Genomic DNA, 56,122 nt, shown 5'->3' on the forward strand with positions numbered 1-56,122 from the left:
CGAACTGGCAGATGTCGAGCCTGCCGCTCAGCACGCCGTGCGTAAACAGCAGCGGCAGACGTGTCTCCAGCCCCGGAATCCCGTTCGGGATCTTGTCGAAGCTCGCATCCGGGCCGGCGGCCAGCTTGCCCTCCGGGCCCTCGAACTTGAACGGCGCGTGGTCGGACGAGAACACCTGGAACACGCCCGATTCGAGCCCGTCCCACACCACCTGCTGGTTGGCCTTGTCGCGAGGCGGCGGGCTGCAGATGCACTTGGCGCCGTGATGCTCGTGCCCGTCGCCCTCCAGCCCGAGGTCGTCGGCGGTCAGGAACAGGTATTGCGGGCAGGTCTCGCCGTAGATGCGCAGGCCGTTGTTCTGCGCCCACTGGATCTGTTCGATGGCTTCGCGCCCCGAGACGTGCACGATAAGGATGGGTACGTCGACCAGCTCGGCAAACGAGATGGCGCGATGCGTGGCCTCGCGCTCGACCAGCATCGGGCGGGCCTGGGCGTGGTAGCGCGGCGCGGTCTTGCCGGCTTTGAGCAGGCGCTCGGTGAGCCACGCGATGCAGTCGATGTTCTCGGCGTGCACCATGACCATCGCGCCGTGGTCGCGCGCGACCGCCAGAACGTCGATGATCTGGCGGTCATCAAGCTTCATGTCGTCGTAGGTCATGTAGATCTTGAACGAGGTGTAGCCCTCGCGGATCAGTTCCGGCAGCTCGCGGTCGAGCACGTCCGGGGTCGGATCCGACACGATCAGGTGAAAAGCGTAGTCGATGGTGGCTTTTCCATCGGCGCGGCGGTGGTAATCATCCACCGCGTCGCGCAGGCTCTGGCCCTTGAACTGGCAGGCGAAGGGCAGCACCGTGGTGGTGCCGCCGCAGGCCGCCGAGCGCGTGCCCGAGAGGAAGTCGTCAGCCATCTTCGAGCCGTCGCTCATCGGCTGGTCGAGGTGGCAGTGGCCGTCGATGCCGCCCGGCAAGACCCAGCGCCCCGCAGCATCAATTTCCTCGCGGCCGGTCGGAAGTCCCTTGGCCAGCGCAGCGATGCGGCCATCCTTGATGCCGATGTCGGCGTCGAACACGTCGGCTGCCGTCGCGCAGCGCGCGTTGCGAATCACCAGGTCGAAATCGTTCATGTCCATGTTCTCCTGAAACGAGCGGCATCGCACTCGTCGGGTGCAAACTTGCGAAGCATGTTGCTACGTTATTTTGGCTTAACTGTATACAATCGAGAGAACAAAATAAAGACCAATAGTTGAATGCATACTCGTCTGATCCGACCAAGGCAATGCACACCGCGCAGCAGATTTCGTGCCATGCGCAGCGGACCTCCGCTTGAAAAAGCGGCACGTGAGTTGTCCTGCAAGTGGCTGGCCGAATGATGTTGCTGGCGCTGAAACTCACACTGGTGCCGGCCATCGTGCTGCTTGTCAGTCTCGCCGGCCGGCGCTGGGGGGCTCGGGTGGCCGGACGGCTGTCGTCGTTTCCTGTGGTGGCCGGGCCGATCCTGATCTTCCTCACCGCAGAGCAAGGCGCGGGATTCGCAGCCGAGGCGGCAGCGGCCACGGTTGCTGCCATGGGGGCGCTGTCAGCCTATGCCTTGTCCTACGCCTGGCTGGCCACGCGTCATGACTGGCCGTTCAGTCTGGCCGGGGCCTACGTGGTGTATGGCTTGAGCGCCTGGCTGGCGGCGCAGCTCACTGGCCCGGTATGGCTGCATGCCTTGATGAGTGCGGGGATCTTGCTTGCGGTGGTGGGTTTGATGCCGCGCAAGCTGCCGTCGGGGGCGGTGCTGCGTTCCATGCATTTCGAACTGCCGATCCGCATGGCGTGTGGTGCTGCGCTGGTGGTGTTCATCACCTGGCTGGCAGAAGTGCTCGGGCCGCGAGGCTCGGGGGTGTTGGCGGCCTTTCCGGTGCTGGCCTCGGTGCTGACAGTGTTTTCACACCGCAATGCCGGCGCCGCCTTCGTGGTGATGTTGTTGCGCGGCATCGTGTGGGGATGCTTTGCGATGATGGCCTTCTGCCTGACCGTCGCGCTGCTGTTGCCGCTGGTTTCGCCGTGGCTGGCGTTTCCGTTGTCGCTCGGTGCGGCCTTGGTGGCGAATGTGCTGGTGAGTCTGGCGCTGCGGGGCCACTGACCGGCTGACGGCTCAGCCGAACATGCGGTCCCAGTCGATGTCCTGCTTCTCGGTGTCGCCCAGACGCAGTTCGTTGCGCACGTGGTCGAGGTGGTGGAGCATCAGCCGGATGGCTTCCTTCTCGTCTTTGCGTTCAAGGGCGTCGACGATCGAAACATGCTCGTTCTCGGGGCAGGCCGGAGTTTGCGGCGCGTCGTAGAGCGCGATGATGAGGCAGGTCAGCGGGCACAGCTCAGCCATCAATTTCTCGATGTAGCTGTTGCCCGAAACCTCGGCGAGCAGCATGTGAAACGAACCCGAAAGCTTGATGATGGCGCGGCGGTCGCCCTGTTCGCGCGCTTCATGTTCGGCCGTCAGGTGCGCTCGCAGACGCTTGATGTCGGCCTTGGAGGCGCGCGCGATGACGTTGCGCAGAATCTCCGGTTCGATCAGGCGGCGCGTGGCGAACAGGTCAATGGCTTCCTGTACGGTCGGACTGGCCACGAATGCGCCGCGGTTGGGGTGCAGCTTTACCAGCCCTTCGCGCGAAAGCATGGTCAGAGCCTGACGGATCTTTGTACGACTGACGCCAAAAGCCGACGCGAGGCGCTCCTCGGCAAGCTTGATGCCGGGCGGCAGGCGGTGCTCCATCACGGCATTGGTGATGCGTTCGGCGATGTCCTCGACGTCCGGCTTGGGCTGGGATGCGGCTTGCATTCTTGGCGCTCTGGGCATGGTCGTAATCCCGCGAGTCTACGCAGTTTGTACGCAGGAAGATATCGCTTTTTGTGTATGCACAATCTGCGCTGTCCAGCGTCTCTGAAAAGGGTCTGCTGCCTTCAGATACCCGATACCGGGTATGTCCAGGCAGATCGCTGTGTTGTGCAGGCCGCTGCTTTATGGCCAGGCAAAGCGGTCCAGGTCCGCACCAACGTGGACGTTTACAGCGACTTTTTGCACGTCTATAGTGCGTCAACTGTCCAAGAAATTGGATACAAAGCGTTGGAAAATGAGTTTGAAGATAGCAGCTGGAGTCGATGCAATCCAGCGGATAGCCCTCATTCCAAGGCCTTGATCTGATTTGGGCAGTTGTGGAGGAGGTTCTGGCATTGCCCTTGCTAATAAAACCGTACGGCAAGCCGATGCGGACGCAGGTGCTTCGTGCTTGATGTGTTCAATGTTGTGTACATCCTGGCTGCTGGAGAGGCAGCCGGTTTGAAGAGGAGAGTCCCCATGTTCGCAAAAACCAAACTCGTTGCACTCGCGGCTGCTCTGGCTGCTGGTGTGATGGTGAGTACTTCAGCTGCTTCGGCTGAGCGCCTCCGCGTGGCTGGCAACTTCCCGCTGGATCACAGCGTCTCGCGTGCGATGGAAGTGTTCAAGGAGAAGGTCGAGAAGGACTCCAAGGGCGATATCCGCGTCGATCTGTTCCCGGCCATGCAGCTGGGTGGTGCTACCGAGAACGTCGACCAAGTACGTTCGGGCACGATCTTCGCGGTGTTCACGTCGATCGCCTACTTCACCCGCACCGTGCCGGAATACGAGGCGGTGAGCCTGCCCTTCCTGTTCGACAGCCGCGAGCAGGCCTTCAAGGTCATGGACGGCCCGGTCGGCGATATCTTCGACGAGAAGATGGCCAAGCTGGGTTTTGTGAACCTTGGCTATGGTGAACTGGGTTTCCGTCATGTCACCAACAACCTGCGCCCGATCAAGTCGGCCGAAGACTTCAAGGGCATGCGAATCCGCCTGCAGCCCAATGAGGTGCACCTCGCGACCTTCCGCGCGCTGGGTGCCAACCCGCAGTCGATGGACGTGTCCGAGCTGTACTCGGCGCTCCAGCAGGGTGTGCTGGACGCGCAGGAGAACCCGTACAACATCATCGCCAGCCGCCGTTTCAACGAAGTGCAGAAGCACCTCTCGGATACCGGCCACTTCTATGACTTCATCAACGTTGCTGCCAACAAGCGCAAGTACGAGCGTCTGTCCGCCGAGCATCGTAAGGTCATCGACGACGCCATGGCTGAAGCCATGCTGTGGCAGCGCAAGCAGGCTGCTGCCGAGGAAGCCGAGTGGAAGAAGAAGCTGATCGACGCGGGCATGACCTTCACGCCGGTTAGCCCGGAGACGCGTGATGAACTGCGCAAGGCTACTGCCAGCATCGTCGAGGATCTGAAGAAGCGCGTTGATCCGGCCGTGATCGATCTCGTGCTGAAAGAAGCGCAGGCCGCCAAGTGAGCGTCCAACGCGACTCCGCCTCCGTGGCCCCGCCCCCGGGCGGGGTTGCGCCCGTCCCGCCGCCGCCGCGCGGCGGGGCTTTTGCATCCTTCAAGCGTCTGGTCAGCGGCATTGATGCGCTGACCTACTGGGGCATCGTCGCCGCCATGGCGGGCATGAGCATCCTGGTATCGCTGCAGGTCGTGATGCGCTATTTCTTCAGCTCGTCGATCGACTCGGCCGACGAGCTTTCCCGTCTGTTCTTCGTGTGGGCCATCTTTCTGGCGATTCCGCATGGCGTGAAGCACGGCGTGCATGTGGGCATCGACCTCTTCGTGCGCATGATGTCGCCCGGTACGCAGGAAAAGCTCTTCCGCATCATGGCCGGCATGGGCGCACTGCTGATGATCATGGTGATGGTCGGCGGCTGGGTGGCGACGGTGGATCGCTGGCCTGAACTGATGCCCACGCTGCCGGTGTCCTCTGGCGTCTATTACATCGCCGTGCTCGTGACCGGCGTGCATTCGCTGCTGCATCTGGCGCTGCTGGCCTGGGGCGGTTCGCGCACCTGGGAAGGAGAAGTCTCATGACGTGGGTTGCCATCGGATTGTTCCTCGCGCTGGCGGTGTTCGGCATGCCGCTGGCCTTTGCGCTGGGCTTCGGCTCACTGGCGGCCCTGTACCTGCTGGACTTCGAGCTGGTGGTGATGCCGCAGCGCATGATGCATGCGGTCAACAGCTTCCCGCTGATGGCCATTCCCTTGTTCATGCTGGCCGGCGAGCTGATGGTGCGTGCCGGCATCATGGATCGCCTGATTGCCTTTGCGAACAGCCTTATCGGCCGCGTGCACGGCGGTCTGGCGCACGTCACTATCGTGTCCGGCACCATTCTCGCGTCGGTGTCCGGTGCGGCCGTGGCAAGCGCTTCGGCGATGGGCAGCACGCTCGTGCCCTCGCTGCGCAAGTACTACCCGGACGCCTACGCCGGCGCGGTGATCGCTTCGGCAGCCAACCTTGGCCCGGTGATTCCGCCGTCCAACGCCATGATCGTGTATGCGCTGATGGCCGGTTCCACGGTGTCGGTGGGCGGGCTGTTCATGGCCGGCATCGTGCCGGGCATCCTGCTGGCCGTGGGCTTCATGCTGATCGCCAGTTACATCTCGTGGAAGCGTGGCTATGCGCTGACCGGCGACGCCTTCTGCATCCGCAACGTGCTCACGCAGGCGCGCCGCGCCATCGTCATCATCCTGATGCCGGTGATCGTGGTGGGCGGCATCGTCGGAGGCATCTTCACCGCCACCGAAGGCGCGGCCATTGCGGTGCTGTACTCGGCCGTCATCGGCTTTGTCATCACGCGTCGGCTGAAGCTCTCCGACCTGCCCGGCTGTCTGTACCGCGCGGCGGTGACCTCGGCCATGGTCGGCGCGCTGATTGCCTTTGCCGCCTCGGTGACTTTCGTGTTCACCATCGAGATGGTGCCGGCGCAGCTGTCCGACTGGATCCAGGCCATGACCTCGGACCCGATGGTCTACGTGCTGCTGACCATGCTGCTGCTGATCTTTGTCGGCATGCTGATCGAGTCCAACGCCGCCTACATCATGCTGGTGCCGCTGTTCGCGCCGGTGGCCGTGGCCTACGGCATCGATCCGCTGTGGTTCGGCTTCCTGTTCATGTTCAACCTGGTGATCGGCATGATGACGCCGCCGGTGGGGGTGCTGTACTTCGTCATGAGCGGCATCACCAAGGTGCCGATGATGACGCTGGTGCGCGAGTCGATTCCCTTCGTGGTGTTCCAGTTCGTCGTGCTCGGCCTGTGCATCGTGTATCCGCCGCTGGTGACCTGGCTGCCGAAGGCGCTGGGCTTCTGAGGAGTACGCCATGACCGCAGCACCTGCCGATCTGGTGATCCATGGGGCGCGCGTGGTCACGGTCGACCCCGCGTTGGGCGAGATCGCCGACGCGCTGATCGTGGTGCGCGACGGTCGCTTCGCCGAGGTCGCCGCGCGCGACCCGGCCAAGCCTCTGCCGCCGGCTCGCCGCACGCTGGATCTGTCCGGGCATGTCATCACGCCGGGTTTCGTCAACGTGCACACCCACACCATCCTCACGATGGTGCGCGGGGTGGCCGAAGACATGGGCTTCGCGCCGGCCTACACGCCCGGCGTGCCGCACGGCCACGAAGTCACCGAGGAAGAGGCCGTCGCGCTGGCGCGGCTCGGCGCCGCCGAATGCCTGCTGTTCGGCTCCACGCTGATCAACGACAGCTATGTGCATGCCGACCTCACGCTGCCGGCGATGGGCGAGCTGGGTATGCGCGTGATCACCTGCGGACGCATTCACGACGTGGATTTCTCGCGCGTGCATGAAGGCGTGTGGGAGCACCGCGACGAGATCGGCGACAAGACCTTGGGTGAGGCCGTGGCGCTGTGCGAGCGCTGGCGCGGCAAGTTCAACGGCCGGCTCGGCTTCGAGTTCGCCGCGCACGCGCCGGACACCTGCTCGCGCACGCTGCTGAAGAACGTTGCGGCCGAGCGCGATCGCCTCGGCGTGCATGTGAACGGTCACCTGTCGCAGAGCCGCAAGGAAAACGCCCGCGTGTTCGAGCGCGACGGCATGACGCCGACCGAGCTGATCGAGGACGTCGGCCTGCTTGACCACCGCTACACCGCCGCGCACTGCATGTACGTGTCCGACAGCGACCTCGAGCGCATCGGTCGTGCGCGCATCAACGTCGCCCACGTGCCCCGCGGCAACGCGCAGGGCGGGCGCATCGCGCCCACCAGCCGGCTGCGCCGCGCCGGCGCCAACATCGCGCTGGCCACCGACAACATGCACGGCGACATGGTCGAGGTGATGCGCTGGGCGCTGATGGTCGGGCGCATTCAGGAAGAGTGCATCGACGAGTTCTGGCAGCCGCATCACGTGCTGGAAATGGCCACCATCAACGGTGCCCGCGCACTCGGCCTGCAGGACGAAATCGGCTCGATCACGGTCGGCAAGAAGGCCGATCTGGTGGCTTTCGATTTCCGTCGCCCGCACCTCGTGCCGCACATCGAAACGCTTGGCAACCTGGTGCATTGCGCGCAGGGTCGCGACGTGGCGCTGGTGGTGTGCGATGGTGACGTGGTGGTCGAAGGCGGGCGCCTCGTGCACGCCGATCAGGACGCCATCCTTGCCGACGCACAGGCCGCCTCGGAAGCCCTGTGGGAACGTGCCCGCGCGCAAGTCTGAAAGGAAATCACGCTCCATGAAACTGCTGATCATCAACCCCAACATCTCGCAAAGCGTCACCGACCTCATTGAGGCCGAAGCGCGCCGCACCATCGCCGCCGACACCGAGCTGACGATGCGCACCGCCCCCTTCGGCGTGGCCTACATCGAGACGCGTGCCGAAGCCGCGGTGGGCGGCTTTGCCGTGCTCAACGAACTGGCCGAGCACTACCAAGGGCACGACGCCGCCATCGTCGCCGCCTTCGGTGACCCCGGTCTGGCCGCCGCGCGCGAGATGCTGCCGATTCCGGTGGTGGGCATGACCGAAGCCGCGCTGATGAGCGCCGCGATGCTCGGTGGCCGTTTCTCCATCGTTGCCATCTCGCGCCGCATCCGTGCCTGGTATCAGGAAACGGTGGACATGCACGGCCTGACCAGCCGGCTCGCCAGCATCCGCTGCCTGGACGAAGCGCTGCCCAACATCGGCACCGTGCAGGAAGACAAGGGCGCACAGTTGCTGGCGCTGTGCGAAACGGCCATCCGCGAGGACGGCGCTGACGTCATCATCATCGCCGGCGCGCCGCTGGCGGGTCTGGCGCGCACCATTGCCGACCGCATTCCGGTGCCGGTGGTCGATGGCGTTTCCAGCGCCGTGCGGCATGCCGAATCGCTGGCCGCACTGGCGCCGCGTGGCGGCTCGGCGGGCAGCTACGCGCCGCCGCCGGTGAAAGACTGGAAAGGTCTGTCGCCCGCGCTGGGCAAGCTCATCGGGCGCAAGTGACCATGACACGTATCCGCATCACCGCAGGCGAGCAGGTTTTCGTGGCCGAGACCGTGGCCGCCGCGCCGAAAACCGTCGAGGCCTTTCTCGGTCTGTTGCCGTGGCGTACGCAACTGATTCATGTGCGCTGGAGCGGCGAAGGCTGCTGGGTGCCGCTGGGTGATTTCCAGCCAGGCTTCGGCTTCGAGAACGCCACGGCTCATCCGGCGCCGGGCGAAGTGCTGTTCTACCCCGGCGGCTACAGTGAGACCGAGGTCATCCTCGCCTATGGCGCCTGCAGCTTCGCCAGCAAGCTCGGCCAGCTGGCCGGCAACCACTTCCTGACCATCGTCGAAGGGCGTGAGCACCTGCGTGCGCTGGGCGAGAAGGTCTTGTGGCAGGGCGCGCAGGACGTGGTGTTCGAGCGCATCGACGACTGAAGCGCAAGGCTTCTTCCCGGCTCCGGGGTCGTATTCACGAATGCAACAATATATCATCGCAGTCGTGTCGATCCTTTCCGGAGCTTTCCATGGCCTCTCCTTCCCCCGATTCCGCATCTCGTCGCCTCCCCGTTACCGTGCTGTCCGGCTTTCTCGGCGCGGGCAAGACAACGCTGCTCAATCACGCGCTGAACAACCGTGAAGGCCGCAAGGTGGCGGTCATCGTCAATGACATGTCGGACGTGAACATCGACGCCCGGCTGGTGCGCGAGGGCGGCGCGGCGCTGTCGCGTTCGGAAGAAAAACTCGTCGAAATGTCCAACGGCTGTATCTGCTGCACGCTGCGTGAAGACCTGCTGGTGGAGATCCGCAGGCTCGCCGACGAGGGTCGCTTCGATTACCTGCTGATCGAATCCACCGGCATCTCCGAACCGCTGCCGGTGGCCGAGACCTTCACCTTCCGCGATGAAGACGGCCGCAGCCTGTCCGACATTGCGCGTCTCGACACCATGGTGACCGTGGTCGATGCCTGCAACTTCCTGCGCGACTACGGCTCGCAGGACTTCCTCGCCGACCGTGGTGAAAGCATGGGCGAGGAAGACGACCGTGCGGTGGTTGACCTGCTGGTCGAGCAGATCGAGTTCTGTGATGTGCTGGTGGTAAACAAGGTCGACCAGGTGAACGACGAGCAGCGTGAGCGCCTGGCGGCCATGCTGCGCGGGCTCAATCCGCGTGCCGACATCGTCTACTCGGAGTTCGGCCGCGTACCGCTCGACCGCGTGCTCGACACCGGCCGCTTCGATTTCGAGCAGGCCGCCAACGCGCCGGGCTGGTTGCGTGAGCTGCGTGGCGAGCACACGCCGGAAACCGAGGAATACGGCATTGCGAGCTTCGTCTATCGCGCACGCCGGCCGTTCCATCCGCAGCGCTTCCATCGCTGGATCAACGAAGACTGGCCCGGCGTGGTGCGCTCAAAGGGCTACTTCTGGCTCGCCAGCCGGCTGGATCTGGTCGGCAGCTGGTCGCAGGCCGGAGCCCTCACGCGCCACGAGCTGGGTGGCCTGTGGTGGGCCGGCGTGCCGCGAGCCCACTGGCCGCAGGACGACGAGAGCCTCGCCAACATCCGCGCACGCTGGCAGGAGCCATTTGGTGATCGTCAGCAGGAACTGGTGCTGATCGGCATGGGCATGAATGAAGCCGAGCTGCGGGCCGGCTTCGACGCGTGCCTGTTGAGTGATGCCGAGCTGACCGCAGGCCCGGCTGCGTGGGAGCGCTATGACGACCCCTTCCCGCGCTGGATCCTGCGTGAGGAAGAGGCTGAAGAGGCACACTGAGCCAGACCGGGCTCAATGCATTCTGCGCCTAAGTACGTCGAAAACGAGCCATCTTGCTGTCATCTGACGTGAGTCCGGGTCGCCATGAGAAGGCTCTTGCTGTATGGTATTGGGCTCTCATGCTTCACCAACTGCACTGCGCAACCGGTGGAGACCCGGCACACGCACACATCCAGGAGGTGCACATGGCACAGATCAAGCAGGGCGATACCGTCCGCGTTCATTACACCGGCAAGCTGGCCGACGGTTCGGTGTTCGATTCGTCGGTTGGCGGTGAGCCGCTGGAGTTCAAGGTCGGTTCCGGCCAGCTCATTCCCGGTTTTGAGAAGGCTGTCACCGGTCTCGCGGCAGGCGACAAGACCACCGCGTTGATTCCTTCCGACGAGGCCTATGGCCCGCACAGCGCCGAAGGCGTGATCGAAGTTCCGCGCGGTAACATTCCGGCCGAGATCGAACTGTCGATCGGCCAGCAGCTGCAGATGCAGACGCACGATGGTCGTCCGGTGCCCGTCGTGGTGGTGGGCATCGAGGATGCCACCGTCAAGGTCGACGCCAACCATCCGCTCGCCGGCAAAGACCTCACCTTCGATATCGAAGTCGTTTCGATCGCCTGATCGGAGAGGCTTGCCACATGCAAAAGGCCGGGACTTGAGCCCGGCCTTTTGCGTTGACCAGTGCATTTCAGGGCCGGCGGCCGAGGCTTTCGGTAAAATCCACACTTTTCCGCTGCAGCTTGCGGCCAACGATCAACCCGTTCAGGAACATGCCATGACCACCGACAATCGCCGCAAGTACTCCGCCGAAGTCGTCGACGGCATCAGCAAGGCGCCGGGCCGCGCCATGCTGCGCGCCGTAGGCTTCACCGACGAGGACTTCAAGAAGCCGCAGATCGGCATCGCCTCGACCTGGAGCAATGTCACGCCGTGCAACATGCACATCAACGGTCTCGCCGAGGAAGCTGCGCGCGGCGCCGACGCGGCCGGCGGCAAGGGCGTGATCTTCAACACCATCACCATCTCCGACGGCATCGCCAACGGCACCGAGGGCATGAAGTACTCGTTGGTGTCGCGCGAGATCATCGCCGACTCCATCGAAGCCGTTGCCGGCTGTGAAGGCTTCGATGGCCTCGTCACCATCGGCGGCTGTGACAAGAACATGCCGGCCTGCATCATCGGCATGGCGCGTCTGAACCGCCCGTCGGTGTTCGTGTATGGCGGCACCATCCTGCCGGGCAAGAATCACACTGACATCATCTCGGTGTTCGAGGCCGTCGGCGCCCACGCGCGCGGCACCATGACGCTGAAGGAAGTGAAGGAAGTCGAGGACACCGCGATCCCCGGCCCCGGCTCCTGTGGCGGCATGTACACCGCCAACACCATGGCGTCCGCCATCGAGGCGCTGGGCATGAGCCTGCCGGGTTCGTCGGCGCAGAACGCCGTGTCGAGCAACAAGATGGACGACTGCCGCCGTGCCTCGGCCGCCGTCATGAAGCTGCTCGATCTCGATCTGAAGCCGCGCGACATCATGACGCGCAAGGCTTTCGAGAACGCCATCACCGTCATCATCACGCTCGGCGGCTCCACCAACGCCGTGCTGCACCTGCTCGCCATGGCGCATTCCTGCGATGTCGAGCTGACGCTGGAAGACTTCACCGAAATCGGCAAGCGCGTGCCGCTGCTGGCCGACCTGCGTCCGTCGGGCCGCTTCATGATGAGTGAGCTGGTCGAGATCGGCGGCATCCAGCCGCTGATGAAGATGCTGCTCGACGCCGGCCTGCTGCACGGCGACTGCATGACCGTTACCGGCAAGACGCTGGCCGAGAACCTCTCCACCGTCGCGCCTTACCCGGCCGGGCAGGAGATCATTCGTCCGCTGTCCAACCCGATCAAGAAGGACAGCCACCTGCGCATCCTCTACGGCAACCTCGCCCCGACCGGCTCGGTTGCCAAGATCACCGGCAAGGAAGGCACGCAGTTCACCGGCAACGCCCGCGTGTTCCATTCCGAAGAAGAAGCGCTGGACCGCATCCTCGACGGCACCGTGGTCGCCCACGACGTGCTGGTCATCCGCTACGAAGGCCCGAAAGGCGGTCCCGGCATGCGCGAGATGCTGAGCCCCACTTCCGCGATCATGGGCAAGGGCCTGGGCAAGGATGTGGCGTTGATTACCGACGGCCGTTTCTCCGGCGGCAGCCATGGCTTCGTGGTCGGCCACATTACGCCCGAAGCGGCCGAAGGTGGCCCGATTGCGCTGGTCGAGACCGGCGACAAGATCACCATCGACGCGGACAACAACGTCATCACGCTGCACATCGACGACGCCGAGATGGAGCGCCGCCGCGCCGCTTGGACGCCCATGCCCCCGCGCTACACGCGCGGTGCGCTGGCCAAGTTCGCCAAAACCGTCAGCTCGGCTTCCGAAGGCGCGGTGACCGACAAGTTCTGAGCCTTGTCGCATCGGAAATGAAAAGCGCCACGGCTTGCCGTGGCGTTTTGTTTTGAACACCGGAGACACGCATGAACCTCACACCCTGGCTGTACCTCGGCACCGCCATCCTCGCCGAAGTCATCGGTACCTCGGCCCTCAAGGCCAGCGATGGCTTCACGCGGCTGTGGCCGTCGGTCCTCGTGGTCGTGGGCTATGCCTGCGCGTTCTGGCTGCTGGCGCTGACATTGCGCTCCATTCCGGTCGGGGTAGCCTACGCCATTTGGGCGGGGGTGGGCATTGTGCTGATCGCGCTGGTGGGGGTGGTACTGTTCGGACAGAAGCTCGACGCGCCGGCCGTCATCGGCATGGGCCTGATCGTGGCTGGCGTGGTGGTGATGAACGTGTTCTCAAAAACCACCGGCCACTGAGGCCGGTCACCCTCGGTGCGCGCGGTAGCGCGCGGCCAGGCTGCGCGCCGACTCCATCGCCAGCCCGGCGGCCAGCGCCCAGGCCGGGTTCATTGCGAAGGCCACTGCAGCGGTGATGCCGATCACCGCCCAGCAATCCGGTCGGGTGTTGAAAAGCCGCTTTGAGAAGGCCAGATCGGCACCGGCTATGGCCAGCAACGCGCCGGCCACGGGCAGCGGGAAGGCTGCCAGCAACGCCGCGGCGGACTCGCCGGCGAACAGTGCACTCGCCAGCAAGGCCGAGCCCAACAGCACGGGCGCCGTGCACGAGCGTGCGCCGAAGCGGTGTTGCGCCACTACGCCGCCAGCGCCGTGGCACATCGGCATGGCGCCGAAGGGCGCCAGCAGCAGGTTGCCCAGCCCGGTGCTCAGTGCCAGATTGCGCTCGCTCGCGCGTGCAGCCTGCTCGTGGAACAGCGAGGCGCTGACCGCAGCGGTGACGATGATGGCGTTCGACAGCGTCAGTGGAATCTGCGGCAGCACCGCCAGTTCGAGCGCGCGCGGCAGGTCGGACCACGATGGGAGTACGAACTGCGGAACGGCCAGGCCAAATCCGGCCAAGGTAGGCACGGTGTCGCTCAGACCCAGCCACGGAGCTGCGAGTACTGCAACGATGCCCATTGCCAACAACGGCAAGCGCGTAACGAACATCGCTGCCACGGCAAAGGCCAGCGCGCCGGCGCCGAGTAAGGGGGCATCCATCATCAGCGTCACGCCCAGCCACGCCATCGACAGGCCCAGTCCCAGCGTCAGCCCCAGCGTGACCGAGTGCGGGATGCGTCGCGCGATCCACGACACCCCGCCGGTCAGCCCCAGCACCAGCACGGTGGCACCGATGAGCAGACCGGCCATGGCCACTTCGCCGGGCGTCAGGCCCGAGGTCAGCAGCACGGCGGACACGGCTTTCATCGGCTGTACCGCCATCGGTATGCCGTAGAACAGCCCGGCCGCGATCAGCGCAATACCGAAACCGAAGAAGACACCCAGCGCACTCAACCCGCCGACCGTGACGGCGCCAACGGCATAGGGCAGGAAGGTGCCGAGGTCGCCGCAGGCGCCGTTGGCCTCGCGCCCGAAATGCTTCACAGCGGCATGCGCCAGGGCAGTTCGCCCTGGATGAACAAGCGTGCTTCTTCTGAAGCGGGGCGTGCGAAGAAGCGCTGCACCGGCGTGTGCTCACGCACGCGCCCGGCGCTGATGAAGATCACCTCGTCGCCCAGCCGCGTGGCCTGGCCGAGGTTGTGCGTGGTCATGACGATGCGCGTGCCGTCGGTGCGGATCTCGCGGATGATGCGCTCGACCTCAGCCGTGGCCGAGGGATCCAGGCTGGCGGTGGGTTCGTCGAGTAGCAGCAGGCGTGGTTTGGTCAGCCACGCGCGCGCCAGCGCCAATCGTTGTTGCTCGCCGCCCGAGAGATGGCGGGCGCTGTCCTGCGCACGGTCGGCCAGCGCCACGCGTTCGAGCACTTCGGCGGCGCGGCGGTAGCGCTCCGAACGTGCCACCCCGAGCGGCTTCAGACCCAGCGAGACGTTCTCCAGCACCGAGGCGCGAATCATCATCGGGTGCTGGAACACCATCATCACACCGTGGTGGGGGCGTGGTCCGCCGGCCCATTCAATGCTGCCGGCAGAAGGTTCGATGAGGCCGCACAGCGTGCGCAGCAGCACGCTCTTGCCTGCCCCGTTGGGGCCCAGCACCAGCGTGATGCCTTCGTCGCCGAGTTCAAGCTCCACGCCGTCGAGCACGGTACGGCCGTTGGGCGTGAAGCGCACGTCGCGCATGCGCACCGGAAACATCGCGCCCTCAGCCATAACGCCGCATCGCCCAGCCGCGCATCAGATGCGCGAAGGTGTTGAGGATCAGGATCACCGAGATCAGCACCAGCCCGAGGGCAATCGCCAGCGGCAGGTCGCCCTTGCTGGTTTCCAGTGCAATCGCAGTGGTCATCACGCGGGTGACGCCGTCAATGTTGCCGCCCACGATCATCACCGCACCAACCTCGCTCATTGCGCGGCCCAGGCCGGCCAGCACCGCCACCAGCAGGGAATGGCGACAGTCGTAGAGCAGCGTGGTGAGGCTGTGCCACCAGTTGAAACGCATCACGCGCAGCTCCTCGGCGTAGCGCTGCCAGGCGTCTTCGACCACCTGCCGTGCGATGGCGGCCATCAGCGGAATCACCAGCAGGGTTTGCGCGATGACCATGGCTGTGGGGCTGAACAGCAGGCCGAAATGCCCGAACGGGCCGGAGCGCGACAGCAGCAGATAGACGATCACCCCGATCACCACTGCCGGCGCGCCCATCAGCGCATTGACCAGTACCGTACCGACTTGCTGGCCGGGCCAGCGTCCGATGGCCAACACGGCGCCCAGCGGCAGACCGATGAAGGTGCCCAACACCACTGCCGTGCCGCTGACCTGGATCGACAGCAGCACGATTTCCGCGACGCGCGCATCCAGGCTGGCGATCAGTGAAAAGGCTTCGGAAAAGGTTGCGGCGAAGGACATCAAGCACCTGAAATACGCGTCGCGCGCGCGAGGCCGGACACTGTAAGGGCGGGCGAAAGCGCCAACAATATGAACTGCCGTGCATAGGCCCTGCGCGAAGGCGGATCAGTCTGCTGGTATCGCCTCGTCGAGCGTCATCAGGCGACCGGATTCATGTCCGTCGTAGCCGGGCAGTGCCGCGACGGCAGCGCGGAAATCCTCGCTTTGCATGATGTCGTGCATGCCGCGTACGGCGGCAGACCGCATGGCGGATGCGTTGCAGGCGATGAAATAGCGCTCACGCGCGATCTCGATGAAGTCCAGCTTGAAGCGGTGTGCCGCGGTGCGCACACCGAAGCCGACATCGGCCATGCCGCTGGCAATGTAGGCGGCGACTGCGGCGTGCGTCAGCTCTGAATTCTGGAAGCCGCGAATGCGGTCGCTGTCCAGCCCGTGGGCGTCAAGCAGCAGGTCGAGCAGGATGCGCGTGCCCGAACCGGGCTGACGGTTCACGAAGGACACGTCCTCGCGCACCAGATCCGTCAGGCTGGTGATGTTCTTGGGATTGCCCGGCAGCACGAACAGCCCCTGCTGACGCTCGGCCAGGTGGATCAGTCGGTGCTTGCGGGGTTTGAGCCACTTGCCGTACTGCGTCCAGGCCGCGCTTTCGAACTCGCCCAACGGCACGTGAAAGCCCGCTACGTCGCAGTCTCCTCGCGCCAGCGAGGCCACCGAATCCAGGCTGCCGCGGTATTTCAGGTCCACCGGAATGTCGTGGTCGACCAGAAAGCCGCGCAGGGTCTCCACCGCAAAACCGTGGCTGGCGTTGATCCGCAGGATCTGTTCCTTGTGCTCGATGACCTTGAGCAGTTCGGCTTCGAGCTCCGAAGCCAGACTGTCGAGCGTAGGCGCCAGACGCGCGGCGATGCGCTTGTCGGCCCACAACAGCTTCTTGCCGAGCGCGGTCAGCGTAGTGCCGCGTCCGCGCGCCTTGCTCACCAGCGGGCTGCCGAACACTTCCTCGCCGGTACGGAGCAGCCCCCAGCCGTGACGATAGGACACACCCAGCTGCGCACAGGCCTGTTCGATCTGGCCCAGCTCGTCCACCACCGCCAGCAAGGACAGCAGGCCGGGCAGGGACAGTTGCGCGTCGCCATCGCGCGAGACATGCCAGGCCGGTTTGATCGTGACACTGAACTTCATGTGCAATTTATCTCATATTGAGAGGTTATTTTTCCTCTGCTAACTTGGCGGTGTAGCGATTCGGAATGGGTTCTACATCATATGTTTATTTGTGCATATGAGATCCGCACGACGAATCCAGCTTACCCCGAATCGACCGGTTATCAAGTTTTCGAGAGGTGCACATGAGTTCCGCCCAACCCGCCTGGGACCGCGACAAGGTCCTTGGCATCATCAATACGCTGAAGGACATGCCCGGCGCGCTCATGCCGATCCTGCACGGCATCCAGGACAGCATCGGCTACGTGCCCGATGACGCTGTGCCGCTGATGGCCGAGGCGCTGAACCTGTCGCGCGCCGAGGTGCACGGCACGATCACCTTCTATCACCACTTCCGCACCACCCCGCCGGGTCGGCACAAGCTTGAGATCTGCCGTGGCGAGGCCTGTCAGGCCGTGGGCGCCAACGCCCTCGTCGCGCATGCCAAGAAGACCCTGGGTGTGGACTTCCACGAAACCACCACCGATGGCGCTGTCTCGCTCGAGCAGGTGTTCTGCCTCGGCAACTGCGCCTGTTCGCCGTCGATCATGGTCGATGGGGAAGTGGTCGGTGAAGTGAGCGCGGACAACCTCGACGCCATCGTCGACAGCCTGAGGACCCGCCAATGACCGTCAAAGTCTACGTTTCCCGCGACTCCACCGCGATCTCCAAGGGCGCCGACAAGGTTGCCCGCGCTATCGCCTTCGAGGCCGCCAAGCGCGGCGCGACCATCGAACTCGTGCGCAACGGCTCGCGCGGCATGTTCTGGCTCGAGCCCATGGTCGAGGTCACCACCTCGGAAGGTCGCGTGGCCTTTGGCCCGGTCAAGCCCGAGGATGTGCCCGAGTTGTTCGAGGCCAATTTCCTGTACGGCGGCCAGCATCATCTGAACCTCGGCCTGACCGAAGAGATTCCGTACTTCGCCAAGCAGCAGCGCCTGACCTTCGCGCGTGTCGGCATCACCGATCCGGTGTCGCTGGACGACTACATCGCGCATGACGGTTACCGTGGTCTGGCCAACGCGCTGAAGATGAGCGGCGCCGACATCGTCGAGGAAGTTGCCACCTCCGGCCTGCGTGGCCGTGGCGGTGCAGCCTTCCCGACCGGCATCAAGTGGCGCACCGTGCTGGGCGCGCAAGCCGACCAGAAGTACATCGTCTGCAACGCCGACGAGGGCGACTCCGGCACCTTCTCCGACCGCATGATCATGGAAGGCGACCCCTTCGTGCTGATCGAGGGCATGACCATCGCCGGTCTGGCCGTCGGCGCCACCATGGGCTACATCTACCTGCGCTCGGAATACCCCTACGCCGAAACCGCGCTGAACGAAGCCATCGACGTCGCCAACGCGCGCGGCTATCTGGGTGCGGACATCCTCGGTTCGGGCAGGACCTTCCACCTCGAAGTGCGCCGCGGTGCCGGCGCCTACGTGTGCGGCGAGGAGACCTCGCTGTTGGAGAGCCTCGAAGGCAAGCGCGGCATGGTGCGCTTCAAGCCGCCCCTGCCGGCGCTCGAAGGCCTGTTCGGCAAGCCCACCGTGGTGAACAACGTCATCTCGCTGGCCAGCGTGCCGATCATTCTCGACCAGGGCGGCGCCAACTATCAGGAATACGGCGTCGGTCGCTCACGCGGCACGCTGCCCTTCCAGCTCGGCGGCAACGTGAAGCACGGCGGCCTCGTCGAGGCGGCCTTCGGCATGACCATCCGCGAGCTGTTGTACGACTTCGGCGGCGGCACGCGCAGCGGCCGTCCGATTCGCGCCGTGCAGATCGGCGGCCCGCTCGGCGCCTACGTGCCGGAGTCGCACTTCGACCTGCCGCTCGACTACGAAGAGCTGGCAAAGAACGACGCAATGCTCGGCCACGGCGGTCTGGTGATCTTCGACGACACCGTGGACATGGCGGGCATGGCGCGCTTCGCGATGGAGTTCTGCGCCATCGAATCCTGCGGCAAATGCACGCCTTGCCGCATCGGCTCCACGCGCGGTGCCGAGGTCATCGACAAGATCGTCGAGGGCAAGGAACGACCCAAGCAGGTCATTTTGCTGCGCGAACTGTGCGACACCATGCTCAGCGGCTCGCTGTGCGCACTGGGCGGCATGGCACCTTTCCCGGTGCTCAGCGCGCTCAACCACTTCCCTGAAGACTTCGGCGTGAGCAAGCCCGCCGGCAAGGCAGCCTGAGGAGAACCACCATGCTCTACAACCTGAACGAAATCGATTTCGGCACGCCCGCCAGCGTCTCCGAAAAGCTCGTGACGCTAACCATCGACGACGTCGAGATCTCCGTGCCGGCCGGCACCTCGGTGATGCGCGCCGCTGCTGAAGCCGGCATCAACATCCCCAAGCTGTGCGCCACCGACAGCCTTGAGCCCTTCGGCTCGTGCCGCCTGTGCCTGGTCGAGATCGAGGGCCGTCGCGGCACCCCCGCCTCGTGTACCACTCCGGTGGACGAAGGCATGGTGGTGCACACCGAGAACAAGAAGCTCGCCGACCTGCGCCGTGGCGTGATGGAGCTCTACATCTCCGACCACCCGCTGGACTGCCTGACCTGCTCGGCCAACGGCAACTGCGAGCTGCAGGACATGGCCGGCACGGTCGGCCTGCGTGAAGTGCGCTACGGCTACGAAGGTGAGAACCACCTCAAGGACACCACGGACTATTCCAACCCGTACTTCAACTACGACCCGTCCAAGTGCATCGTGTGCAACCGCTGCGTGCGTGCTTGCGAAGAAACGCAGGGCACCTTCGCGCTGACGGTGGACGGCCGAGGCTTTGAGTCGCGCATCGCGGCCAGCCAGAACGAAGACTTCATGGATTCCGAGTGCGTGTCTTGCGGCGCCTGCGTGCAGGCCTGCCCGACCGCCACGCTGATGGAAAAGAGCGTTGTCGAACTCGGCCAGGCCGAGCACAGCGTAGTCACCACCTGCGCCTATTGCGGCGTGGGCTGCTCGTTCAAGGCCGAGATGAAGGGCGAGACCGTCGTGCGCATGGTCCCCAACAAGAACGGTCAGGCCAACATGGGCCACTCCTGCGTCAAGGGCCGCTTCGCGTGGGGCTACGCCACCCACACCGACCGCATCACCAAGCCGATGATCCGCAAGAAGATCACCGATCCGTGGCAGGAAGTGTCGTGGGAAGAGGCCATCAGTTACGCCGCTTCCGAGATCAAGCGCATCCAGGGCCAGTACGGCCGTGGCGCGGTCGGCGGCATCACGTCCTCGCGCTGCACCAACGAGGAAACCTACCTCGTGCAGAAGCTGGTGCGTGCTGCCTTCGGCAACAACAATGTTGATACCTGCGCCCGCGTTTGCCACTCGCCCACCGGCTACGGCCTGAAAGTCACCATGGGTGAATCGGCCGGTACGCAGACCTTTGAATCGGTGCTGCACTCCGACGTGATCTTCGTGATCGGCGCCAACCCGACCGACGGCCACCCGGTGTTCGGCTCGATGATGAAGCGTCGCCTGCGCGCCGGTGCCAAGCTCATCGTCGCCGACCCGCGCCGCATCGACCTGGTGAAGTCCGCCCACATCAAGGCCGACTACCACCTGCAGCTGCGTCCCGGCACCAACGTGGCGCTGGTCACGTCCATGGCCCACGTCATCGTCACCGAAGGCCTGATGGACGAAGACTTCATCGCCGAGCGTTGCGACCTCGAATCGTTTGACCTGTGGAAGAAGTTTGCTGCCCGTCCCGAGAACAGCCCCGAGGCCATGGAGATGGTGACCGGCGTGCCGGCCGACGTGCTGCGCGGCGCTGCCCGCATGCTCGCCACCGGCGGCAACGCGGCCATCTACTACGGTCTGGGGGTTACCGAGCACGCACAGGGTTCGACCACCGTCATCGGCATCGCCAACCTCGCCATGGCCACCGGCAACATCGGCCGTCCGGGCGTGGGTGTGAACCCGCTGCGCGGTCAGAACAACGTGCAAGGCGCCTGCGACATGGGCTCCTTCCCGCACGAACTGCCGGGCTACCGCCACGTGTCGGACTCCTCTGCACGCGCGCTGTTCGAATCCGAATGGGGCGTCACGCTTGAAGGCGAGCCGGGCTTGCGCATCCCGAACATGTTCGACGCCGCGCTGGATGGCTCGTACAAGGCCATGTACGTGGAAGGTGAGGACATCGTTCAGTCCGACCCGGACACCCAGCACACCACGGCCGCGCTGGAACAGCTCGAGTGCCTGATCGTGCAGGACCTGTTCCTGAACGAAACCGCCAAGTACGCGCACATCTTCCTGCCGGGCGCTTCCTTCCTCGAGAAAGACGGCACCTTCACCAACGCCGAGCGCCGCATCTCGCGCGTCACCAAGGTCATGAAGCCGCTGGCCGGCTACGGCGACTGGGAAGTCACGCAGCTGCTGTCGAACGCGCTGGGTTACCCGATGAACTACCAGCACCCGTCCGAGATCATGGACGAGATCGCGCGCCTCACGCCAACCTTCCACGGCGTGTCGTTCGACCTCATCGAAAAGCTCGGTTCGGTGCAGTGGCCGTGCAACGCAGAAGCGCCGGAAGGCACGCCGACCATGCACATCGACGAGTTCGTGCGCGGCAAGGGCAAGTTTGCCCCGACCCGCTACGTGGCCACCGATGAGCGCGTGACGCAGAAATTCCCGCTGATCCTGACCACCGGCCGCATCCTGTCGCAGTACAACGTGGGCGCACAGACCCGCCGTACCGCCAACAACGCGTGGCACAGCGAAGACCGGCTGGAACTGCACCCGCACGACGCAGAAGACCGCGGCATCAAGGACGGCGACTGGGTCGGTATCCAGAGCCGTGCCGGCGAGACCGTGCTGCGCGCGACCATCACCGAGCGCATGCAACCGGGCGTGGTGTACACCACCTTCCACTTCCCGGAATCCGGCGCCAACGTGATCACCACCGACAACTCGGACTGGGCCACCAACTGCCCCGAGTACAAGGTGACCGCGGTGCAGGTGCTGCCGGTGTCGCAGCCGTCCGAGTGGCAGCAAGGCTTCCAGCGCTTCACCGAACAGCAGCTCGCGCTGCTTGAGGAAGCCCGCGCGGAAGGCGGCAAATGAGTGTGTGCAGCGCTCGCGCCGGGCAGCCCGTAGCGGTGCGCCCGTGGTCGAGCCGTCGGGTCGAACGCTGGTCCGCCGGCGGAACCACCGACGGCATCGACCAGGTCGCCGAAGAAGTCCCGGTCGCGCTGGTGTACAACGGCATCTCCCACGCGGTGATGCTGGCGTCGCCGGCCGACCTGGAAGACTTCGCGCTGGGCTTTTCGCTGTCGGAAGGCATCCTGCGCGACGCCAGCGACCTGTACGACCTCGAAGTCGAACAGCTCGGTGAAGGCATCCAGGTCGACATGCGCATCTCGGCCGAGTGCTTCATGCGTCTCAAGCAGCGCCGCCGCAACCTCACCGGCCGCACCGGTTGCGGCCTGTGCGGCGTGGAAACGCTGGAACAGGCCGTGCGCCACCCGGCGCCGGTCGCCAACACCGGCCTGCAGGTTTCGGCCGAGGCTGTGCATCGCGCCATGGGCGCCATGGCCGAAGCGCAAACCCTGCAACGCATCACCGGCGCCGTGCATGCCGCCGCCTGGGCCCGTCCCGACGGCAGCCTGCAACTCGTGCGTGAAGACGTCGGTCGCCACAACGCGCTCGACAAGCTCCTCGGCGCCATGGCGGCCGAGGGCGTCGACCACGCCAGCGGCTTCGTCGTCATCACCAGCCGCGCCAGCTACGAGATCGTGCAGAAGGCCGCCACCCGCGGCATCAGCTTCGTCGCCGCCATTTCCGCCCCCACCGGGCTGGCCGTGCGCATTGCCGAAGAAGCCGGCGTCACCCTGCTCGGCTTCACCCGCGGCCAGGGCCACGTCGCCTACTCGCACCCCGCGCGGCTCGACACAACGCAATCAGGAAACCCCGAATGAACATCCAGACCCTGATCAAGATGGCCAATCAGATCGGCACCTTCTTCGAGCCCGAAGTCGCGCTCGAAGTCGCCGCCGACGACACCGCCAACCACATCCACCGCTTTTGGGACCCGCGCATGCGTCGCGCTCTCATTGCCCACGTCGACGCCAATGGCGACGCCGAACTGCTGGCCGTCGTCGCCGCTGCGCTCACGCGTCACCGCGACATGCTGCTCGGCTCGGTCACACAGCACCTCGAGGCCGCCTGACATGAACGTCCAGACCCTCATCAAGATGGCTAACCAGATCGGCACCTTCTTCGAGCCCGAAGTCGCCATCGAAGTCGCCGCCGACGACACCGCCGGCCACATCAAGCGCTTCTGGGACCCCCGCATGCGCCACGCCCTCATCCAGCACGTCGACGCCTACGGCGACGAAGAACTGCTGCCGGTCGTAGCCGCCGCGCTGGACCGAAACCGCACTGCGCTGCTCGGAGGCAAAGCGAGCATCGACGAGGAAGAGCAGTGGAAGGGGCCTGCGGGGGGTGGGGACGCGGGTTGAAAGCCTGAGATCCTGAAATGACAAAGCCGGCGGAGACGCCGGCTTTTGCGTTTACGGTGGCTGGCAGGTCAGGCCGTGACGGGGTTTAGAAGACCCAGCCTTCTTGCTCCATGAAGCCTTCAAGATCAAGAAAATCAACACCGAAATGGGCACAAATGTTGGGTATTTTGACGGCGTTTGGCTTGAGCTTTTCCATTGTGACGACAGTCGCTCCGAGTGCTCGCGCTCGCGCCACCACGAATGCATCAGCGTTTCTGCCACCGCGGATCAGCTTCTGTTTTTCGATGTTTGCCTGAAAGTGAGCAACTGAATATATTTCAGCAACAAACGCTGCCTCCGCTGCATCTGGGACAGCAAAGAGATCTACGTTCTCCGCTGCCCACTTGGTGTCGTCACCTGGAATTCCATCGTGCAGCTCACGAAAGGCTTCGCGTGTCGAAGTGATTCGTCCGCCAGCAACCAATGCGTCAAAATTTCCCCATAGCGAGACGAAGCGTTTACGGTAGTAGTTTCTATGCAGGGCGGAAATTACATTCGTATCTAGAACGTACATTAAAGCGCCCCCCCAGCGAATTTCTCCGCGAATGCTGGAAGATTCTTCGGTTTGAGATTTAAGTACTCTGCAAGTTGATTTCGATCGAAACGCTGCTGGTGATAGCGGGAAAACGCCAAGTCAATGTATCGTTGGCCTAAATAGGCCCTGTGACTATTGTAGAAATTCCCTGAAGTAGATTTCTTTGGCTTGATCTGAGCAACCCACTCTTTGGTTGCTTCGTCATACTCGTTACGACCTACCAGTCCGCGATCTAAGAATTTTCTGTAAATGACCTCTCGGCTAACGTTGAAGCATTCAGCGAGGCCTGCAGCGACTTCTCGATCAACCTTAATGCCGTCAATCATCCTGTCAAGCACATCGTCTGGCACGAGAACACGTGCAGCTAACCCATTGCAGATGATCTCAATTTTCCTGTTTGCGCCGTCTAGCCGATCAATAAATGAGTCGTGAAAAACGTCAATTCCGCTAGTGTGGAATAGTAAGTGTCCGAGTTCATGAAACAGAGTGAATATTTGGCGAGACTTTGTTGCACTATTGTTTATATAAACAATAGGAAATTCATCTCCGTAGAGGCAAAACCCAAAGTACTCGTCTGCGTGGAATGCATCTTTGAAGACGTATACTCCGGCGCGCACCACGAAACGTTCACGCCAAGCCTCAAGAGCGTGATCAACGCCCTTCCAGCTGAACTGCTCCTCAATCGAAACGCCCAGATAATCACGAACCGCAGCAGCGATTTCGTTCAATGAGCTGTCGACGGAGAATTGCAAATCACGGGTAATTAGGCCTTCGGCACGATTCCTTTCATCGTTCAACTCAGAAAGGTTGATCTGCATAGCTTGAGCTTTTCGGAGCAGCAGCCGGACGGACCTAGGCATTGCCGCAAAATCGTCAACGCCCAAGGTGCGGAAAGATTGGGTAAGAGCGGGGAGTTGGGGAGGCTGCGGAAAGAAGAAAACAGCAACCGGTGTTTTGAACCGATCGGCCATTTCTTCTATTTGTCCGTATGTTGGGCATGCTTCGCCAGCTTCCCAAGCATTGATCTTGCCAAAGATGCGGCGGGCATCTTCAATTGAGTATCCGGCGCGCTCGCGCGCCCACCTCACTATCGCAGGATTGACCGGAATTGCTTCTTTCGCGCGCGCCATCTCATTGCCTTCGTCTCATGCTGTAATTTGTACCTGAGGATTTTCCCCGTTCAGCATAACTTGCATCTAGCTTTAACACTCACGGATCGTGAAGAGTATGCAGCCCCTTTGGGTAAGCGGGTCGTAATCGGTATCATCGTAATCGGGGTCAGGTCTTGAATCTATACCGCTTACGGACTCAGGCCGTCAGCCGCAACTCCGTATGTAGCCCAGCCCTTGCCGCCAAGGTCAGCAGCATGTCGAGACTGAAGTCTTCTACCTTGCCCTTGATGAGACGCGAGACACGAGGCTGGGTGATGCCGAGCTGACGCGCAGCCTCGGCTTGCGTCCAGCCGCGCTCTTTCAGGTGTTGCGCGGTGCGGATCATGACCTCGGCGCGCAGCTTCATCACTTCCGCCTCTGCGGCATCGAAGCCGAGATCGAGAAAGACGTTGCCGCTGCTCTCGGTGATACGGGTGTCGGTGTCGTGCATGGTTCATTCTCCAATCGACTTGTAGCGCCGGGCGGCGAGGTCGATGTCCGACTGGGGTGTTTTCTGCGTCTTCTTCTGGAAGGCATGGAGCACATAGACCGCATCCGCCAGCCTTGCCACGTAGATCACGCGGAACGCGCCGTGAATGTCCCGGTAGCGAATCTCGTACGCGCCCGCGCCGACTGCTTTCATCGGTTTGAAGTCGCGCGGCTCGCCGCCGTACTGGACGGTCATCAGTTCGATACCCAGCGCGTGCCGCACGGTAGCCGGCATGCTGCGCAGGTCTTCCAGGCTGGAGCCGACAAACCGCAGCGGCTTCATGCGGCGACTATGCCAGTACTTGCATGGCTATACAAGTACTGGCATATCGGCGCTGCGTGGCGAGAGGCTTCGCTGACGTTAGCCCAAGCCAGTCCGGCCACTGTCAGCGCCCGGCGATAAGTTGTAGATACATGGATTTTGCACCTGAGGTGATCACAGAGGGCTGATACAGCACCGCCGAGCTGCCGTCCTTCGCCTGGATGGTGAACTTGAAGACGAACGTTGAATTGCCTTTCTCGTAGAGCCAGGGGACAGCCTCTCGCGTCATTGGCAGAGGGGGCATGCGTCCCGTCCATCCTTTGCCTTTGAGCGTTGGAGTTCGGTCTTCCACCACCTTCTCCAATTCGCCGTTGGTGGTAACTACTTCGATCATCACGGATGCGAGCTCGATCGCGTTCTTGGCGGTCAAGCCGAACCCCCAAACCAGTTCGGATTCGGCCGGATTGCCCTTTTTGACCGAGGCGCTGAATCCGGCAAATTGGATCTTGTAGTGCTCGTTCTCGGCCGGTAGTGCGCCGGCTTGGGTCACAGGCAGACTGATCGTTTTGCCGCCGTCCACCTTGAAAGCCGCCTGATGCACCGGATGCCCCATGTATGTCGGTCCGGTGGCGCAGCCAGAAAGAATTGCCAGAGCCAGAACGGTGGAGAGAAAAAGCTTCATTGCTACTCCTGTAAGTGGTCAAGACCGGAAATGCGCGGTGCTGCCGGGGGCGTGCTCAGCGCATGCGCACAACAGACAGCGAGGAGTATGCCATTGGATTTTCAGGTGGGGTCTTGAAATGCTTTAGGAATACGCAAATTACCCTGTTTCGGTGCGATCGCCGCGGAAGTTGGGTGCGAGTCGCTAGTGACATCACTGCTCATTCCGCTACGAAGAACGCCCGGTCATGCGCCGTATCCCGTAGTGCGGCGACCTGCGTCCCATACATCGCCGCCAACGCCTCGGCCGTAAGTACCTCATCCGCCGCCCCGTCCGCCAGCAGCCGCCCGTCCCGTATCAGCATCGCGCGGTCGGCGTAGCGCAGGGCGTGGTTGGGGTCGTGGGTGGTGAAGATCACGCCGAGGCCCTCGCTGGCGAGGCGGCGCATTTCTCGCAGGACGCGGCCCTGGTTGCCGAAGTCGAGGCTGGCGGTGGGTTCGTCTAGCAGGATCAGGGCGGGTTCCTGGGCCAGGGCGCGGGCGACCAGCGCGAGCTGGCGCTCGCCGCCGGAGACGCGGTGCAAGGGCTGGTCGGCGAGGTGCGCGACGCCCATGCGAGAGAGGCAGGCATCGGTCACTTCACGGTCGTGGCGGGACGGGGGCGACCACAGGCGGCCGTGGGCTGTGCGGCCGAGCAGGACGATTTCGCGCACCGAGAAGCCGAAGGTGGAGGATGCGTGCTGCGGCACGTAGGCCATGCGGCGGGCGCGGTGGGTGACGGTGAGTTGGGCCAGCGGCACGTCGTCCAGCCGTACTTCGCCGGCCAGCGGGGCAATGAGGCCGAGCAGGGTCTTGAGCAGGGTGGTCTTGCCGCAGCCGTTGGGGCCGAGCAGGGCGACGACCTCGCCGGGGCGGATGGCGAAGTCGAAGCCCTCACCCACCACGCGGCGGCCGTAGCCGATGGACAGCGCGTGCGCGGCGATCATGTCCAGCTCCGGTGCGCGTGGCGCAGCAGCCAGATGAAGAAGGGCGTGCCGATGACGGCGGTGAGCAGGCCGAGCGGGATCTCCACCGGCGCCATGCTGCGCGCCAGCGTGTCGATGAGCAGCAGGAAGCCGCCGCCCAGCACCGCGCTGGCCGGTAGCAGGCGGCTGAACGACGGGCCGACCAGAAAGCGCGCAATATGCGGCACCATCAGCCCGATCCAGCCGACCACCCCGGCCAGCGCCACGCCGGCTGCGGTGACCAGCGTGGCCGCCACGACTAGTGCAATGCGCAATGCGGTGGTGGGGGCGCCCAGTGCGCGGGCTTCTTCTTCGGGCAGCGACATGACATCAATGCGGTGGCGCAGCAGCATGAGCAGCGCGCCGCCGGCCAGCACCGGCCACAGCAGCGCGGCCAGGTCGCCGGCGGTGGTGCCGGCTAGGCTGCCGAGCAGCCAGAAGGTGATGGCGGGCAACTGGTTGTAGGGGTCAGCCAGATACTTCACCAGCCCGATGCCGGCGCCGAGCAGCGAGCCGATGACCACGCCGGCCAGGATCAGCACGAGCACCGGGTCGCCCTGGCGCAGCGAACTGCCCACGGCATACACCACGCCCACCGCCAGCAGGCCGCCGGCAAAGGCCGCGGCGTGGATACCGAACACGCCGAGCGAGAAGAAGATGCCCAGCACCGCGCCCAGCGCGGCGCCGGCCGAGGCGCCGAGGATGTCGGGCGACACCAGCGGGTTGCGGAACAGGCCCTGGAAGGTGGCGCCGGCCACGGCCAGCCCGGCGCCCACCGCCAGCGCCGCGACAATGCGCGGGCCGCGGATTTGCAGCAGCACGGTCTCATTGGTGCCGGGCGGCACGTCGTCGGGGCGGGTGAGCCAGTCGCTCACGGCCTGGATGAGGTCGCCGGCGCCCAATCCATAGCGCCCCACCGACAGCGCCACCGCCACGCCCAGCGCCAGCACGCCCCACGCCGCGAGCGCACCGAAGCGCATTCAGCCGCGCCCTTCGAGCACGTCGGCGATCTGCGCGTCGCCGGGCTCGACCTGATAGAACAGCGTGTAGAACTCGCGCGTGAGCGCGGCGAGGTCTTCCGGGAAGCGCTCGGGATGCACCTTCTGGCCGAGCCAGAACAGGCCCGGCAGGCGATTGACGCTGGGCGGGAAATCCACCCAGCCGAAGGGCAGCTTGGGCGACAGATGCACGCGGCCGTTGCGCACGGCGCTGACGCCCGCCCACACGGGGTCGTGCCGCGCGGCAGCGGCGAAGTCACGGTCGATGGTGATGATGACTTCAGGGTCCCACCACAGCACTTCTTCCAGCGGCACGTTGGCCAGCCCGCCCGGCATGCGCATGCCGAAGTGGGTGAGGCCCATGAAATCCATGATCTCGACGTTGATCGAACCCGCCAGCCCGGTCTCCAGCCCGCGCGGGCCGCGGGCGTAATACACGCGCGGTTGTTCGCGCACATCGGCCAGACGCTCGCGCACCGTGGCCATGGCACGCTCGGACCACGCCGCCAGTTGCTCGGCACGCGCCTCACGGCCGGTCAGGCGGCCGAGCGCGCGGTAGGTATCGGGAATGGCTTCCAGCCGGCCGTCGAACAGCGCGTAGGGAATGCCGGTCTGGCGTTGCACGCGCTCGGCCAGGTCAATGTAGGTGCCGCGCGTGGAGCCGCTGTCGATAATCAGATCGGGCTTGAGCGCGAGCACGGTTTCGAGGTTGGCCGTGCCGCCGCGCCCGGTGAGCCGCCCCACTTCGGGCCGGTCGCCGACGCCCGGCAACAGATAGGCCAGCTCCGGCGCGCGGTTGGCGCGTGGCCAGCCGGCGAGAAGATCAGGTGCGAGGGTGTACAGCAGGATCGCGGCCGGGCCACCGGCCGGGAACACCAGCCGCACCGGCCCGCTGCGCGCCACGCGACGGCCGGCGCCGTCGGTGATTTCGACTGCGGCGGCCGCGCACCAGGGTGCCAGCGCGAGCGCGCTAACACCGGCCAGCGCGCGCCGCCGCGCGGGGTTCAACAACCCGTCAGATGGCTCCGAATCCATAGCGCTTGAACACCTCCTGCGCGGCCGGCGACAGAATGTACTCAGCCAGCGAATTGGCGGCTTCGGGTGCGCCGTCGCGTACGGTGAGGCCGTAGGTTGCGCCCACCGACAGTTCCGCCGGAATCTCGATGATCTGCAGCTTGGCCAAGTCTTTCTTGGCTGCGACGGCGTTGGTGCAGTAGGTCAGGAAGACGTCCGCCTTGCCCTCGTCCATCACCCACGCGTAGGGGTTGCGGCCTTCCGGCGCCTTGGCGGAATCCGGCCCGCCGGTGAGCTTGAGTGCCTTGGCGTCCAGCGCCTTGAACGAGCCGGCGCGCACCTTCTCGGCCTTTTCGAACAGCGCCCAGGCGTAGTCGCCGGACGGATCGGCCTTGGGTGTGGAAGTGCCCAGCTTCACGGCGGGGTCGAGCATCACTTCGAGCAGGTTTGCGCTGCTGACTTTCACTTCCGGCTGCGCCACCGCGCACAGGTTGTTGCGCGTGAATACCGTGGGTGCACTCCAGCCACCGGCGTCCGCCAGGGTTTTGGGGTGCTTCATGTTGGCGGAGGCAAAGACCTGCGCCGCCTCGCCTTTCTCGATGCGCTCGCGCAGCAGGCCGGACGGGCCAAAGCTGCCGGCAACCGCTTGGCCAGTCTTGGCCGTGAAATCCTTCGATACTTCGGTCAGCACCGCCTTCAGGCTGCCCGCGGCGAACAGCGAAACTTCGGGTTTGGCCTGGGCCAGTACAGCGCCGGAATGCAGGCAGGCGGCCAGCGCGCAGGACAGCAGTGCGGGATTCATCGTCGTCTCCGTTGGGGATAGGCGACCGATGCTAAGCGCGCCTATGCACAGGGGCCATAAGGGCTAGTACGAAATGAAATCCTGTGCATAGGGGGTTTTCCGGCAGCCGCAGTTCGGTCGGCGAGGGTGATGCTTGGCATCGACCGGCACGTTGCGGGTGGTCGACAGGAGGATTGCGGCCCCGGACACCGGGCTTGTGCCTGGCAGGTGCAGGCTCAGAGCTTGAGCACTGCTTCCCAGTCTTCGATATCCAGATACCCCAGAATTCGCAGCCGGTGGCTGCTGTGCTGCGCGGATACGAACAAGGCGGTTCCATAGGCTGGCTTGTCATCGTCAAACCCCAGCTCTTTCAGGAAGGTCTTCATGCAACCGCTGTGGGTGACCAGTATCAGGTTTCGACCCTGCGTCTTGCGTTGCTGCACGCTGTCCGCTATCGCGTCCTTGCAGCGATACAGCCAGATCTGGTCCTCGTCCTCGCGGTTGAACACGATTCTCGACGTCTGCGCGGTACGCGCGAGTGGACTGTTCGAAATGTCGGCGTTCGCCAGGCCGAGCTGCTCGAAAGCCCTGCCAAGTTCATACCCTGCGGGCACGGCGCGTGCCGTAATGCCGCTCTCCTTACCGTGCAGGCAGGGCGCGTCGGCACGATCACAACGCTCAAGGTGGCGCAGCAGAACAATCACTTCCCCTTCCTGCCAGGCCGACAGCAGCTCGGGCACCGTTGTCCTCGTTGCTTCCGACAGGTCCGTCACCGACGGGGGGCGGGCCACCAGCACGCCTACGTAGATCACCAGCGCTGCGGGGATCAGCAGTACGGCCTTGCGTCTGCACCATCTGGCCACGCGCTGCCGACGCGTACTTTCCTGAAGCGCAGTGTCCGATCTGTCCGCATTGAAGTATCTGTTCTGCATGAGCTTGTCCTTGCCGTGTGCGTTTCAGGCGCCGAGCGAAGTTGCTCGGCCTTTCGCATACTGAGGACGCGGGATTGCAGCGGTGTTACCGATCCGGATTCCTGGGGACGCAGGTAGCTTCGGGCACTACGAGACCCACACCGCGTGGCTCAGCCAAGCACGCCCAGCGTGAGGCCGGCCACCACCAGATAGCGGCCGAGTTTGGCGATGAGCACGATCAGCACGAAGCTCCACAGCGGTTCGCGCAGCACGCCGGCAATCACGGTGAGCGGATCGCCGATGAACGGTGCCCAGCTCATCAGCAGCGACCAGCGACCCCAGCGGTGATACATGCGCTGGAAACGGTCGAGCTGCGATTCGCGCAGCGGAAACCAGCGGCGGTGGCGGAAGTGTTCGATGTAGCGGCCCAGCAGCCAGTTGATGACGGCGCCGAGTACGTTGCCGGCGGTGGCCACAGCGAGCAGCGCCCACACCGGGTGCTCGCCCAGCGCGAGCAGGCCGGCGAGCACCACTTCCGACTGCAGCGGCAGCATGGTCGCGGCGACGAGTGCGGACAGGAACAGCCCGAAGTAGGCGGTCATCGGCGGGGAAGGCAGTCAGTGGTAACGCCGAAGCGCAGGGTCCGGAGTGGAGTGCTTGCGGCGATGAGGGTTCAGTCCTTGCGGGCCGGAAACAGCACGTCGGTGAAGCCGAACTGCGTCATGTCGCGGATGCGCATGGGGTAGAGCATGCCGACCAGGTGGTCGCATTCGTGCTGCACCACGCGCGCGTGAAAGCCGTCTACCGTGCGGTCGATGGGCTCGCCCTGCGGGGTGAAGCCGGTGTAGCGGATGTGCGTGTAGCGCGGCACGAGGCCGCGCATGCCGGGCACCGACAGGCAGCCTTCCCAGCCGTCGTCCATGTCGTCGGACAGCGGTGTGATGACCGGATTGAGCAGGATGGTCTGCGGCACCGGCTCGGCATCGGGATAACGCTCGCTGCGCTCGAAACCCATGATCACCAGCTGCAGGCCGACGCCGATCTGCGGCGCGGCCAGCCCGACGCCGCCGGCGTCGGCCATGGTGTCGAACATGTCCTCGATCAGCGCGTGCAGTTCGGGCGTGTCGAACTCGGTGATCGGTTCGGCCGGCACCAGCAGGCGTGGGTCGCCCATTTTCAGAATCGGTCGTACGGCCATGTGTTTTCCTTGTAAAAGCCGGTGGGGGTGGCTAGCCCGTGATCTTCTTCAGGCGGCTTCTGCCCGCGTGCATAAGCGAAGCCCACCATTGTCGAACTTTCGGCGCTTCCTTCACCAAAACCCGGATCTGCAGTGGTGGCCCATTCAGGTCGGCGAACCAGCGTACCCCTTCTTCGGCCAGGTCCACCTCCAGCAGAGCCGGGCCGACAACACGAGGTGCGCGGATGGGCAGGGTCAGGGTAATCGTTTCCTCGCACGCCACCGGCACCGGCAAGGGGCAGCGCCCATCGGCCCAGACCTGCATCTCGCCGTCTGCGCTCATCCAGTGATTGCCCACGGCCAGCCCGCTTTGCTCGAAGGGCAGCCAGGGGACGCCGCCCTGATTGGTGAGCCTGATCTTCAGATCATGTTCTTCACCCGCAAAAAGCGCCAGCTTCTTGGACCGCGCGGTGATCCGACGCTCGTAGAAACTGCTTTCGACGGGCAGAGGGGCGGGCAGATCCAGCTGCGGCAATGGCCCTCGGGCCCAATGCAGGGCCTGCACAAGTGCCTCGCCAACCAGCAGATGATTGGGCTTTCTCCAGGCCTCGGTATATCGCCCCGGAATGACCCTGAACATCAGCCCTTTGGGCGCGAATTTGCGCAGGCCGACCTCGGAATGCCTGAACCAGCGCTGAGGGTTGAAGCGGCTGCCGCTCATGGCAATCAGCGCGACCGGCACGTCAAAGGCCTTGTCCTTGCTCAGCTTCAGGAAGTTGGCATCGGCAACGACGAACAGCGTAATCTCGCGCCCGGCCGCACGCAGCACGGGAATGATCTCGTTCATCATCGTCGCGCCCTGGCAGTTGCCGCCGAAGACCAACGGGCCTTCGGGCGCCAGCCGCTGGATTTCGTCCGCGTAATGCAGGGCTGCGGCGCGGGATTCCGGTGTGCCGTAACGGAACAGGTGGTCGCCCGAACGCAGCACGTAGGTGTTCAATCGGGATGAAAGCGCCTCGGCCAGGCTGGCGGCCTCGACTGCGATCTGTGCGCACCAGAACAGCGTGGCGTTCTCTTGCGGGGTCTGGCCGGCGCTGAGGTGGCGGATCAGCCCGCCTTCGAGCCCGGGTGTTCCGGGCCAGTCTTTCGTCAGGTGATGCAACTTGTCCCGCCACGGCGCCGCCGTGGCTGCGGGTGCGGGGGCGGTGCCGCCGAGATGCGCGCAGATCGCCCGGAGACTGAGGGCTTCCGGGAAATCCTGGAAATTCAGGTTCCGGCCAAACAGGCGCTCGATCTCGGTCGCTAGTTGCACCGCCATCAGGGAATCTCCGCCCAGCAGGAAGAAATCCTCGTCAGGATCAATCTCGCCTTCCCGCTGCAGGATGTCGCGCCAGATCGCCCGCATGGGCTCGAATGCGTCCTGCGGGGTGCTTCTGTGCGCGGCCTGATAGGCAATGTTCGGGCTGTCGACCTGCGGCAGTTGCAGCCGGCGCACCTTGCCCAGGGCGGTGCGCGGCACGAGTTCGGGTGACAGCAGCGAGACGCGTGCCGGCACGAACCTGAAGGCCTTGGCCATTGCCTTTGCAATGGTCTGGGCAAGGGCCTGTGGCTGGGCGCACTCTTCGCAGACGATGAAGATGCCGCAGGGCGCGCCTTGCGTTGGGGGGCTGCCCGCAGTCAGCGGCGCCGCGTAGATCTCACGCTGCCCGGTGGCCTGCCGCAGGACCGCTTCGATCTCCTGGCAGGCGATCTTTCTGGCGTTAACGACAATGAGTTCCCTGGCGCGGCCCGTCACCGTCAGCCGGCCCTGCCGCAGCAGCCCGAGATCGCCGGTGCGTAGCCAATGGTCTTCGGTGAACAGCTGGCGGTTGGCCTCGGGATCGCCGATATAGCCCGAGGTCATGGTCGGGCCGCGCACTTCGATGGCGCCGACCTCGCCTTCATTCAGCAGGGCACCCTCGGCATCGACGATGCGCACAGCATGGCCTGCCGTTGGGCGATCCAGCTCTGGCGGAGCCTCATCCGCGTTGTCCGACAGCATCAGCGAGGTGCTGCCACCCGCGACCGGGCCGCATTCCGACAGCCCGTAGCCGGCGATCAGCGCATCCTCACGCAGCCCGAAGGGGGCCAGTGCGCGCAGAGCCGCCTCGGCCGTGGCGCGCGATACCGTTTCTGCCCCCACGCCGATTCGCTGCACATGACGCAGATCCCATGTGCGCTCCGGCGCGCGCGCCAGGGCTTTTACGAGCAGATCCAGACCAAAGCTGGTGGTCGTTGCATGGGTTGCGCCGCTCTGCGCCAGCGCGTCGAGCCAGGACAGCGGCGCGCTGATGAAGCGCTGCGTCGACAAATGCACCTTGACCGGCAGATCGGGCATGGCGATGCCGATGCCCATTACATGGTCGAACGAGGTCCACGACAGGAAGCCCCGCGCATGGCTGGCTTGCGGCCGCCTTGGCCACCAGCGCGCCAAGGCGGCCGCGTCCGACAGTCCGACCAGCCGCGGCGTGCCGGTGGTGCCCGAGGTCGCGATGCCGAAGCGCAGCGTGCTCGCGTCGCCGCGTACCGGATCGGAAGGCACCTGCCCTGCGGCTGTGCTGAGACGCAGGAAGGTGGCGGGGTCGATGTCGAGGCATTGCTTGAACTGCGCCACCACGATGTCCGGCAGGGGCAGCGTCGGGCGCCCCGTCATGGGGACGATGACATAGCCCCCCAGAATGCCGGCGTGAATGGAAGAGACGATCTGATCCGCCTCCTGCAAACGCAGCACCAGGGCCGCTCCGGGGGCAACGCCCTCGGCCTGCAAGGCCCCGACCATGCGCCAGGCCCGCGCCAGGCTGTGCTGCCACGGCAGGTCCACATGGCGGCCATCGGCCTGGATGCTCAGGAAGCTCGCATTTCCCGCTCTCGCCATACCATCCAGCAGGGCATCGGCCAAAGTCGGAAAACGGGGCGGCAATTCGTCGCCATAGGCAATGGCGGGTATCTGCTGGAGCTCTTTCACGGCAGATCTTGCCCGCAGGCATAATACTGTTCGATTTTAGCGGTCTCGTTGGCGACATCCCGACAGGCATGCTCGGAGGCCTGCCAGTTGTCTGCCGAATAATGGCGGCTGGAATAGCAGCTCCAGCCCAATGTGATGTCGGACCCATGCCATCGGCGTACCGCAAGACGCGCGCGGCGCAGATGAAAATGAACGGTGACAATGAGCAAGCTGGGCGTGGTTTCCCGCGCCAGAAGGCGCGCCGAGAATTCGGCGTTCTGATCGGTATTGCGGGCCAGGGGTTCAAGCAGAATGGCCTCGTCGGGCAGGCCGGCCTGACGCGCGGCTTCGGCCATGATCTCGGCTTCGACTGCATTGAGCCGGGCGTTGAAGCCGCCGGTAAATAAGAGACGGCGGGCAAAGCCCCGTTGCCAAAGATCAATGGCGTGGGCTGCGGGCCGCAAAGGCTCATTCATTCCGAGTACAAGTGCGACATCGGCCTGTAAAAGCCGATCGGGAGGGAATGGGTTTTCTTCAGGTTTCAGCCTGTCGACGTCCAGCACGTTCTGTAGCTCCGTTTGTAATCATTGACCTGAGCTTGCCAAAAGAAGAATGACTGGATCATTGATCTGATGGTTTGAAGTATACCCACGGGCCGAATGGATCAGACTGATGTTGAAAACCCTGCATCTGTATTGGAAAAGGCCTTTTCGTGCCACGCGCGCGGGCCTTGGAATACTGCGCGGCATGCTGGCCTACCCGCTGGCTTGGACCGGCCTGTTGCGCCCCAGAGATCCGCTGGCAAACGATGTGGCCGAGCTTTTGCTGATGGGCTTCTATGGCTCCGGTCCCAATTCCGCTTCGGTGAGGCTACTGGCGCGGCAGGTTCGCCGCGGTCAGGTCGGCGCGGTGTTTTTCGTCAATCACAATGTCGGCAAGCCCGAAAAGCTTGCCGCCTTGTTGTCACTCTTTACCGCGGCCAAGACGCCGCCTTTGCTAGCCATTGATCACGAGGGCGGTTGGGTCCAGCGGCTGAAGGCGAGGCATGGGGTGACCATCTTGCCGGGCGCGCAAGACGTGTGCAACCAGCTGTCGCCCGCCGAGGCCCAGAGCATCTATGCCAATGCGGCGGCCGAGCTGCGCCGGATCGGTTTCAACCTGACGCTGGGGCCGGTGCTGGATGTCCATGATCCGCGCAATCCGGCCATTGGTCAGTTCGGGCGGGCCTATGACAGTGATGTGGAGCGCATTGCCGAATACGGGACGGCTTTTGTTTCGGGCAGCGCGCAGGCGGGGCTGGCCTGCGCGGCCAAGCACTTCCCGGGTCATGGCCATGCCTTCAACGACAGTCATCTCGAACCGGCCAATGCTTCTCTCACCTGGAGCGAAGCCGAACTGATTCCCTTTGCAAAGCTATTTGCGGCTCCAACGCCGCCGCCCATGGTGATGATCGGGCATTTGCGCGTTGACCCGCTCGATCCAAGTGGCCTGCCGGCAACGCTGTCTGCGCCGATCATCACGGGTCTGTTACGTGAGAAGCTGGGCTATCGGGGGATTGTCATGACCGATGACATCGATATGGGCGCCATCAGCGCCATCCTGCCGCGCAAGGAAGCTTTCATTGCCGCACTGGCCGCGGGCAACGATCTGGTCATGATCAAGAATCTCTTTGGCTACGATCCCCGGGTGCCCGAACGTGCGGTGGCCTGGGTGCGGGAGGGAATCGCGCGGGGACAATTGTCGGAAGAGGCCATCAAGGCCTCGGCCGCGCGCGTGCGCCAAGTGCGTGCGGCGCTGCGCGCACCGATGGCGGGCTGATTCCGGGCTGCGGCGCGCGTTGCGTGGTGGTATGGAAGGCAGCCGTACGGGCCGCCTTCCGGGACGCGGATCAGTCCTTCGGACCGATCTCCATCTCGACAAAGCCCAGGCCGGGGAAGTCGGCGCGCAGCGCTTCGCCACCATTGACGAAGAGCATGCCGGTGCAGCTGCCGGTGGTCACGAACTGGCCCTTGCGCAGGCCGCCGGCGCGGATTGCGACGTGGTTGGCCAGCCAATGCACGAGACGGAAGATGTCGCCCGCTGGGTTGCCGCCGGTCTTCTCGACCCAGCGTTCGCCGTCGACATCGAGTTGCGCGCGCTGTTGGGTCTGGTCCAGTCCGATGAGGTCGGGACGGCCATCGCCATACACGAAGGCGCCGTTGCCGAAGGCGTCCGTCGCAAGGATGACGCGGCTCTGGTGGGCGTGCGTCATCAGGCGGTAGGTCACGATCTCGAAGGCCGGATGCACGGAGTCGATCGCAGCGAGTACCTCGTCATAGGTGTAGGGCCGGCCGAGCGGCGGCAGGTCCTGCTTCATGCGCACCGCAATCTCGCATTCGATGCCGCACTTGTCGGCGGTGTAGGCCGGCATGCGATGCCCTGAGGCGTGCACCAGCGAGGCCGGCATCGGCGCGCAGGTGGGTTCGGCACCGGGTTCCTTGGCGCCGACTTTCCAGCCGCCAACCGGCCCGAGCGCGTCGGATACGGCGTCCTGAATGGCGTACGCCTCGGCAAAGTCGGTCGGCTCGCATCCGGCCGGCAATGATTGCAACATGGTGCCGGCGGCACGTGCGTCGAGCAGCGCCTGTGCGGCGCGTTGGATGGCTTGCTTGTCCATGGCTCCTCTCCCCGCCGGTGGTCCGGCTTTGCGACGCTTCGGGTTGTCAGCGATCCGACCGCTCAGCAGCCGGTCGCCGATGACCCTGGACGCCTGTTAATCAACCTGTCTTGCAAAGGTGTCGCGGAGCAGATTCTTCTGCACCTTGCCCATCGTATTCCTCGGAAGCTCAGGAAGGAAGAACACTCGCTTGGGCACCTTGAAACCGGCGAGTTCTGCCTTGAGAAGAGCCACCACTGCGGCTTCGTCGATTTTGGCGCCCGGCTCGGGCACGATCACGGCGGTGACGGATTCACCGAAATCCGGATGCGGCAAACCGATCACGGCGGACTCGCGCACTCCCTCGATTTCGTCGATCCAGCTCTCGATCTCCTTCGGATACACGTTGTAGCCGCCGGTGATGATGAGGTCCTTCGAGCGGCCGACCAGATGCACGTAGTCGCGTGCGTCGATCAGGCCGAGGTCGCCGGTGCGGAAGTAGCCGTCGGCGGTGAATTCCTCGGCCGTTTTTTCGGGCATGCGCCAGTAGCCGGGGAAGATGTTGGGGCCGCGCACCTGCACGTGGCCGGTTTCACCCTGCGGCAGCGGCTGGTCGTCGTTGTCGACAATGCGCAGCTCCACCCCCGGCAGCGGGTAGCCGACGGTGCCCGCGCGGCGTTCGCCGTCATACGGGTTGGAGGTCAGCATGACGGTTTCGGTCATGCCGTAGCGCTCCAGGATGGCCTGGCCGGTGCGGCGCTCGAACTCGCGGTGGGTTTCGGCCAGCAGCGGGGCGGAACCCGCCACGAACAGACGCATGTGGGCGGTCAGTTCGCGGTTGAACTCGGGCTGTTCGAGCAACCGCGTGTACAGCGTCGGCACGCCCATGAATACCGTGGCGCGCGGCAGCAGTTCGATCACGCGATGCGCGTCGAAACGCGGTTGCCACAGCATCAGGCTGCCGTTGAGCAGCGAGCAGTGGCAGGCCACGAACAGGCCGTGGGCGTGGAAGATCGGCAGCACGTGCAGCACGACGTCGCCCGGCACGAAGCCCCAGTACTTGTGCAGCGTCTGCGCGTTCGAAGCGAGGTTGCGGTGCGTCAGCATCGCGCCCTTGGAGCGGCCGGTGGTGCCGGAGGTGTAGAGGATGCAGGCGAGATCGTCGTCTTCGCGCTGCACGGTGTCGAACAGCTCCGACATGGTCGAGGCGCGTTCGGGCGCGGTGCCGTTGCCGTGGTCGCCCAGCGTCAGCACGGTGGGGTTGCCGGCGTCGGCCGCGATGTCGAGGAACAGGTCTTCGTGCGAGGGGCTGCACACCACCATGAGCGGCTCGGCGTCCGTCAGGAAATAGGCCAGTTCCTTGCGCTGATAGGCGGAGTTGAGCGGTACGAAAATGGCGCCGGCGCGCAGACAGGCCAGATACAGGAACAGCGCTTCGGGCGATTTGTCGATCTGCACCACGATGCGGTCACCCGGCATGACGCCGAGCGAAGCGATCAGGTTGGCGTAGCGCGCGCTCGCCCGGTCGAGCTCGCCGTAGCTGTGGACGACCCCGGTTTCAGTTTCCAGCGCGGGGGCGTCGGGCGACTCGGGGAAACCGCTTTTCAGCGTCAGATACAGGTTTTTGTTTTGCATTTCGAAGACGTTCGCGTGTGTTCCGGGGGGCGAAGTATCCGCCGCCTGCGTTGTCGTGGTCAAACGAGGCGCAGGCGGTGAACGGCTCAGTTCAGATGATCCGCCAGTACCACCGCCACGTGCACGGCCTCGCGCTGGGCACCGTCGGCAATCTGGTGGCGGCAGCTCGTGCCGTCGGCGACGATGATCGCGTCCGGGGCCGAGCGCACGGCCGGCAGCAGCGAGAGTTCGGCCATCTTCATCGAGGCGTCGTAGTGCGAGGCCTCGTAGCCGAAGGCGCCGGCCATGCCGCAGCACGAGGATTCGATCAGCTCCGGCTTGGCGTCGGGAATCATGCGCAGCACGTCGAGCACCGGGGTGACCGCAGCGAAGGCCTTCTGGTGACAGTGGCCGTGCACCTTGATCGGTTGAACCGCAGGGCGCAGGTTCAACGCAAAGCGGCCGGCGCGGGCTTCGGCGGCGATGAATTCCTCGAACAGTTGCGCGCGGGCCGCCACCGTCTTGGCCTTGTCGCCAAAGCCCATCACCAGCATCTCGTCACGCAGGCTGAGCAGACAGGACGGCTCCAGGCCGACGATGGCCAGACCCTTCTCGGCAAACGGCAGCATGGCGTCGAGCAATTCGGAGGCCTTGCCGCGCGCCTCGTCCATCATGCCGGCGGCCAGATAGGTGCGGCCACAGCACAGATTGGCGTCGGCCTTGCCGCGTGCGGCATGCACCTTGTAGCCGGCCGCCTGCAGTACGCCCACCGCCGCAATGGCGTTCTCGGAATCGAGGAAGCCGTTGAAGGTGTCGACGAACAGCACCACGCCCTTGTCGGCCCTGAGCACTTCCTCGCGGCTGGCCAGACGCAGTTTGCGTGCGTCGCGCCAGAAGGTGTCGCGGCGCCACTTGGGCAGGCTGCGGCGGGCCGACAGGCCGAGCAGTTTTTCGCTCAGCGTGGCAAAGCCGGGGATCATGTCGCGCAGGTTGAACAGCCACGGCAGCTTGCTGGCCAGCCCGGCGTAGGCCGGCACGTGGGCGATGAGCTTGTCCTTGAGGGACACGCCATAGCGGCGGGCGCGGTGGGCCTGCACCTCGTATTTCATCTTGGCCATGTCCACGCCGGTCGGGCAGTCGCGCTTGCAGCCCTTGCAGCCGACGCACAGGTCCATGGCTTCTTTCACCAGATCACCGGTCAGCGCGTCTTCACCGAGCTTGCCGGACAGCGCCATGCGCAGCGTGTTGGCGCGGCCGCGCGTCAGATGCATTTCGTCGCGCGTGACGCGGTAACTCGGGCACATGGTGCCGGCGTCGAACTTGCGGCAGTGGCCGTTGTTGTTGCACATCTCGACGGCCTTGGCGAAGCCGTGCGTGGTGTCGCCGCCGGTGCCGGGGGCGGTGGTCTCTTCGGTGACGGCGTCGTTCTGCACGTCCCATGCCGACCAGTCGAACACCGGTTTCAGTTCGATGGTGCGATACGACGGCGGGTAGCGGAACAGGCTCTCGTCCGTCATCTTCGGCGGGTCGATGATCTTGCCGGGGTTGAGCAGATTGGCCGGATCAAGGTGGTTCTTGAGCGCGCGGAAGGCGTCGTTGATCTTCGGGCCGAACTGCCACTCGATCCACTCGCCACGGCACAGGCCGTCGCCGTGCTCGCCGCTGTAGGCACCCTTGTACTTGCGCACCAGCGCGGAGGCTTCTTCGGCAATGGCGCGCATCTTGGACGCGCCGTCGCGGCGCATGTCGAGAATGGGGCGCACGTGCAGCGTGCCGACCGAAGCGTGGGCATACCAGGTGCCACGCGAGCCGTACTTGGCGAAGACTTCGGTGAGACCGTCGGTGTACTCGGCCAGGTGCTCCAGCGGCACCGCACAGTCCTCAATGAAGGACACCGGTTTGCCGTCGCCCTTGAGGCTCATCATGATGTTCAGACCGGCCTTGCGCACTTCCCACAGCGCTTTCTGCGCGGCTTCTTCAGGCATTTCGACAACACTGCCGGGCAGGCCCAGATCGGCCATCAGTTCGACCAGCTGTGCGAGCTGGTTGAGCAGCGCCGCACGGTCGTCGCCGGCGAATTCGACCAGCAGGATGGCGGCCGGCGAGCCGATCAGCGCGGTTTCGATGACCGGGCGGAAAGCTGGGTTGTTCATCGACAGATCGATCATGGTGCGGTCGACCAGCTCCACGGCGGTGGGGCCCAGCTTGACGATGTGCTGGGCCGAATCCATGGCTTTGTGGAAGGTCGGGAAGTTCACCACGCCCAGCACCTTGGACTTGGCCAGCGGCGAGAGCTTGAGCTTGAGGCTCTTGGTGACCGACAGCGTGCCTTCCGAACCGATCAGCAGATGCGCGAGGTTCACGCTGCCGTCGGCGGTGTAGGGCTTCTCGCTCATCGGATGGAAGATGTCGAGGTTGTAGCCCGCCACGCGACGCATCACGCGCGGCCACATGGCGTCGATATCCGGGCGCAGCGTGTCGACCAGACCGCGCACGTAGTCTGCCAGCGCGCGCTCCTTCTCGCCGAGGCCGCCGACCGGACCGAGCGCCAGCTCCGAACCGTCGGCCAGCCAGGTATTCACGCCCAGCACGTTGTGCACCATGTTGCCGTAGGCAATCGAGCGGCTGCCGCAGGAGTTATTGCCGGCCATGCCGCCCAGCGTGGCCTGCGCGGCGGTGGAGACATCCACCGGATACCACAGGCCGTGCGGCTTCAATTGCGCGTTGAGGTGGTCGAGCACGATGCCGGGCTCGACTTCGACCGTGCCGGCTTCGACGTCGAAATCCAGCACTTTGCGCAGGTACTTGGTGTTGTCGATGACCAGCCCGGCGCCGATGGTCTGACCGCACTGGGAAGTTCCGCCGCCACGCGAGGTGATCGGCACCTTCAGGTCGCGCGCGATGTCGATGGCGGCGGCCACATCCTGCGTGCTTTTCGGCACGAACACACCGGTCGGCATGATCTGGTAGATCGAGGCATCGGTGGCGTAGCGGCCACGCGAAGCGGAGTCGAACAGCACTTCGCCGGAGGTTTCACGCGCCAGTCGGCGCGCCAGTTCGGCCGCGTCCGGTGCGCCGCGTCGTGCAACTTCGGCAGCGCCGGCCTCGGCGTTGTCACGCGCAACTGCGAGCGGCAGGGGCTTGTTCATGCGTTTTCCTTCCTCGGCTGGTGCAGGCGACCCGAGCGCATCAGCTCGATCACCGTGTCGCGCTTCACCAGCAAATGCGTGATGAGCAGCTTGCGCAGCCCGTCGGCATCGCGCGTGGTCAGCATCTCGACCATCTGCTCGTGCTCGACCAGCGCCTGATCCCACTTGGCGCCATCGAGGTTGGAGCGGAATCGCAGCACCTGCAGACGCGCGTTGACGGTGCGCCAGGTCTGGGCCAGCACCGGGTTGCGTGCGGCGGCGTTGATGCGCTCGTGAATGGCCGCGTTGAGGCGGTAGTAGGTCGGCAGATCGCGTCGCGCGTGGGCCGCGCACATCTCGAAGTGCAGCGCGCGGATCTCGGCCAGCTCCTCGGCGGTGATGCGTTGCGCGGCCAGTTCGCCCGACAGGCCTTCAAGACCGGCAATGACCTCGAAGGTGTCGCTCACGTCCTGTTCGTCGAGCTGGGCCACGACTGCGCCGCGATTCGGCAGCAGTTCAACCAGCCCTTCGGCGGCGAGCATCTTGATGGCCTCGCGCAAGGGGGTGCGCGAGACGTTCATGACCTCGCTCAACTCACGTTCGTTGAGCTTGGCGCCGGGCGTCATGTCGCCCTCGATGATGCGCTGACGCAGCCGGTTCGCGACCTCCTGGTGCAGCGACTGGCGCGGGATGGAGACGATGTTATTCATGGTCGTCCGTAATTTGTATTCAAAAATGCAGTTGTGAGCGCGCCCATTATAGGCGACTGAAACCAGCTTTTGGTTGACAAACGTATTTTGTATGCAAAACTTAGCCTACCGTTTGGAGGAACCCTGAATGTTGAACCTTGATGCACATCCCAGCGGCCGGCACTTCCTGCAGATCCCCGGCCCGAGTCCCGTACCTGATCGCATCCTGCGGGCGATGAGCTTGCCGACGATCGATCACCGCGGCCCCGAATTCGGGGTGCTCGGCCTGAAAGTGATTGCCGGCATCCAGAAGATTTTCAAGACCAAGCACCCGGTCATCATCTACCCCGCGTCCGGTACCGGCGCCTGGGAAGCTGCGCTGGTCAACGTCACCAACCCGGGCGACCTGGTGTTGATGTACGAAACCGGTCACTTCTCGTCGCTGTGGCACAAGATGGCTACCCGTCTGGGCGTGAAGACCGAATTCCTGTCGCTGCCGGGCACCGATGACACCGGTCTGCCGGTGACATGGCGTAACGGCGTGCAGGCTGACCTGATCGAGAAGCGTCTGCGCGAAGACACGGGTCACCAGATCAAGGCCGTGTGCGTGGTGCACAACGAGACCTCGACCGGCGTGACCTCGGACATCGCCGCCGTACGCCGCGCCATCGATGCGGCCAAGCACCCGGCGCTGCTGATGGTCGACACCATTTCCGGTCTGGCCTGCGCGGACTTCCGCCACGACGAGTGGGGCGTGGACGTCACCGTGTCCGGCTCGCAGAAGGGTCTGATGCTGCCGCCGGGCATCAGCTTCAACGCGGTTTCGCCCAAGGCCATCGAAGTCAGCAAGAAAGCCACGATGCCCAAGGCCTACTGGGCCTGGGACGAGATCATCGAAGGCAACAAGACCGGTTACTGGCCCTACACCCCGAACACCAACCTGCTCTACGGCCTGTATGAAGCCGTCGACATGCTGATGAGCGAAGGCCTGGACAACGTCTTTGCGCGTCACCAGCGCTGGGGCGCGGGTGTGCGCAAGGCGGTCGAGACCTGGGGTCTGCCGATCCAGTGCGCCGACGCCGCCGTGTATTCGCCGGTGCTGACCGGTGTGATCACGCCGGTCGGTGTCGACGCCGACGCCATCCGCCGCCTGATCTACGAGCGTTTCGACATGTCGCTCGGTACGGGTCTGGGCAAGGTCAAGGGCCGCATGTTCCGCATCGGTCACCTGGGTGACTGCAACGACCTGACCTTGATGGCCACGCTGTCGGGCGTCGAGATGGGCCTGAAGCTGTCGGGCGTGAAGATCGCCGGCAGTGGCGTACAAGCCGCAATGGACTACTTCATGGCTCACCCGCAACAATCAGGCCTGAAAGTCGCTGCCTGAGCAGGGGCTTGCAGTACCTCCGTCGGGGATCACCCCGGCGGAGCAGTCGAAAGATATCGACTTCACAAAGAGAGGAGACAAAGCATGTTCAAGATGAAGAAGATCGTCGCCGCAGGGGTCTTTGCGGTGGCAGCGGCCGGTCTGGCGGCTACTGCCCACGCGCAGGTCGAAGTCCGTCTCGGCCACGTCGGTGGCCCGGGCTCGTTGTTCGAGCTGTCTGCCAATGAATTTGCCCGCGTCGCCAACGAGCGTCTCGGCAGCAAGGGCAAGGTCGTCGTGTTCGGCTCCAGCCAGCAGGGCAGCGACTCCGAAATGATGCAGAAGCTGCGTCTGGGTACGCTGGAACTGGCCCTGCCCTCTTCGGTGATGTCGTCCACGGTGGATGCCTTCGGCATGTTCGAGATGCCGTATCTGGTCAAGAACCGCGACCACATGAAGAAGATCGAAGCCGAAGTCGTGTGGCCGAGCCTGGCCCCGCTGGCCGAAGAGAAGGGCTACAAGGTCCTTGGCGTGTGGGAGAACGGCTTCCGCAACATCACCAACAACGTGCGCCCGATCGTCAAGCCTGAAGATCTCAAGGGCATGAAGCTGCGCACGCCCAAGGGTGTGTGGCGCGTGAAGATGTTCCAGGCCTATGGTGCCAACCCGTCGCCGATGGCCCTGTCCGAGGTGTTCGTTGCGCTGCAGACCGGCGTCATGGACGGCCAGGAGAACCCGCTCACGCAGATCTACTCTTCCAAGTTCCAGGAAGTGCAGAAGTACCTGTCGATGACCGGCCACGTCTACACCCCGGCCTACCTCACGGCGGGCAAGCGCAAGTTCGAGTCGCTGCCGAAAGACGTGCAGGAAATCCTGATGCAGACCGCCAAGGACGTGCAGCCCTTCGTGTATGAGACCGCCGACCGCCTGGACGGTGAGCTGCTCGCGAAGATCAAGGCCGCCGGCGTTGCGGTGAACGAAGCCGACAAGGACGCCTTCATCGCCGCCAGCAAGGGCGTGTATGAAGAGTTCGGCAAGGAAATCCCGGTAGGCGGCAAGCTGGTCGACAAGGCCATTGCGCTCGGCGCCGGAATGTAACCAGAGCATCGGCCCTGACTGCGGAGCTTCCGCCGTCGGGGCCGAATTGCCTCGCCCCTCGGCCTTGCTTCAACTTTCCAGGATTCAAGAATCGTGTTCTCCACCTTAAGAGCAGTATTCGAGCGCTTGCTGACGACCATCGTCATCACGTTGCTCGTCACGCTGACGGTCATCGTTCTGATGGGCGTCTTCTACCGCAAGATGGGCTGGTCGCTGGTCTGGTATGACGAGGGGGCATCCATCCTGCTCGCCTGGCTCACCTATTACGGCGCAGCGCTGGCTGCACTCAAGCGCGCCCACATCGGCTTTCCCGGCCTGGTCAATTCGCTGCAGCCGAGCATGCGTGTGCCCGTGGTGCTGCTCGCCGAGGCCATCGTCATCGCTTTCTTCGCACTGCTCGCGTGGTACGGCTATCAGGTGATCGTCATTCTTGAGGGCGACACCATGGTCACCATGCGCAACATCCCCACCAGCCTGACCCAGTCGGTCATTCCGGTCGGTGCCGTGCTGTTCATCATGGCGCAGTTGTTCAGCCTGCCCGAGGTACTGGAGCAGGCACGAGGCACAGGCATCATCGATGCCGAAGAGCGTGAGCTGATGGAGGCACTGAAAAAATGACCGGTCTTCTGATGCTCCTGGGCCTGGTGGCCCTGATCCTGATCAACGTGCCGATCGGCGTTGCGCTGGGCGTCGTCGCAATGGTGATGATGATCGCCTCGCACGGCATGGATTCGCTGCTTTCGGCCGCGATCACGATGTTCTCCGGCGCCACGAACTTCCCGCTGCTGGCCATTCCGCTGTTCATCCTGGCCGGCGCCATCATGAACTCGTCGAGCCTGTCGCGTCGTCTGATTGCCTTTGCCTCGGCCATCTTCGGCTGCATCAAGGGCGGTCTGGCGATGGTCAACATCGGCACCTCGCTGTTCTTCGCCGAGATTTCCGGCTCGGCCGTGGCCGACGTGGCCGCCATGGGTTCGATCCTGATCCCGGCCATGAAGAAGAAGGGCTATCCGAAGGAGTTCGCTGCAGCCGTCACGTCTTCGTCCGCGACGCTGGCGGTGATCATTCCGCCGTCCATCCCGATGATCCTGTATGCGGTCATGGCGGATGCCTCGGTGGTGCAGATCTTCGTCGCCGGCATCGTGCCGGGCGTGGTCGGCGGCCTGATGATGATGGGCCTCGCCTACTGGTATGCCGTGCGTTACAACTACCCGGTCGAGGAAGTGTTCAGCTGGAAGAAGCTCCGCGAAACCGGCAAGGACGCCGGCTGGGCCTTCACCCTGCCCCTGATCATTCTCGGCGGCATCTTCGGTGGCTGGGTCACGGCCACCGAGGGCGCAGCCCTGGCCGTGCTCGCGGCGCTGTTCATCGGTGGCGTGATCTACCGTGAGCTCAACTGGAAGCACCTGTACGAGTCCATGCTCGACGGCGGCATCCAGACCGCAGTGGTGATGTTGCTGGTCGCAGCCTCCGCGCTGCTCGGCCACCTGCTGACCGAACTGCAGATGCCGCAACAGATCGCTGCATCGATGACGGCATTCACCGACAACAAGTACGTCGTGTTGGCGATGCTCAACGTGTTCTTCCTGATCTGCGGCTTGTTCCTGCACTCCGCGGCGGCCATCATCCTGGTGGTGCCGATCGTGCTGCCGCTGGTCAACGCGGTGGGTATCGATCCGGTGCACTTCGGCCTGATCGTGACGCTCAACCTCGGCATCGGTCAGCAGACGCCGCCGGTGGCTTCGGTACTGGCGACCTCGTGCTCGATCGCCAAGGCGGACATGTGGAAGGTCACCAAGGTGAACCTGCCCTTCATCGGCGTGCTGTTCTTCCTGCTGATGATGGTCACCTACGTGCCGGCGATCCCGATGTTCCTGGTGGAATACTTCTACCGCTGATCGTTGCGTGCTGACGCAAACCCCGGCCCGGGCATTGTCCCGGGCCGTTTCCATGGAAGATTGCTATGAGTGAAGGCACTGTTCATCTGAGCATCGAAGGCGGCGTGGCCGCCGTGGTGTTCGACCGTCCGCAGGCGCGCAACGCCATGACCTGGGCGATGTACGCGCGGCTTGGCGAGATCTGCGAGCAGTTGCGTGAAGACGCCAGCGTGCGCGTGGTCACTTTCCGCGGCGCGGGTGGCGAGGCCTTCGTGGCCGGCACCGACATCGAGCAGTTCCGCGACTTCGACGGCGACGCCGGCGTGGATTACGAACGCAAGATCGACGCCTGCATCGGCCTGCTCGAAAGCCTGCCGATGCCCACCGTGGCCATCGTTGAAGGCTGGTGCGTAGGCGGCGGGCTGGCGATTGCCACGGCCTGCGATTTCCGCGTGGCCACAACCGGCGCGCGTTTCGGCGTGCCGATTGCCAAGACGCTGGGCAACACGCTGTCGATTGCCAACCTCGCGCGCATGAATGCCGCTTTCGGCCAGCAGCGCCTGAAGCGGATGCTGATGCTGGCCGAGATGCCCGATGCTGCCGAGGCGCTGTCCTGCGGCTATCTGCAGCAAGTGTGCGAGCCGGCCGAGCTTGATGCCGCTGCCGCCAAGCTGGTGTCGCGTCTGGCCGCACTCGCGCCGGTCACGCAGCGCACCGTCAAGGAAGGCCTGCGCCGGCTGGTCAATCACGACCTGCCGACCGGCGAAGACCTGATCCACACCTGCTACGGCAGCGCCGACTTCCGCGAGGGCGTGGATGCCTTCGTGAACAAGCGCAGTCCGGCCTGGACGGGGCGATGAGCGGCGCCCAGCAAATCGCGCTAACGTCCGGAATGAACGCGCTGGAGCCGGTTTGGAACAAAGCGGCTCCTCCCGGCCGCACCCGGTTTTCTGAGGCGAGAGGATGGCGTCGCTTGTGCTGATGCTGCGGCAACATAGGCGGGAGTCGGTGTTTCATGGCTTGACCGGCCGGGAGTTCGCCCCGGCGGGCGACCTACTTTCTTGTCGCACGACAAGAAAGTAGGCAAAGAAACGTGCCCCGCCGTCTCGGCCCTTCGGGCTTCCCTCGCTTCGGGCGGTTTCACCGGCCGGTCCTGAACTCGCTTCGCTCGGACAGCAGGACCGGACTTCCCCGGCGAAACCACCCTCCGCTCGGCGAGCCAGAGGGGACGAGGGTGCCAGCGGACCCGCTCGAACAACGAACTGGCGACTACGGGCAGATTACGTCTTGTTTTCCGATCCCTTCTGAGCCGCTGAGCGAAGAGTGCTCACGGCGGGGCCTTCCGGCCTTGCTGTTTGAGCGAAGCGAGTTCGCAAGGCCGGCCGCCGGGAGTGCTCGCAGCGAAGGAACCCCGAAGGGGCGGTGAGGAGGGTGCACTTCTTTGCCTTCTTTCTTGTTGCACTACAAGAAAGAAGGTCGCCTGCCGGGGCGAAATCCCGGCCAGTCGAGGCATGCAGCAGGACGTTGCCTGATGGACCACAACCTTATTTCTTGATCCACCAACCGAAATCACGACCATGAACAAAACCCTTGATTTCCGCAGCGACACCGTCACCCAGCCCTCGCCCGAGATGAAGCAGGCCATGGTCGAAGCGCCGCTCGGCGACGACGTGTTGGGCGACGATCCGACGGTCAACCGCCTGCAGGACATGGCCGCCGAGATGCTCGGCTTCGAGGCCGCGCTGTTCGCGCCCAGCGGTACGCAGACCAACACCATCGCGATGATGTGCCACTGCGCACGGGGCGACGAGGCCATTGTCGGCCAGCAATGGCACACCTATCGCTGGGAAACCGGCGGCATGGCGGTGCTCGGCTCCATCCAGCCGCAGCCGCTGGAAAACCAGCCCGACGGCACGATCCTGCTCGGCGACATCGAAGGCGCGATCAAGATCGACGACCCGCACTTCGCCCGCACCCGCCTGGTCGTGCTCGAGAACACCACCGGCGGCAAAGTGCTTCCGCCGCAGTACATGCGCGACGTGCTGGCGCTGGCCCAGCGCCGCGGGCTGGTCACGCACATCGACGGCGCCCGCCTGTTCAACGCCGCCGTGGCGCGCACCGAGGTGGACGGCGGGCATCCGGTGGATCGCGCGCACGAGATCTGCGCGGGCTGGGATTCGGTGTCGCTGTGTCTGTCCAAAGGTCTGGGCGCCCCGGTCGGCTCGCTGGTGCTGGGCAGCAAGCCCTTCATCGCGCAAGCCAAGCGCGTGCGCAAGATGCTGGGCGGTTCGATGCGTCAGGCCGGCATGCTGGCCGCGGCCGGCATCTACGCGCTGGAAAACAACGTGCGCCGCATGGCGGACGACCACGCCAATGCCCGCCATCTGGCAGACGGCCTGAGTCAGGCGGTGGCCGGCAACCCGAAGCTGTCCGGGCTGATCGAGGTGCCGGACGCCAACACCAACATCCTGTTCATCGACGTCTCGCCCGAGATTTCCGAGAAATTCCTCGCCCACCTTGCCCGCCACAAGATCAAGGTGTCCGGCGGTCCCTACCAGTCGGCCAGCAAGAAGGTCCAGCGCGTGCGCTGGATCACCCACCTCGACGTGAACCGCGCCGATGTCGAGCGCGCGGTGGAGATCGCCGCGGCGTTCTGACAATGCGGTAAGCCGCGATTGCGCTACGTTTTGCCTCGACTCATGCTCATCCCGTCACGCAAGGGGGCAGCGCATGGTCATCCTGATGTTTTTAGCCGGACTGCTCTGTCTGGTGCTCGGCGCCGAATTGCTGGTGCGTGGCGCGGCAAGACTGGCGGCCGGTTTCGGTGTTTCGCCGTTGGTCGTGGGCCTCACCATTGTCGCGATGGGCACCAGTTCGCCGGAGCTGGCGGTGTCGATCGGCGCCGCGCTGGAGGGTGAGAGCGGCATCGCGGTCGGCAACGTCGTCGGCAGCAACATCTTCAACGTGCTGTTCATCCTCGGCGTGTCGGCGCTGATCGCGCCGCTGGCGGTCAGCACCCAGGTCGTACGACAGGAAGTGCCGATCATGATCGGCGCATCGCTGCTGCTCATCGTCGTGGCCTTCGACCGCGTCATCGGCGTGTTCGAGGGGCTCGTCCTGCTGGCGCTGCTGGTGGCCTACACGGTCTTTCTCGTGGTGCAGTCGCGTGCCGCCGGGGCGCAGGACAGCGTCGAAGCCACGCCGGTCGCGACCAAGCAGCGCGGCGTGCTGTGGCAACTGCTGCTGATCGCCACCGGCCTGGCGCTGCTGGTGCTGGGCGCCGATTGGCTGGTCACCGCCGCGACCACGTTTGCGCGCGCTTTCGGGGTGAGCGATCTGGTCATCGGCCTGACCATCGTCGCCGCAGGCACCTCAATGCCGGAACTGGCGACCTCGGTGGTAGCGGCGCTGCGTGGCCAGCGCGACATCGCCATCGGCAACGTCGTCGGCAGCAACACATTCAACATCCTCGGCTGTATCGGCGTGACCGCACTGGTTGCGCCGGGCGGCCTGCCGATTGCCGATGCCGTGATGAACTTCGATGCCTGGGTGATGCTCGCCGTGGCTGTCGCCTGCGTGCCGGTATTCCTCACCGGACGCAGCATCGCACGCTGGGAAGGGGCGTTGTTCGTGCTGTATTACGTTGCCTACGCGGCCTATCTGGCGCTGATGGCACAACAGCATGCGCTGCTCGCACCCTACAGCCTGGTGATGCTCGGCTTTGTCGTGCCGCTTACCGTCGTCACGCTGGTGGTATCGCTGATGCGCGACCGCAGCGGCGTGCGCTGACCCCCCGGGGAACACATCTGCCACGTTGCGCTCTGAAGCTGCAGTTTGCCAACGAGGTGCTGTGTTGATATCGATGCTACGTGTATTCGTGCTGAGTCTGCTGTCGCTGGTGCTCACGGCCTGTTCGCCGCTGCGCATCATCAATGCGCTCGGCACCGGCGAGGACGTGCGCGAGACGCGCGACATTGCCTATGGCGAGGGTGAGCGCCGCAAGTTGGATGTGTATGCCCCGCCTGACGCGCGCAAGGCCCCGGTCGTGGTGTTCTTCTACGGCGGCAGCTGGCGGGGTGGCTCGCGTGAGCGCTATGCCTTTGTCGGCCACGCGCTGGCCGCGCGCGGCATCTTCACGGTGATTCCCGATTACCGCGTCTACCCGGAAGTGAAGTACCCGGACTTCCTTACCGACAGTGCGCAGGCCGTGGCCTGGGCTGTGCGCGAGGCGGGCGCCTATGGTGGCGACGTGCAGCGTGTGTTCGTCATGGGTCATAGTGCCGGCGGCTACAACGCGGCGATGGTGGCGCTGGATCCCCGCTGGTTGGAAGCGGCGGGCAGCCACCCGGATGCGCTGGCCGGCTGGATCGGACTGGCGGGTGCGTATGAATTCCTGCCCATCATCAACCCGCGTGTGAAGCCGGTGTTCCACCACCCCAATACCCCGCCGGATTCGCAGCCCATCGTGCATGCCTCGGCGGCCTCACCGCCCGCGCTGTTGATTGCGGCCGCCAAGGACATGCTGGTCGATCCCGAGCGCAACACCGGCGCCATGGCCGCCAAACTGCGCGCGGCCAAGGTGCCCGTGACCGAGCGCTACTACGACCGTGTTGGCCACTCCACGCTGATCGGCTCGCTGTCGCCGCCGCTGCGCGGTTTTGCGCCGACGCTGGAGGAGGTGGTGGACTTCGTGCAGCGTGATCGCCCGCGGTAGCCCGACTTACGCGCTGCGCATGTAACGGCACGCCGGAAACGTCGAGCAGCCGTAGAACGGCTTGCCGGCATTCGCGCCGGACTTGGCGGTGCGCAGCGCCAGTGCATTGCCGCAGCGCGGGCAGGTCGTGGTGCTCTCGTGTCGCGCCTTCAGCGAGGCCACATGTTCGCGGTGCGTCGCCAGGGTTTTCGGCAGCATGCCGGACTGCACGGCGCTCACGATGGCCTTCACCTCATCGTCCGAAAACAGCACCGCCTGCTTGCTCTTGAGGTAACTCGTATAGCCGCGCGTCAGCACGTTGTCGGGCAGCGGCGTTTTCAGTTCGGCATTGCCCCAGAACATCACCACCGAATGAAAGCGCTCGTCCGGCAGTTGCAGGAATTCCGCCAGTGCGCGGATGTGGCGGTAGTTCTGGTGCAGCGGGTTCTGGAAGCGGTAGCGCCGGCCGAAGACGTTCTGCGTCCATTGCGCGCTCTTTTCGTCGCCGAAGATCCAGCCCTTCATGTTCTTCGTTTCAATGACAAAAATGCCGTGCCGTGACACCACGATGTGGTCGATCTGCGTCGTGCCGTTGGAGGTGGGGATCGTGATGTTGTTGAGCGTGGTGTAGATCTCCTTGTCGAGCAGGAGATGCTTGGCCAGCGCGCCCTGCGCCTCGCCGAACCAGCCCTTCACCACTGGTAGCCGGAAGATGGCGATGATCGCCGCGAGTACGAAGAGTACGAGCGCGCCGGTATAGACCGGGGCGAGGATCTGGGCGATGGACGAGTTCATGGCGGTAACCGGGTATGCGCAATGCAAACCTTACCAGCCGCAGGGCGCAATAACCGAAGGGCATTGCGCCGTATCTGCAGGCTCACGTGCCGGTGCGTGCCTTGGCCCGCATCCACAAGGCCAGCCCGAGCGCGGTCAGCAGGCAACCGCCCACGGCCAGCGTCAGCCCGGTCCAGCCGCCGCTGTCCCACGCGAGCCCGGAGAAGGTGCCCACCACACTGCTGCCCAGATAGTAGGCCGACAGGTATAGCGCCGAGGCCAGCGCGCGGCGTTCGCCCGCGCGGCGGCCAACCCAGCCACTGGCAGCGCTGTGTGCGCCGAAGTAGCCGAAGGTGTACAGCGCGATACCGAGGATGATCACCGGCAGTGCCGCGAACTGCGTCGTTGCCAGCCCGACCAGCGCCACCAGAATCATGGCCCACAGCACGTTCTGTCGGCCGTAGCGGTCGGACAGCCGACCCGCCCAGGCCGACGACAGACTGCCCATCAGATACAGCAGGAAGATGGCGCCGATGGCACTCTGCGCCAGTTTATACGGCGGCGCTTCAAGCCGGAAGCCGGCGTAGTTGTAGAGCCCGAAGAAAGCCCCCATCAGCAGGAAGCCGCAGGCAAAAAGCCAGCACAGATGACTGTCGGCAAAGATCGTGCGGGCGTCGGCAAACACCGCGCGCGGCGACACCGGGCGCTTGCGGAAATGATGAGAAGCCGGCAACACCCGCCAGAACGCGATGGCCGCAAACACGCTCAGCACCGCCAGCACGGCCAGCGCCACACGCCACGAACCGAAGTCCGCCAGCAGCCCGCCGAGCACGCGCCCGCTCATGCCGCCCAGCGCGTTACCGCCAATGAACAGGCCCATCGCCCGGCCCTGCGCGTTGGGTGATATCTCTTCGCCCAGATAGGCCATGGCGGCGGCAGGCAGGCCGGCCAGCGCGGCGCCGAGCAGCGCGCGCAGCACCACCATCTGCGTGAAGTCGGTGACGAAGACGCCGGCCAGCGCGATCACCGCCGCCAGTGCCAGCGACCACTTCATCAGCCGCATGCGTCCGTAGCGGTCGGACAGGATGCTGGCCGGAATCAGCATCAGCGCCATTGCGCCGGTGCCGGCCGACACCGCCAGGCTGGCCCACGCCGGGCCCACGCCGAACACGCGCGACAGCTCGGGCAGCAACGGCTGCGTGGCGTAGAGCAGCGCAAACGTGGCAAAGCCGCCGATGAACAACGCCAGGTTGGCGCGTTTGAAGGCCGGGGTTCCGGCTTCAATCAGGGCGGGGCGGTCGGCGTCGGGGGAGGATGTCGTCATGCGAAGGCCGTTTTCAGCGTCGCTCCGCATGTTCGGGGTGCAGGGTCCCTGTCGCAAGTGTGGGTTTCACGGTGCGGGGCCAGGGCTTAGGATGGGCGTTCGTCACAGGAGATCCGCCATGTCCCGCATCCGCGCCTGGGCCGCCCAAGCCGCCGGCCAGCCTCTCGCCCCGTTCGAATACGACCCCGGTCCGCTGGCGGCCGACGATGTGGAGATCGAGGTCGAGAACTGCGGCGTCTGTCACTCCGATCTGTCGGTGCTGAACAACGAGTGGATGAACTCCGTGTATCCGGTGGTGGCCGGGCACGAGATCGTCGGGCGCATCAAGGCAGTCGGTTCGCATGTGCGCCACCTGCGCGTCGGCCAACGCGTGGGTGTGGGCTGGGCGTCGGACAGCTGCATGCACTGCCACTCGTGCATGAGCGGCGACCACAATCTGTGCAATCACACCCAGGCCGTGATCATCGGCCACTACGGCGGCTTCGCCGAGCGTGTGCGCGCCAACGCCGCATGGGCCATTCCGCTGCCCGAGGGGCTGGATGCGGCCAGCGTCGGCCCGCTGTTGTGCGGAGGGGTGACGGTGTTCACGCCCTTCGTGGAATTCGGCGTCAAGCCCACCCACCGCGTCGGCGTGGTCGGCATCGGTGGCCTTGGCCACATGGCGGTGAAGTTTGCCCGCGCCTGGGGCTGCGAGGTCACCGCCTTCACCTCAAGCCCGTCCAAGTTCGACGAGGCGCGCGGCTTCGGCGCGCATCACGTGGTGTCCAGCCGCGACAGCGCTGATCTGTCCAAACTGGCCGGCAAGATCGATTTCCTGCTCGTCACCGTCAACGTCCCGATGGACTGGAACGCCCTCGTCGCCACGCTCGCCCCCAAGGGCCGCCTGCACGTGGTGGGCGCCGTGCTGGAGCCGATTCCGGTCAACGCCTTCGACCTCATCGGCGCGCAGCGCAGCATCTCCGGCTCGCCCATTGGCTCACCCGCAACGATTGCCACCATGCTCGACTTCGCCGCCCGCCACAAAATCCTGCCGCAGGTCGAGCGTTTCCCGATGAGCCGCGTGAACGAGGCGCTGGCCCACCTCGAATCGGGCAAGGCTCGCTACCGCATCGTGCTCGATGCGGATTTCGCCTGAAGCGGGCGAACTGATCGGCATTTCGGGCGTCTGTGTCGGATGATTGTCCCGCCTCTCCTCGGATGCCGACCATGACCCAGACCCGCCTGACCCGCCGTAATTTCCTCGCCGCTTCGGGCGCCACGCTGGCCTGGGCGGCGCTGCCGGCCGGCAAGGCGTGGGCAAAAACCGATGAAGCCCTGCGGCTGGCGGCTGGCAAGGCCACGTTCTCGCTGGCGCCGCATGGGCCGGCCGAGGTCGGAGGCTGTTGGGGTTACAACGGCACCGTGCCGGGGCCGGTCATTCGCCTGAAGCAGGGTGAGCGGCTGCGGGCGGTGCTGGAGAACGGGCTGGCGGAGGATTCCACCATCCACTGGCACGGCATCCGTCTGCCCAATGCCATGGACGGCGTGCCGCATCTGACGCAGGCGCCGGTGGCGCCGGGTGGGCGCTTCGAATACGACTTCACGCTGCCGGACGCTGGCACCTACTGGTATCACCCGCACGCCAATGCGCCGGAGCAGCTCGGGCGCGGGCTGTCGGGTGCGTTGATCATTGAGGAGCCGGAACCCTACGCTGCGGATCGCGAGATCGTGTGGTTGCTGGACGACTGGATGCTCGACCGCGACGGCAACATCGTCGATGGTTTTGACGACTACCATTCGCGCAGCCACGACGGCCGCATCGGCAACACCGTC

Annotated in this window: 54 protein-coding genes (2 of these 54 only partly in view); 28 read left to right on the top strand and 26 right to left on the bottom strand. The window is 64.7% G+C overall.

Annotation, left to right across the window (positions count from 1 at the left end; genetic code table 11):
• A protein-coding gene (gene hydA, locus AC6H0R_RS06585; RefSeq protein ID WP_497580549.1) for a dihydropyrimidinase crosses the window boundary here: on the bottom strand, positions 1-1,123 show its 5' portion. It extends 323 nt beyond the left edge of the window; only the first 1,123 of its 1,446 coding nucleotides appear in the window; its start codon is at positions 1,121-1,123; its stop codon lies beyond the left edge, outside the window.
• Positions 1,124-1,365: 242 nt separating this feature from the next.
• Here hydA and AC6H0R_RS06590 point away from each other — a divergent pair, with 242 nt between their 5' ends.
• A complete protein-coding gene (locus AC6H0R_RS06590; RefSeq protein WP_497580550.1) occupies positions 1,366-2,127 on the top strand; it encodes a hypothetical protein in 762 nt (253 codons plus the stop codon).
• Between the two features lie 12 nt (positions 2,128-2,139).
• On the opposite strand, the gene AC6H0R_RS06595 is transcribed toward AC6H0R_RS06590, so the two are convergent.
• The gene (locus AC6H0R_RS06595) at positions 2,140-2,823 is read right to left on the bottom strand and encodes a GntR family transcriptional regulator (protein ID WP_497580551.1); all 684 of its coding nucleotides are present in this window, start codon (positions 2,821-2,823) and stop codon (positions 2,140-2,142) included.
• Between the two features lie 516 nt (positions 2,824-3,339).
• On the opposite strand from AC6H0R_RS06595, the gene AC6H0R_RS06600 reads away from it, so the two are divergent.
• From AC6H0R_RS06600 to AC6H0R_RS06645, 10 genes are all read left to right on the top strand, one after another.
• Positions 3,340-4,341 (top strand): TRAP transporter substrate-binding protein, encoded by a 1,002-nt coding sequence (locus AC6H0R_RS06600; protein ID WP_497580552.1) that lies wholly within the window; start codon positions 3,340-3,342, stop codon positions 4,339-4,341.
• A 23-nt stretch (positions 4,342-4,364) separates the two neighbouring features.
• Complete coding sequence (locus AC6H0R_RS06605; protein ID WP_497580553.1) at positions 4,365-4,910, top strand: TRAP transporter small permease; 546 nt, start codon at positions 4,365-4,367, stop codon at positions 4,908-4,910.
• Positions 4,907-6,187: a TRAP transporter large permease gene (locus tag AC6H0R_RS06610; protein ID WP_497580554.1), complete on the top strand. Its 1,281-nt coding sequence runs from the start codon at positions 4,907-4,909 to the stop codon at positions 6,185-6,187. The genes AC6H0R_RS06605 and AC6H0R_RS06610 overlap by 4 nt, the downstream gene beginning before the upstream one ends.
• Before the next feature lie 10 nt (positions 6,188-6,197).
• The gene (locus tag AC6H0R_RS06615) at positions 6,198-7,550 is read left to right on the top strand and encodes an amidohydrolase family protein (protein WP_497580555.1); all 1,353 of its coding nucleotides are present in this window, start codon (positions 6,198-6,200) and stop codon (positions 7,548-7,550) included.
• A gap of 16 nt (positions 7,551-7,566) precedes the next feature.
• Entirely contained in the window at positions 7,567-8,310 is a 744-nt protein-coding gene (locus AC6H0R_RS06620; RefSeq protein WP_497580556.1) for an aspartate/glutamate racemase family protein, read from the top strand.
• A gap of 2 nt (positions 8,311-8,312) precedes the next feature.
• Positions 8,313-8,729, top strand: coding sequence for a DUF3830 family protein (locus AC6H0R_RS06625; RefSeq protein ID WP_497580557.1), 417 nt, complete (start codon positions 8,313-8,315; stop codon positions 8,727-8,729).
• An 89-nt stretch (positions 8,730-8,818) separates the two neighbouring features.
• On the top strand, positions 8,819-10,063 hold the full coding sequence (zigA, locus tag AC6H0R_RS06630) for a zinc metallochaperone GTPase ZigA (protein WP_497580558.1): 1,245 nt from the start codon (positions 8,819-8,821) through the stop codon (positions 10,061-10,063).
• Between the two features lie 185 nt (positions 10,064-10,248).
• Complete coding sequence (locus tag AC6H0R_RS06635) at positions 10,249-10,677, top strand: FKBP-type peptidyl-prolyl cis-trans isomerase (RefSeq protein ID WP_497580559.1); 429 nt, start codon at positions 10,249-10,251, stop codon at positions 10,675-10,677.
• Positions 10,678-10,831: 154 nt separating this feature from the next.
• Positions 10,832-12,508, top strand: coding sequence for a dihydroxy-acid dehydratase (gene ilvD, locus AC6H0R_RS06640; RefSeq protein ID WP_497580560.1), 1,677 nt, complete (start codon positions 10,832-10,834; stop codon positions 12,506-12,508).
• Between the two features lie 71 nt (positions 12,509-12,579).
• Entirely contained in the window at positions 12,580-12,918 is a 339-nt protein-coding gene (locus tag AC6H0R_RS06645) for an SMR family transporter (protein WP_497580561.1), read from the top strand.
• A 6-nt stretch (positions 12,919-12,924) separates the two neighbouring features.
• Here AC6H0R_RS06645 and AC6H0R_RS06650 read toward each other — a convergent pair whose 3' ends face one another.
• The 4 genes from AC6H0R_RS06650 to AC6H0R_RS06665 form a co-directional block, all read right to left on the bottom strand.
• Positions 12,925-14,043 carry a putative sulfate/molybdate transporter gene (locus AC6H0R_RS06650; RefSeq protein WP_497580562.1) on the bottom strand — a complete coding sequence of 373 codons (1,119 nt, stop codon included), beginning with the start codon at positions 14,041-14,043 and terminating at the stop codon, positions 12,925-12,927.
• Entirely contained in the window at positions 14,040-14,768 is a 729-nt protein-coding gene (locus AC6H0R_RS06655) for an ABC transporter ATP-binding protein (RefSeq protein ID WP_497580563.1), read from the bottom strand. Before AC6H0R_RS06655 ends, AC6H0R_RS06650 begins: the two co-directional genes overlap by 4 nt.
• Entirely contained in the window at positions 14,761-15,465 is a 705-nt protein-coding gene (locus AC6H0R_RS06660) for an ABC transporter permease (RefSeq protein ID WP_497580564.1), read from the bottom strand. Before AC6H0R_RS06660 ends, AC6H0R_RS06655 begins: the two co-directional genes overlap by 8 nt.
• A 102-nt stretch (positions 15,466-15,567) precedes the next feature.
• Positions 15,568-16,644: a substrate-binding domain-containing protein gene (locus tag AC6H0R_RS06665; RefSeq protein WP_497580565.1), complete on the bottom strand. Its 1,077-nt coding sequence runs from the start codon at positions 16,642-16,644 to the stop codon at positions 15,568-15,570.
• Positions 16,645-16,808: 164 nt separating this feature from the next.
• Here AC6H0R_RS06665 and AC6H0R_RS06670 point away from each other — a divergent pair, with 164 nt between their 5' ends.
• From AC6H0R_RS06670 to AC6H0R_RS06695, 6 genes are read left to right on the top strand one after another with little or no spacing between them, the layout of a single operon-like run.
• On the top strand, positions 16,809-17,291 hold the full coding sequence (locus AC6H0R_RS06670; RefSeq protein ID WP_497580566.1) for a formate dehydrogenase subunit gamma: 483 nt from the start codon (positions 16,809-16,811) through the stop codon (positions 17,289-17,291).
• Positions 17,288-18,844: a formate dehydrogenase beta subunit gene (locus AC6H0R_RS06675; protein ID WP_497580567.1), complete on the top strand. Its 1,557-nt coding sequence runs from the start codon at positions 17,288-17,290 to the stop codon at positions 18,842-18,844. Before AC6H0R_RS06670 ends, AC6H0R_RS06675 begins: the two co-directional genes overlap by 4 nt.
• A gap of 11 nt (positions 18,845-18,855) precedes the next feature.
• Positions 18,856-21,711, top strand: coding sequence for a formate dehydrogenase subunit alpha (gene fdhF, locus AC6H0R_RS06680; protein WP_497580568.1), 2,856 nt, complete (start codon positions 18,856-18,858; stop codon positions 21,709-21,711).
• A complete protein-coding gene (fdhD, locus tag AC6H0R_RS06685) occupies positions 21,708-22,565 on the top strand; it encodes a formate dehydrogenase accessory sulfurtransferase FdhD (RefSeq protein WP_497580569.1) in 858 nt (285 codons plus the stop codon). The genes fdhF and fdhD overlap by 4 nt, the downstream gene beginning before the upstream one ends.
• Positions 22,562-22,816 carry a formate dehydrogenase subunit delta gene (locus tag AC6H0R_RS06690; RefSeq protein WP_497580570.1) on the top strand — a complete coding sequence of 85 codons (255 nt, stop codon included), beginning with the start codon at positions 22,562-22,564 and terminating at the stop codon, positions 22,814-22,816. The genes fdhD and AC6H0R_RS06690 overlap by 4 nt, the downstream gene beginning before the upstream one ends.
• Before the next feature lies 1 nt (position 22,817).
• Positions 22,818-23,108 (top strand): formate dehydrogenase subunit delta, encoded by a 291-nt coding sequence (locus tag AC6H0R_RS06695; RefSeq protein WP_497580571.1) that lies wholly within the window; start codon positions 22,818-22,820, stop codon positions 23,106-23,108.
• Positions 23,109-23,193: 85 nt separating this feature from the next.
• On the opposite strand, the gene AC6H0R_RS06700 is transcribed toward AC6H0R_RS06695, so the two are convergent.
• The 14 genes from AC6H0R_RS06700 to AC6H0R_RS06765 form a co-directional block, all read right to left on the bottom strand.
• Positions 23,194-23,661 carry a PIN domain-containing protein gene (locus tag AC6H0R_RS06700; protein WP_497580572.1) on the bottom strand — a complete coding sequence of 156 codons (468 nt, stop codon included), beginning with the start codon at positions 23,659-23,661 and terminating at the stop codon, positions 23,194-23,196.
• Positions 23,661-24,812: an ImmA/IrrE family metallo-endopeptidase gene (locus AC6H0R_RS06705; protein ID WP_497580573.1), complete on the bottom strand. Its 1,152-nt coding sequence runs from the start codon at positions 24,810-24,812 to the stop codon at positions 23,661-23,663. The genes AC6H0R_RS06700 and AC6H0R_RS06705 overlap by 1 nt, the downstream gene beginning before the upstream one ends.
• A gap of 178 nt (positions 24,813-24,990) precedes the next feature.
• Positions 24,991-25,284, bottom strand: coding sequence for a helix-turn-helix domain-containing protein (locus AC6H0R_RS06710; RefSeq protein WP_497580574.1), 294 nt, complete (start codon positions 25,282-25,284; stop codon positions 24,991-24,993).
• Between the two features lie 3 nt (positions 25,285-25,287).
• Positions 25,288-25,605: a type II toxin-antitoxin system RelE/ParE family toxin gene (locus AC6H0R_RS06715; protein ID WP_497580575.1), complete on the bottom strand. Its 318-nt coding sequence runs from the start codon at positions 25,603-25,605 to the stop codon at positions 25,288-25,290.
• A gap of 103 nt (positions 25,606-25,708) precedes the next feature.
• On the bottom strand, positions 25,709-26,266 hold the full coding sequence (locus AC6H0R_RS06720; protein ID WP_497580576.1) for a hypothetical protein: 558 nt from the start codon (positions 26,264-26,266) through the stop codon (positions 25,709-25,711).
• A gap of 199 nt (positions 26,267-26,465) precedes the next feature.
• The gene (locus tag AC6H0R_RS06725; protein WP_497580577.1) at positions 26,466-27,230 is read right to left on the bottom strand and encodes an ABC transporter ATP-binding protein; all 765 of its coding nucleotides are present in this window, start codon (positions 27,228-27,230) and stop codon (positions 26,466-26,468) included.
• Positions 27,227-28,228 (bottom strand): FecCD family ABC transporter permease, encoded by a 1,002-nt coding sequence (locus AC6H0R_RS06730; RefSeq protein WP_497580578.1) that lies wholly within the window; start codon positions 28,226-28,228, stop codon positions 27,227-27,229. The genes AC6H0R_RS06725 and AC6H0R_RS06730 overlap by 4 nt, the downstream gene beginning before the upstream one ends.
• Positions 28,229-29,254, bottom strand: coding sequence for an iron ABC transporter substrate-binding protein (locus AC6H0R_RS06735; RefSeq protein WP_497580579.1), 1,026 nt, complete (start codon positions 29,252-29,254; stop codon positions 28,229-28,231).
• 7 nt (positions 29,255-29,261) lie between these two features.
• Entirely contained in the window at positions 29,262-30,062 is an 801-nt protein-coding gene (locus tag AC6H0R_RS06740; RefSeq protein WP_497580580.1) for a molybdate ABC transporter substrate-binding protein, read from the bottom strand.
• 215 nt (positions 30,063-30,277) lie between these two features.
• Positions 30,278-30,973, bottom strand: coding sequence for a lipopolysaccharide core heptose(II)-phosphate phosphatase PmrG (pmrG, locus tag AC6H0R_RS06745; RefSeq protein WP_497580581.1), 696 nt, complete (start codon positions 30,971-30,973; stop codon positions 30,278-30,280).
• A gap of 149 nt (positions 30,974-31,122) precedes the next feature.
• The gene (locus tag AC6H0R_RS06750; RefSeq protein ID WP_497580582.1) at positions 31,123-31,554 is read right to left on the bottom strand and encodes a YqaA family protein; all 432 of its coding nucleotides are present in this window, start codon (positions 31,552-31,554) and stop codon (positions 31,123-31,125) included.
• A gap of 71 nt (positions 31,555-31,625) precedes the next feature.
• Positions 31,626-32,150, bottom strand: coding sequence for a peptide deformylase (gene def, locus AC6H0R_RS06755; protein ID WP_497580583.1), 525 nt, complete (start codon positions 32,148-32,150; stop codon positions 31,626-31,628).
• Between the two features lie 31 nt (positions 32,151-32,181).
• Positions 32,182-35,133, bottom strand: a complete 2,952-nt coding sequence (locus tag AC6H0R_RS06760; protein WP_497580584.1) for an AMP-binding protein — start codon at positions 35,131-35,133, stop codon at positions 32,182-32,184.
• Entirely contained in the window at positions 35,130-35,675 is a 546-nt protein-coding gene (locus tag AC6H0R_RS06765; RefSeq protein ID WP_497580585.1) for a YdcF family protein, read from the bottom strand. The genes AC6H0R_RS06760 and AC6H0R_RS06765 overlap by 4 nt, the downstream gene beginning before the upstream one ends.
• 109 nt (positions 35,676-35,784) lie before the next feature.
• Between AC6H0R_RS06765 and AC6H0R_RS06770 the strand changes: the two genes are divergently transcribed.
• Positions 35,785-36,930: a glycoside hydrolase family 3 N-terminal domain-containing protein gene (locus AC6H0R_RS06770; RefSeq protein ID WP_497580586.1), complete on the top strand. Its 1,146-nt coding sequence runs from the start codon at positions 35,785-35,787 to the stop codon at positions 36,928-36,930.
• A 70-nt stretch (positions 36,931-37,000) separates the two neighbouring features.
• Here the strand turns inward: AC6H0R_RS06770 and AC6H0R_RS06775 are convergent, their stop codons facing one another.
• The 4 genes from AC6H0R_RS06775 to AC6H0R_RS06790 all read right to left on the bottom strand — a co-directional run bounded on the left by AC6H0R_RS06775 (position 37,001) and on the right by AC6H0R_RS06790 (position 43,199).
• On the bottom strand, positions 37,001-37,768 hold the full coding sequence (locus tag AC6H0R_RS06775; protein WP_497580587.1) for a 2-keto-4-pentenoate hydratase: 768 nt from the start codon (positions 37,766-37,768) through the stop codon (positions 37,001-37,003).
• Positions 37,769-37,864: 96 nt separating this feature from the next.
• On the bottom strand, positions 37,865-39,382 hold the full coding sequence (locus tag AC6H0R_RS06780; protein WP_497580588.1) for a malonate--CoA ligase: 1,518 nt from the start codon (positions 39,380-39,382) through the stop codon (positions 37,865-37,867).
• Between the two features lie 86 nt (positions 39,383-39,468).
• On the bottom strand, positions 39,469-42,510 hold the full coding sequence (locus AC6H0R_RS06785) for an FAD-binding and (Fe-S)-binding domain-containing protein (protein WP_497580589.1): 3,042 nt from the start codon (positions 42,508-42,510) through the stop codon (positions 39,469-39,471).
• A complete protein-coding gene (locus AC6H0R_RS06790) occupies positions 42,507-43,199 on the bottom strand; it encodes a GntR family transcriptional regulator (RefSeq protein ID WP_497580590.1) in 693 nt (230 codons plus the stop codon). Before AC6H0R_RS06790 ends, AC6H0R_RS06785 begins: the two co-directional genes overlap by 4 nt.
• Before the next feature lie 127 nt (positions 43,200-43,326).
• Here AC6H0R_RS06790 and AC6H0R_RS06795 point away from each other — a divergent pair, with 127 nt between their 5' ends.
• The 8 genes from AC6H0R_RS06795 to AC6H0R_RS06830 all read left to right on the top strand — a co-directional run bounded on the left by AC6H0R_RS06795 (position 43,327) and on the right by AC6H0R_RS06830 (position 52,233).
• Positions 43,327-44,565 (top strand): pyridoxal-phosphate-dependent aminotransferase family protein, encoded by a 1,239-nt coding sequence (locus AC6H0R_RS06795; protein WP_497580591.1) that lies wholly within the window; start codon positions 43,327-43,329, stop codon positions 44,563-44,565.
• 84 nt (positions 44,566-44,649) lie between these two features.
• Complete coding sequence (locus tag AC6H0R_RS06800) at positions 44,650-45,642, top strand: TRAP transporter substrate-binding protein (protein WP_497580592.1); 993 nt, start codon at positions 44,650-44,652, stop codon at positions 45,640-45,642.
• Between the two features lie 93 nt (positions 45,643-45,735).
• Positions 45,736-46,260 (top strand): TRAP transporter small permease, encoded by a 525-nt coding sequence (locus tag AC6H0R_RS06805; protein WP_497580593.1) that lies wholly within the window; start codon positions 45,736-45,738, stop codon positions 46,258-46,260.
• Positions 46,257-47,540: a TRAP transporter large permease gene (locus AC6H0R_RS06810; protein WP_497580594.1), complete on the top strand. Its 1,284-nt coding sequence runs from the start codon at positions 46,257-46,259 to the stop codon at positions 47,538-47,540. Before AC6H0R_RS06805 ends, AC6H0R_RS06810 begins: the two co-directional genes overlap by 4 nt.
• A gap of 65 nt (positions 47,541-47,605) precedes the next feature.
• A complete protein-coding gene (locus tag AC6H0R_RS06815; protein ID WP_497580595.1) occupies positions 47,606-48,379 on the top strand; it encodes an enoyl-CoA hydratase/isomerase family protein in 774 nt (257 codons plus the stop codon).
• Between the two features lie 717 nt (positions 48,380-49,096).
• On the top strand, positions 49,097-50,176 hold the full coding sequence (gene ltaE, locus AC6H0R_RS06820) for a low-specificity L-threonine aldolase (protein ID WP_497580596.1): 1,080 nt from the start codon (positions 49,097-49,099) through the stop codon (positions 50,174-50,176).
• A 73-nt stretch (positions 50,177-50,249) separates the two neighbouring features.
• Positions 50,250-51,308 carry a calcium/sodium antiporter gene (locus tag AC6H0R_RS06825; RefSeq protein WP_497580597.1) on the top strand — a complete coding sequence of 353 codons (1,059 nt, stop codon included), beginning with the start codon at positions 50,250-50,252 and terminating at the stop codon, positions 51,306-51,308.
• A 73-nt stretch (positions 51,309-51,381) separates the two neighbouring features.
• Positions 51,382-52,233: an alpha/beta hydrolase gene (locus AC6H0R_RS06830; RefSeq protein WP_497580598.1), complete on the top strand. Its 852-nt coding sequence runs from the start codon at positions 51,382-51,384 to the stop codon at positions 52,231-52,233.
• Positions 52,234-52,239: 6 nt separating this feature from the next.
• Here the strand turns inward: AC6H0R_RS06830 and AC6H0R_RS06835 are convergent, their stop codons facing one another.
• Complete coding sequence (locus AC6H0R_RS06835) at positions 52,240-53,007, bottom strand: nuclease-related domain-containing protein (protein ID WP_497580599.1); 768 nt, start codon at positions 53,005-53,007, stop codon at positions 52,240-52,242.
• An 82-nt stretch (positions 53,008-53,089) separates the two neighbouring features.
• Positions 53,090-54,310, bottom strand: coding sequence for an MFS transporter (locus tag AC6H0R_RS06840; protein WP_497580600.1), 1,221 nt, complete (start codon positions 54,308-54,310; stop codon positions 53,090-53,092).
• Positions 54,311-54,428: 118 nt separating this feature from the next.
• Here AC6H0R_RS06840 and ahr point away from each other — a divergent pair, with 118 nt between their 5' ends.
• Together ahr and AC6H0R_RS06850 are read left to right on the top strand one after the other, a co-directional pair.
• Positions 54,429-55,445 (top strand): NADPH-dependent aldehyde reductase Ahr, encoded by a 1,017-nt coding sequence (gene ahr / locus AC6H0R_RS06845; RefSeq protein WP_497580601.1) that lies wholly within the window; start codon positions 54,429-54,431, stop codon positions 55,443-55,445.
• A 71-nt stretch (positions 55,446-55,516) separates the two neighbouring features.
• On the top strand, positions 55,517-56,122 hold the beginning of the coding sequence (locus AC6H0R_RS06850) for a multicopper oxidase family protein (protein WP_497580602.1). Its footprint extends 807 nt past the window's final position; only the first 606 of its 1,413 coding nucleotides appear in the window; the start codon lies at positions 55,517-55,519; its stop codon lies off the right edge, out of view.

This window comes from Pseudazoarcus sp. NS36, assembly GCF_059703705.1.

Bases quoted from the DNA above. Each gene is read 5' to 3' on its own strand.
- AC6H0R_RS06590 (WP_497580550.1), top strand. From the start codon at position 1,366: ATGATGTTGCTGGCGCTGAAACTCACACTGGTGCCGGCCATCGTGCTG.
- AC6H0R_RS06595 (WP_497580551.1), bottom strand. From the start codon at position 2,823: ATGCAAGCCGCATCCCAGCCCAAGCCGGACGTCGAGGACATCGCCGAA.
- AC6H0R_RS06600 (WP_497580552.1), top strand. From the start codon at position 3,340: ATGTTCGCAAAAACCAAACTCGTTGCACTCGCGGCTGCTCTGGCTGCT.
- AC6H0R_RS06610 (WP_497580554.1), top strand. From the start codon at position 4,907: ATGACGTGGGTTGCCATCGGATTGTTCCTCGCGCTGGCGGTGTTCGGC.
- AC6H0R_RS06615 (WP_497580555.1), top strand. From the start codon at position 6,198: ATGACCGCAGCACCTGCCGATCTGGTGATCCATGGGGCGCGCGTGGTC.
- AC6H0R_RS06620 (WP_497580556.1), top strand. From the start codon at position 7,567: ATGAAACTGCTGATCATCAACCCCAACATCTCGCAAAGCGTCACCGAC.
- AC6H0R_RS06625 (WP_497580557.1), top strand. From the start codon at position 8,313: ATGACACGTATCCGCATCACCGCAGGCGAGCAGGTTTTCGTGGCCGAG.
- zigA (WP_497580558.1), top strand. From the start codon at position 8,819: ATGGCCTCTCCTTCCCCCGATTCCGCATCTCGTCGCCTCCCCGTTACC.
- AC6H0R_RS06635 (WP_497580559.1), top strand. From the start codon at position 10,249: ATGGCACAGATCAAGCAGGGCGATACCGTCCGCGTTCATTACACCGGC.
- ilvD (WP_497580560.1), top strand. From the start codon at position 10,832: ATGACCACCGACAATCGCCGCAAGTACTCCGCCGAAGTCGTCGACGGC.
- AC6H0R_RS06645 (WP_497580561.1), top strand. From the start codon at position 12,580: ATGAACCTCACACCCTGGCTGTACCTCGGCACCGCCATCCTCGCCGAA.
- AC6H0R_RS06655 (WP_497580563.1), bottom strand. From the start codon at position 14,768: ATGGCTGAGGGCGCGATGTTTCCGGTGCGCATGCGCGACGTGCGCTTC.
- AC6H0R_RS06665 (WP_497580565.1), bottom strand. From the start codon at position 16,644: ATGAAGTTCAGTGTCACGATCAAACCGGCCTGGCATGTCTCGCGCGAT.
- AC6H0R_RS06670 (WP_497580566.1), top strand. From the start codon at position 16,809: ATGAGTTCCGCCCAACCCGCCTGGGACCGCGACAAGGTCCTTGGCATC.
- AC6H0R_RS06675 (WP_497580567.1), top strand. From the start codon at position 17,288: ATGACCGTCAAAGTCTACGTTTCCCGCGACTCCACCGCGATCTCCAAG.
- fdhF (WP_497580568.1), top strand. From the start codon at position 18,856: ATGCTCTACAACCTGAACGAAATCGATTTCGGCACGCCCGCCAGCGTC.
- fdhD (WP_497580569.1), top strand. From the start codon at position 21,708: ATGAGTGTGTGCAGCGCTCGCGCCGGGCAGCCCGTAGCGGTGCGCCCG.
- AC6H0R_RS06690 (WP_497580570.1), top strand. From the start codon at position 22,562: ATGAACATCCAGACCCTGATCAAGATGGCCAATCAGATCGGCACCTTC.
- AC6H0R_RS06695 (WP_497580571.1), top strand. From the start codon at position 22,818: ATGAACGTCCAGACCCTCATCAAGATGGCTAACCAGATCGGCACCTTC.
- AC6H0R_RS06700 (WP_497580572.1), bottom strand. From the start codon at position 23,661: ATGTACGTTCTAGATACGAATGTAATTTCCGCCCTGCATAGAAACTAC.
- AC6H0R_RS06705 (WP_497580573.1), bottom strand. From the start codon at position 24,812: ATGGCGCGCGCGAAAGAAGCAATTCCGGTCAATCCTGCGATAGTGAGG.
- AC6H0R_RS06710 (WP_497580574.1), bottom strand. From the start codon at position 25,284: ATGCACGACACCGACACCCGTATCACCGAGAGCAGCGGCAACGTCTTT.
- AC6H0R_RS06715 (WP_497580575.1), bottom strand. From the start codon at position 25,605: ATGAAGCCGCTGCGGTTTGTCGGCTCCAGCCTGGAAGACCTGCGCAGC.
- AC6H0R_RS06720 (WP_497580576.1), bottom strand. From the start codon at position 26,266: ATGAAGCTTTTTCTCTCCACCGTTCTGGCTCTGGCAATTCTTTCTGGC.
- AC6H0R_RS06725 (WP_497580577.1), bottom strand. From the start codon at position 27,230: ATGATCGCCGCGCACGCGCTGTCCATCGGCTACGGCCGCCGCGTGGTG.
- AC6H0R_RS06730 (WP_497580578.1), bottom strand. From the start codon at position 28,228: ATGCGCTTCGGTGCGCTCGCGGCGTGGGGCGTGCTGGCGCTGGGCGTG.
- AC6H0R_RS06740 (WP_497580580.1), bottom strand. From the start codon at position 30,062: ATGAATCCCGCACTGCTGTCCTGCGCGCTGGCCGCCTGCCTGCATTCC.
- pmrG (WP_497580581.1), bottom strand. From the start codon at position 30,973: ATGCAGAACAGATACTTCAATGCGGACAGATCGGACACTGCGCTTCAG.
- AC6H0R_RS06750 (WP_497580582.1), bottom strand. From the start codon at position 31,554: ATGACCGCCTACTTCGGGCTGTTCCTGTCCGCACTCGTCGCCGCGACC.
- def (WP_497580583.1), bottom strand. From the start codon at position 32,150: ATGGCCGTACGACCGATTCTGAAAATGGGCGACCCACGCCTGCTGGTG.
- AC6H0R_RS06770 (WP_497580586.1), top strand. From the start codon at position 35,785: ATGTTGAAAACCCTGCATCTGTATTGGAAAAGGCCTTTTCGTGCCACG.
- AC6H0R_RS06775 (WP_497580587.1), bottom strand. From the start codon at position 37,768: ATGGACAAGCAAGCCATCCAACGCGCCGCACAGGCGCTGCTCGACGCA.
- AC6H0R_RS06780 (WP_497580588.1), bottom strand. From the start codon at position 39,382: ATGCAAAACAAAAACCTGTATCTGACGCTGAAAAGCGGTTTCCCCGAG.
- AC6H0R_RS06785 (WP_497580589.1), bottom strand. From the start codon at position 42,510: ATGAACAAGCCCCTGCCGCTCGCAGTTGCGCGTGACAACGCCGAGGCC.
- AC6H0R_RS06790 (WP_497580590.1), bottom strand. From the start codon at position 43,199: ATGAATAACATCGTCTCCATCCCGCGCCAGTCGCTGCACCAGGAGGTC.
- AC6H0R_RS06795 (WP_497580591.1), top strand. From the start codon at position 43,327: ATGTTGAACCTTGATGCACATCCCAGCGGCCGGCACTTCCTGCAGATC.
- AC6H0R_RS06800 (WP_497580592.1), top strand. From the start codon at position 44,650: ATGTTCAAGATGAAGAAGATCGTCGCCGCAGGGGTCTTTGCGGTGGCA.
- AC6H0R_RS06810 (WP_497580594.1), top strand. From the start codon at position 46,257: ATGACCGGTCTTCTGATGCTCCTGGGCCTGGTGGCCCTGATCCTGATC.
- AC6H0R_RS06815 (WP_497580595.1), top strand. From the start codon at position 47,606: ATGAGTGAAGGCACTGTTCATCTGAGCATCGAAGGCGGCGTGGCCGCC.
- ltaE (WP_497580596.1), top strand. From the start codon at position 49,097: ATGAACAAAACCCTTGATTTCCGCAGCGACACCGTCACCCAGCCCTCG.
- AC6H0R_RS06825 (WP_497580597.1), top strand. From the start codon at position 50,250: ATGGTCATCCTGATGTTTTTAGCCGGACTGCTCTGTCTGGTGCTCGGC.
- AC6H0R_RS06830 (WP_497580598.1), top strand. From the start codon at position 51,382: ATGCTACGTGTATTCGTGCTGAGTCTGCTGTCGCTGGTGCTCACGGCC.
- AC6H0R_RS06835 (WP_497580599.1), bottom strand. From the start codon at position 53,007: ATGAACTCGTCCATCGCCCAGATCCTCGCCCCGGTCTATACCGGCGCG.
- AC6H0R_RS06840 (WP_497580600.1), bottom strand. From the start codon at position 54,310: ATGACGACATCCTCCCCCGACGCCGACCGCCCCGCCCTGATTGAAGCC.
- ahr (WP_497580601.1), top strand. From the start codon at position 54,429: ATGTCCCGCATCCGCGCCTGGGCCGCCCAAGCCGCCGGCCAGCCTCTC.